Origin of the sequence: Mucilaginibacter sp. UR6-11 (assembly GCF_020880695.1) — a bacterium.
Lineage (GTDB): Bacteria > Bacteroidota > Bacteroidia > Sphingobacteriales > Sphingobacteriaceae > Mucilaginibacter.
On sequence record NZ_JAJIWO010000006.1, the window covers coordinates 173015 to 230685 of the forward strand.

The 57671-nt window shown below is 43.5% G+C and carries 45 protein-coding genes and 1 pseudogene (2 of these 46 running past the window's edge); 20 read left to right on the forward strand and 26 right to left on the reverse strand.

From position 1 onward, the window contains the following. The 3 genes in view from LJ658_RS14995 to LJ658_RS15005 are tightly spaced (at most 3 nt apart) and all read left to right on the forward strand, a layout consistent with a single transcriptional unit that may run on beyond the window. Window positions 1–134, forward strand: partial view of a GNAT family N-acetyltransferase gene (locus LJ658_RS14995; protein WP_230547339.1) — the end only. Its footprint begins 334 nt before the window's first position; only the last 134 of its 468 coding nucleotides appear in the window; its start codon lies beyond the left edge, outside the window; it ends in the stop codon at window positions 132–134. A 3-nt stretch (window positions 135–137) separates the two neighbouring features. Further along, entirely contained in the window at window positions 138–938 is an 801-nt protein-coding gene (locus LJ658_RS15000; protein ID WP_230547340.1) for an RsiV family protein, read from the forward strand. After that, window positions 938–2194, forward strand: coding sequence for an aspartate kinase (locus LJ658_RS15005; RefSeq protein ID WP_230547341.1), 1257 nt, complete (start codon window positions 938–940; stop codon window positions 2192–2194). Before LJ658_RS15000 ends, LJ658_RS15005 begins: the two co-directional genes overlap by 1 nt. Before the next feature lie 25 nt (window positions 2195–2219). Here the strand turns inward: LJ658_RS15005 and LJ658_RS15010 are convergent, their stop codons facing one another. Next, window positions 2220–2906 carry a hypothetical protein gene (locus LJ658_RS15010; protein ID WP_230547342.1) on the reverse strand — a complete coding sequence of 229 codons (687 nt, stop codon included), beginning with the start codon at window positions 2904–2906 and terminating at the stop codon, window positions 2220–2222. Between the two features lie 183 nt (window positions 2907–3089). Between LJ658_RS15010 and LJ658_RS15015 the strand changes: the two genes are divergently transcribed. Then, entirely contained in the window at window positions 3090–4142 is a 1053-nt protein-coding gene (locus LJ658_RS15015; protein WP_230547343.1) for a basic secretory family protein, read from the forward strand. A 58-nt stretch (window positions 4143–4200) separates the two neighbouring features. Here the strand turns inward: LJ658_RS15015 and LJ658_RS15020 are convergent, their stop codons facing one another. Further along, window positions 4201–6543, reverse strand: coding sequence for a GH92 family glycosyl hydrolase (locus LJ658_RS15020; protein WP_230547344.1), 2343 nt, complete (start codon window positions 6541–6543; stop codon window positions 4201–4203). 116 nt (window positions 6544–6659) lie between these two features. Between LJ658_RS15020 and LJ658_RS15025 the strand changes: the two genes are divergently transcribed. From LJ658_RS15025 to LJ658_RS15035, 3 genes are all read left to right on the forward strand, one after another. Then, entirely contained in the window at window positions 6660–7829 is a 1170-nt protein-coding gene (locus LJ658_RS15025) for a hypothetical protein (RefSeq protein WP_230547345.1), read from the forward strand. Window positions 7830–7960: 131 nt separating this feature from the next. Beyond that, window positions 7961–10225, forward strand: coding sequence for a GH92 family glycosyl hydrolase (locus tag LJ658_RS15030; protein ID WP_230547346.1), 2265 nt, complete (start codon window positions 7961–7963; stop codon window positions 10223–10225). 5 nt (window positions 10226–10230) lie between these two features. Next, complete coding sequence (locus tag LJ658_RS15035; protein WP_230547347.1) at window positions 10231–11169, forward strand: DUF6282 family protein; 939 nt, start codon at window positions 10231–10233, stop codon at window positions 11167–11169. Between the two features lie 289 nt (window positions 11170–11458). On the opposite strand, the gene LJ658_RS15040 is transcribed toward LJ658_RS15035, so the two are convergent. Continuing rightward, complete coding sequence (locus tag LJ658_RS15040) at window positions 11459–12346, reverse strand: PHB depolymerase family esterase (RefSeq protein WP_230547348.1); 888 nt, start codon at window positions 12344–12346, stop codon at window positions 11459–11461. A 147-nt stretch (window positions 12347–12493) separates the two neighbouring features. On the opposite strand from LJ658_RS15040, the gene LJ658_RS15045 reads away from it, so the two are divergent. Further along, window positions 12494–12742: a hypothetical protein gene (locus tag LJ658_RS15045; RefSeq protein ID WP_230547349.1), complete on the forward strand. Its 249-nt coding sequence runs from the start codon at window positions 12494–12496 to the stop codon at window positions 12740–12742. 71 nt (window positions 12743–12813) lie between these two features. Here LJ658_RS15045 and LJ658_RS15050 read toward each other — a convergent pair whose 3' ends face one another. The 4 genes from LJ658_RS15050 to fdhD form a co-directional block, all read right to left on the reverse strand. Further along, a complete protein-coding gene (locus LJ658_RS15050; protein WP_230547350.1) occupies window positions 12814–13458 on the reverse strand; it encodes a redoxin domain-containing protein in 645 nt (214 codons plus the stop codon). A gap of 275 nt (window positions 13459–13733) precedes the next feature. Then, on the reverse strand, window positions 13734–16058 hold the full coding sequence (locus tag LJ658_RS15055) for an FdhF/YdeP family oxidoreductase (protein ID WP_230547351.1): 2325 nt from the start codon (window positions 16056–16058) through the stop codon (window positions 13734–13736). After that, on the reverse strand, window positions 16058–16408 hold the full coding sequence (locus LJ658_RS15060) for a hypothetical protein (RefSeq protein WP_230547352.1): 351 nt from the start codon (window positions 16406–16408) through the stop codon (window positions 16058–16060). Before LJ658_RS15060 ends, LJ658_RS15055 begins: the two co-directional genes overlap by 1 nt. Next, window positions 16386–17255 carry a formate dehydrogenase accessory sulfurtransferase FdhD gene (gene fdhD / locus LJ658_RS15065; protein WP_230547353.1) on the reverse strand — a complete coding sequence of 290 codons (870 nt, stop codon included), beginning with the start codon at window positions 17253–17255 and terminating at the stop codon, window positions 16386–16388. The genes LJ658_RS15060 and fdhD overlap by 23 nt, the downstream gene beginning before the upstream one ends. 75 nt (window positions 17256–17330) lie before the next feature. Between fdhD and LJ658_RS15070 the strand changes: the two genes are divergently transcribed. Then, the gene (locus tag LJ658_RS15070; RefSeq protein ID WP_230547354.1) at window positions 17331–17573 is read left to right on the forward strand and encodes a MoaD/ThiS family protein; all 243 of its coding nucleotides are present in this window, start codon (window positions 17331–17333) and stop codon (window positions 17571–17573) included. A 6-nt stretch (window positions 17574–17579) separates the two neighbouring features. Then, the gene (locus LJ658_RS15075) at window positions 17580–17999 is read left to right on the forward strand and encodes a molybdenum cofactor biosynthesis protein MoaE (protein WP_230547355.1); all 420 of its coding nucleotides are present in this window, start codon (window positions 17580–17582) and stop codon (window positions 17997–17999) included. 36 nt (window positions 18000–18035) lie between these two features. On the opposite strand, the gene LJ658_RS15080 is transcribed toward LJ658_RS15075, so the two are convergent. The 9 genes from LJ658_RS15080 to LJ658_RS15120 all read right to left on the reverse strand — a co-directional run bounded on the left by LJ658_RS15080 (window position 18036) and on the right by LJ658_RS15120 (window position 27724). Beyond that, on the reverse strand, window positions 18036–19097 hold the full coding sequence (locus LJ658_RS15080; RefSeq protein ID WP_230547356.1) for a HesA/MoeB/ThiF family protein: 1062 nt from the start codon (window positions 19095–19097) through the stop codon (window positions 18036–18038). 1 nt (window position 19098) lies between these two features. Further along, on the reverse strand, window positions 19099–20265 hold the full coding sequence (locus LJ658_RS20570; protein ID WP_230547357.1) for an NTP transferase domain-containing protein: 1167 nt from the start codon (window positions 20263–20265) through the stop codon (window positions 19099–19101). Further along, a complete protein-coding gene (gene moaC, locus LJ658_RS15090) occupies window positions 20246–20752 on the reverse strand; it encodes a cyclic pyranopterin monophosphate synthase MoaC (protein WP_230547358.1) in 507 nt (168 codons plus the stop codon). Before moaC ends, LJ658_RS20570 begins: the two co-directional genes overlap by 20 nt. A gap of 135 nt (window positions 20753–20887) precedes the next feature. After that, a complete protein-coding gene (locus LJ658_RS15095) occupies window positions 20888–22084 on the reverse strand; it encodes a molybdopterin molybdotransferase MoeA (RefSeq protein ID WP_230547359.1) in 1197 nt (398 codons plus the stop codon). Window positions 22085–22096: 12 nt separating this feature from the next. Then, window positions 22097–23086 carry a GTP 3',8-cyclase MoaA gene (moaA, locus tag LJ658_RS15100; protein WP_255670511.1) on the reverse strand — a complete coding sequence of 330 codons (990 nt, stop codon included), beginning with the start codon at window positions 23084–23086 and terminating at the stop codon, window positions 22097–22099. Between the two features lie 68 nt (window positions 23087–23154). Further along, window positions 23155–24222: an aldose epimerase family protein gene (locus LJ658_RS15105; protein WP_230547361.1), complete on the reverse strand. Its 1068-nt coding sequence runs from the start codon at window positions 24220–24222 to the stop codon at window positions 23155–23157. Window positions 24223–24233: 11 nt separating this feature from the next. Continuing rightward, the gene (locus tag LJ658_RS15110) at window positions 24234–25097 is read right to left on the reverse strand and encodes a TIGR01459 family HAD-type hydrolase (RefSeq protein WP_230547362.1); all 864 of its coding nucleotides are present in this window, start codon (window positions 25095–25097) and stop codon (window positions 24234–24236) included. A gap of 107 nt (window positions 25098–25204) precedes the next feature. After that, window positions 25205–26242 carry a hypothetical protein gene (locus tag LJ658_RS15115; RefSeq protein WP_230547363.1) on the reverse strand — a complete coding sequence of 346 codons (1038 nt, stop codon included), beginning with the start codon at window positions 26240–26242 and terminating at the stop codon, window positions 25205–25207. 123 nt (window positions 26243–26365) lie between these two features. Beyond that, window positions 26366–27724, reverse strand: a complete 1359-nt coding sequence (locus LJ658_RS15120; protein WP_230547364.1) for a glutamine synthetase family protein — start codon at window positions 27722–27724, stop codon at window positions 26366–26368. A gap of 65 nt (window positions 27725–27789) precedes the next feature. Here LJ658_RS15120 and LJ658_RS15125 point away from each other — a divergent pair, with 65 nt between their 5' ends. Next, window positions 27790–28209 carry a gamma-glutamylcyclotransferase gene (locus LJ658_RS15125; protein WP_230547365.1) on the forward strand — a complete coding sequence of 140 codons (420 nt, stop codon included), beginning with the start codon at window positions 27790–27792 and terminating at the stop codon, window positions 28207–28209. A gap of 113 nt (window positions 28210–28322) precedes the next feature. Here the strand turns inward: LJ658_RS15125 and LJ658_RS15130 are convergent, their stop codons facing one another. Then, window positions 28323–29333, reverse strand: coding sequence for a glutamine synthetase beta-grasp domain-containing protein (locus tag LJ658_RS15130; protein ID WP_230547366.1), 1011 nt, complete (start codon window positions 29331–29333; stop codon window positions 28323–28325). Window positions 29334–29815: 482 nt separating this feature from the next. On the opposite strand from LJ658_RS15130, the gene mdh reads away from it, so the two are divergent. Then, window positions 29816–30754, forward strand: a complete 939-nt coding sequence (gene mdh, locus LJ658_RS15135; RefSeq protein ID WP_230547367.1) for a malate dehydrogenase — start codon at window positions 29816–29818, stop codon at window positions 30752–30754. Window positions 30755–30803: 49 nt separating this feature from the next. Here the strand turns inward: mdh and LJ658_RS15140 are convergent, their stop codons facing one another. After that, window positions 30804–31295: a gamma-glutamylcyclotransferase family protein gene (locus LJ658_RS15140; protein WP_230547368.1), complete on the reverse strand. Its 492-nt coding sequence runs from the start codon at window positions 31293–31295 to the stop codon at window positions 30804–30806. Between the two features lie 416 nt (window positions 31296–31711). On the opposite strand from LJ658_RS15140, the gene LJ658_RS15145 reads away from it, so the two are divergent. Beyond that, a complete protein-coding gene (locus LJ658_RS15145) occupies window positions 31712–31867 on the forward strand; it encodes a hypothetical protein (protein WP_230547369.1) in 156 nt (51 codons plus the stop codon). 632 nt (window positions 31868–32499) lie between these two features. On the opposite strand, the gene LJ658_RS15150 is transcribed toward LJ658_RS15145, so the two are convergent. From LJ658_RS15150 to LJ658_RS15160, 3 genes and pseudogenes are all read right to left on the reverse strand, one after another. Next, the gene (locus LJ658_RS15150) at window positions 32500–33378 is read right to left on the reverse strand and encodes a hypothetical protein (RefSeq protein WP_230547370.1); all 879 of its coding nucleotides are present in this window, start codon (window positions 33376–33378) and stop codon (window positions 32500–32502) included. Between the two features lie 195 nt (window positions 33379–33573). Then, window positions 33574–34032, reverse strand: a pseudogene (locus LJ658_RS15155) (IS1595 family transposase); the annotation flags it as partial. 454 nt (window positions 34033–34486) lie between these two features. Then, the gene (locus tag LJ658_RS15160) at window positions 34487–35605 is read right to left on the reverse strand and encodes a Gfo/Idh/MocA family protein (RefSeq protein WP_230547372.1); all 1119 of its coding nucleotides are present in this window, start codon (window positions 35603–35605) and stop codon (window positions 34487–34489) included. A gap of 122 nt (window positions 35606–35727) precedes the next feature. Between LJ658_RS15160 and LJ658_RS15165 the strand changes: the two genes are divergently transcribed. Further along, on the forward strand, window positions 35728–37782 hold the full coding sequence (locus tag LJ658_RS15165) for a M13 family metallopeptidase (protein WP_230547373.1): 2055 nt from the start codon (window positions 35728–35730) through the stop codon (window positions 37780–37782). 101 nt (window positions 37783–37883) lie between these two features. On the opposite strand, the gene LJ658_RS15170 is transcribed toward LJ658_RS15165, so the two are convergent. Beyond that, window positions 37884–40484, reverse strand: coding sequence for a M1 family metallopeptidase (locus LJ658_RS15170; protein ID WP_230547374.1), 2601 nt, complete (start codon window positions 40482–40484; stop codon window positions 37884–37886). Window positions 40485–40678: 194 nt separating this feature from the next. Between LJ658_RS15170 and LJ658_RS15175 the strand changes: the two genes are divergently transcribed. After that, window positions 40679–41992: a cytochrome ubiquinol oxidase subunit I gene (locus tag LJ658_RS15175; protein ID WP_230547375.1), complete on the forward strand. Its 1314-nt coding sequence runs from the start codon at window positions 40679–40681 to the stop codon at window positions 41990–41992. 124 nt (window positions 41993–42116) lie between these two features. After that, complete coding sequence (locus tag LJ658_RS15180; RefSeq protein ID WP_230547376.1) at window positions 42117–43130, forward strand: cytochrome d ubiquinol oxidase subunit II; 1014 nt, start codon at window positions 42117–42119, stop codon at window positions 43128–43130. Window positions 43131–43205: 75 nt separating this feature from the next. Here LJ658_RS15180 and LJ658_RS15185 read toward each other — a convergent pair whose 3' ends face one another. Continuing rightward, window positions 43206–45374, reverse strand: coding sequence for a GH92 family glycosyl hydrolase (locus tag LJ658_RS15185; protein WP_230547377.1), 2169 nt, complete (start codon window positions 45372–45374; stop codon window positions 43206–43208). Between the two features lie 214 nt (window positions 45375–45588). Between LJ658_RS15185 and LJ658_RS15190 the strand changes: the two genes are divergently transcribed. The 4 genes from LJ658_RS15190 to LJ658_RS15205 all read left to right on the forward strand — a co-directional run bounded on the left by LJ658_RS15190 (window position 45589) and on the right by LJ658_RS15205 (window position 55061). Next, window positions 45589–48303, forward strand: a complete 2715-nt coding sequence (locus LJ658_RS15190; RefSeq protein ID WP_230547378.1) for a TonB-dependent receptor — start codon at window positions 45589–45591, stop codon at window positions 48301–48303. A gap of 142 nt (window positions 48304–48445) precedes the next feature. Beyond that, window positions 48446–51184: an outer membrane beta-barrel protein gene (locus tag LJ658_RS15195; protein ID WP_230547379.1), complete on the forward strand. Its 2739-nt coding sequence runs from the start codon at window positions 48446–48448 to the stop codon at window positions 51182–51184. Window positions 51185–51332: 148 nt separating this feature from the next. Next, complete coding sequence (locus LJ658_RS15200; RefSeq protein ID WP_230547380.1) at window positions 51333–54059, forward strand: PQQ-dependent sugar dehydrogenase; 2727 nt, start codon at window positions 51333–51335, stop codon at window positions 54057–54059. A 123-nt stretch (window positions 54060–54182) separates the two neighbouring features. Further along, entirely contained in the window at window positions 54183–55061 is an 879-nt protein-coding gene (locus LJ658_RS15205) for an AraC family transcriptional regulator (RefSeq protein WP_230547381.1), read from the forward strand. Between the two features lie 7 nt (window positions 55062–55068). Here the strand turns inward: LJ658_RS15205 and LJ658_RS15210 are convergent, their stop codons facing one another. The 3 genes in view from LJ658_RS15210 to LJ658_RS15220 are tightly spaced (at most 34 nt apart) and all read right to left on the reverse strand, a layout consistent with a single transcriptional unit that may run on beyond the window. Beyond that, a complete protein-coding gene (locus LJ658_RS15210; RefSeq protein WP_230547382.1) occupies window positions 55069–56307 on the reverse strand; it encodes a DUF6786 family protein in 1239 nt (412 codons plus the stop codon). 34 nt (window positions 56308–56341) lie between these two features. Next, entirely contained in the window at window positions 56342–57178 is an 837-nt protein-coding gene (locus tag LJ658_RS15215; RefSeq protein WP_230547383.1) for a fumarylacetoacetate hydrolase family protein, read from the reverse strand. A gap of 10 nt (window positions 57179–57188) precedes the next feature. Continuing rightward, window positions 57189–57671, reverse strand: partial view of a UxaA family hydrolase gene (locus tag LJ658_RS15220; RefSeq protein ID WP_230547384.1) — the 3' portion only. The gene runs 1176 nt beyond the window's last position; the window shows 483 of its 1659 coding nt (coding positions 1177–1659); its start codon lies beyond the right edge, outside the window; it ends in the stop codon at window positions 57189–57191.

The window sequence follows — 57671 nt, forward strand, 5'->3', positions numbered from 1 at the left end:
GGTTTTCAGGTATGGTATGGCAGGTACTGGACTGGAACGAACCGGCATTAAATTTCTATGCTAAATACCAGGCCTCTGTAGAGGCAGGTTGGTTAAACGCATCATTATCAAAAGATCAGTTAGTAAACTATTAATTTATGAACGTAAGATATTTAATGTTTTTTGTGGCGGCGCTGGTTTTAAACGCCTGCAACTGGGGGGTGGCCAAAAAGCCAAAGGCTGATATTACCACGGATACGCTTACTTATACCTATAAAACAATAAAACAACGCGCAACCGATTGCGGGAACAAGCCGGATAGCAGCTGCACAGTAGCGAAGATTAACTATCCGTTGTTTAATGGTCAGACTGCTTTAAATGATACCGTTAGTTATAAGCTGGTAAATTTATTTGGCGCAGACGACCCCGATACCGACCTGCAACAATATACACAGCATTTTTTAGCCGGCTATGATGCTTTTAAAAAGCACGATTCAAGGTCCGCGATATTTTTTACCCTGGATAGCCATGCGAAAATAATAAGGCAGGATTCAAGCCTGACCACTTTAGAAATCAGCGGCTATAGTTTTAAGGGCGGCGCACATGGTAGTTCAATTACCACTTTTATCAACTGGGACACCAAAGCCGGTAAAAGCATTAACCTGGATGACGTTTTAACTCCTGACTATAAAGAAAAATTAACGGCTATCGCCGATACCATTTTCAGGACACAGGAAAAGCTAAGTGATACCGCTTCCTTAGCAAACGATTATTTTTTTAAAGACGGCAAATTCGCGCTCAATCGCAACTTTTCTATCACGCCCATCGGTATTCGTTTTTTATATAATCAATACGAAATTAAACCCTATGCTGCCGGGCAAACTGATCTGTTTATCCCTTACGCAAAAATCAAATCATTGCTAAAACCTAATACGGTTATCACTCAATATCTTAAATAATGCTTGTTTTTAAATTCGGAGGTGCATCTGTAAAAGATGCAGAGGGTATCATTAACCTGGCAGCGGTTGTCGGTAAATATCAAAATGAGCAGTTACTTATCGTGGTCTCGGCAATGGGTAAAACCACTAATGCACTGGAGCAATTAACTAAAGCCTATGTTGATCAGACCAATGATCTGCATGATATTTATGAGGGTATTAAACAATATCATTACGATATTATCAGCCAGCTATTTGAATCGGGCCACCCTGTTTTTGACGAAGTAGCCAATACTTTTGTTGAAATTGACTGGATGATAGAGGACGAACCGCATGACGATTACGACTTTATTTATGATCAGATTGTATCTGTGGGCGAATTAGTATCAACCCGCATCGTGAATGCCTATTTAAATAAAGCAGGCTTAAAAAGCCAGTGGCTTGATGTACGGGGCTATATCCATACCGACAACACTTATCGCGACGGTGTGGTACAATGGGAGAAAACACGCGCCAGCATCCAATCAGCCATCCCCGCTCTACTGGAGCAGGGCATGGTGGTTACGCAGGGTTTTTTGGGCGGCACCTCCGAGAATTTTACCACCACTTTGGGCCGCGAAGGTTCTGATTATACGGCTTCCATATTTGCAGCCTGCCTGGGCGCTGAATCTGTCACTACCTGGAAAGACGTGCCCGGCATATTAAACGCCGACCCTAAGTTATTTAATGATACGGTTAAGCTTGACGAGCTAAACTATACCGAAGCTATTGAGATGACCTATTACGGCGCTACGGTTATCCATCCAAAAACCATAAAACCGCTGCAAAATGCCAGGATTCCGTTGTTGGTAAAACCATTTAATCATCCGGAAGAAGCAGGAACTATCATTAAAGAAGGCGCGGTAAACGTATTTGAGAAACCTGTTATTATTGTTAAGCAACACCAGGTACTGTTATCTATATCTACCAAAGATTATTCGTTTATTACGGAAGACCACCTGAGTGATATATTTAGCAAGTTTGCCAAAAATCACGTAAAAATAAATGTGATGCAAACATCTGCGTTAAGCTTCAGTGTTTGTTTTGATTACAAAGACGATTTTTTTAAAAGGCTGTTGGCTGATTTAAGTAGCTGCTATAAGGTAAAATACAACAGTGATTTGACGCTGATTACGCTGAGACATTACGCAACCAATGTGGTAAAAAACTTTACCGAAGGCAAAACCGTTTTGCTTGAACAGGTTAGCCGTAACACCGCCCAGTTGGTTCTGAAATAGTAAGCAGTATCAGGCCTGACGCGGTTTACAAATTCTGTTTCAGGCTTCTGAAAGGTTTGTCGTAATCTGCACTGCTGTACATTGTCAGGATGCTGTCTTTTAAAACCATGTAGTCGCCCTGCTGACTAACAACCATTTTCTTTATACCCCTGGCTGTTACTTCCATGGGCTGTATGGCTGCAATAACTTTACCGATACTGTCCAGCTCTAAAATATAGAGTTGGCCATCTGTATGCTTATCCTCATAAATCAGGCTGATGGTTTTGGTGCCATCATCAATAAATCGCCCTAAAAGCTGTTTGTCCGCCATATCCTGTGGATTTAAGGTCAGTAGTTGTTTTGCTTTCTCGGGCGTGAAGCCCATAAATTCAAAACTCAGCAGGTTATTGTCATTATCCTTAACGGTATCGGCGGGGGCAATTACAGCCTTATCATGATAAGTTGCGGTAGCATAAACAATAACTCCACCTTTGTTTTCATAACTGTTACCGGGTAATATAAAATCAAGCTGCAGGTTGTTGTATTGCGAGCTGTCACTTTTTATGTAAGCGGCTATATCAACCAGTTGTTGCTTGTTTATGCGACTGTTAACCAGCACGCCTAATTTAGCCCCGTTTGCAATTTTTTCAGACTTTAATATCCGGAACGGGGTTTTAGGTTTTGAATGGCATGCCGTAAGTACTACCAAACACAGGATCAGCATTTTTTTCATTTCAGCGCAAAAGTAGCGAATAAACAGAAATTACCGGCAATGCTGTGCCATATATCCGTCAAACCACCAAACAAAGCGCTTAAACTTATTATATTTCTGTACCCGGCACCAATCTTACTGTAGCTTCATTTTTACATAATTATATTTTTTCATGCCCTATATTTAAGGCAAATTTTAACTGATATGCTCAAGAAAATCTCAAATCTTGCATTTTTATTAATGCTTGCTGCCGCAGCTTTTGCGCAGACCACCCCTCCGCCCACCGCGGCACCAAACAGCCAGCCCACGCAACGCAGGCGTAACGCCCCAAGGCCCTACGCGGTTACCATTACCGACAACTCAAAAAAGTTTGACCTTGATACCGTAAAAGAGAACCAGCTTACCGAGGCTTTTAAAAACGTTTATCCTGGTTTTGCCGCTGCTGATGGTTACCGCACTGCGCGCGAAGTGACCATGACCATTAGTGACACCCTGAAGCAGGACCTGACCGCTAAAGCAGGCGAAATTAGTGTGAATGGCAAATGGTTAAAAAAGAAAAAGAATTTTGCAAAATTCCAGCAAACCCTGCAGGACCAGCTTCATAAAAACTGGAACTCGGTAGATACCATCAGGAAAGATGGTTATCAGTTAGTTTTCATCAATAAGAACTCGGATTTTAGCCCTGCTATCAAGCAGGACCTGATCAATACCTACTTCACTGTTTTCCCCAAGCTGGTGAGTATGTTTAATGGCCAAACCACCCATGAAGTTGTTTTTGTAACTGATACCGCTTACAAAGGCGTAGCCGAAGCCAGCGGGAACAGGATTTTATTCAGCACTAAATATATGAATGCCCACCCTTATGATATTGATATAGTAACCCATGAGGGCATGCATATTGTACAGGGCTATGGTTATGGCTCAGGCCCGGTTTGGCTGACAGAAGGCATTGCCGACTTTATCCGTTATAAATATGGTGTAAATAACATCGGTTCAAAATGGTATTTGCCGGCATTTAAGTCTACCCAAAGCTACAAGGACAGCTATAGGGTAACCGCCCGTTTCTTTGAGTGGATAGATCAAAAGGTCAAGCCGGGCATGATCGTCCGGATTGATAAAGAATTAAGGAACCATACTTATACCGAAGCTACCTGGGCCGCCTTATCGGGTAAAACCATTGATGAGCTTTGGGACGCATACGCGAAAAATCCGGAAGTGACACTAAAATATAGCGGAAAGGAAGCTGCAAAAATATAATACTGATAAAATCACTAACAGCAAAGCCCGGTGTTTTAATACCGGGCTTTGCTGTTACTTAGTTACTGGTAGTAGACATTGACGGCGGTGCGTCGCCGGGTTTGTTACCCCAATTCTTATTCGGTTTTGATCCCATTACCAGTATAAGTTTACCACCGTCAACCAGGTCTGAATGATAAAACCATGGCTTTGTCAGAGGTTTACCATCCAGCGTGGCCGACTGGATATACCTGTTGATATTAGAAACGTTTTTAGCTTCGATGGTAAACGTTTTGCCCGAATAGTAATTATTATTAAGATGGATAGTAACCTTTTCAAATAAAGGGCTACCTATACTGTATACCGGTTTTACGGCCGCGCCGCCATCAACTTCAAACAATCCCATAGCGCTCATAACAAACCATGATCCCATCTGGCCCTCATCTTCATCGCCCGGCCAGCCATTGTATGGGTCTGAGCCATAATATTTATTCATGATTTCGCGGGCCCAGTATTGCGTGAGCCACGGTTTGCCGGAATAATTAAATAAGTAAGCAGCTTCCATATTGGGCTGGTTGCCATGATTGATATACACCTCTTCCATTTTATCGCCAATGGCATTAAAATTCAATTTTGAAGATTGCTCAAAACCAAATGTTAAACGCTTATTAAATTCATCGGTTCCCATCATATTAACCAGCTTGCTTACATCATGCGGAACAAAAAAAGTATACTGCCACGCATTTCCTTCAGTGTAGCCGCCTGTTTTTATCGGGTCAAAATTCGCGCCCCAATTACCATTTTTATCCTTCGGGCGCATGTATTTTGTTTCCGGATCAAACATGTTTTTAAAATTGCCAGCCCGTTTAATAAACTGATCATAATCAGCAGTCTTGCCCAGGCTTTTAGCCATTTGCGCAACGCACCAGTCGTCATAAGCATATTCTAACGTATTAGAAACACGGCCCGGCGTGGGGATATATCCCAGGCTGGCATAGGTTAATATATCAGCGTTGCCTGCAAATCCGCTACATTCATGCTTAATCCCGTTGTTGGTTTGCTGGTGTAGCATGGCTTTATAGGCCATATTTACATCGAAGTTCCGGATGCCTTTTTGATAAGAACTAACGATAAGCGAAATCTCATGCGAACCCTCCATGATCCCGGAATATTCAAATCCGGCCGGGCCCCTGGGCAGCCAGCCGCCGTATTTATACATTTCTAATAATGATTTCACCCATTTATTGGCAAGGTCTGGGTTAACCAGTGTCCAAAGCTGGTTAAGGTTCCAAAAGGTATTCCAAAAAGCATCACAACCAAAAACGGGCGAATCTGGATTGTCCAGCTGTCTTACATTTTCGCATACATCAACATATTTTCCGTTTACGTCGCTTAAAATACTGCGGGCGCAGTATGAACGGTATAAGTTGGTATAAAATTTCTTTTTATTTATTTCGGTACCGCCATCTACGGTTATTTTGCTTAATAAATTATTCCAGGTATTTCGGGCGTTTGTTTTCGCGGCATCAAAACTCCATTTAAATGGATTCATTTCCTGGTTAAGGTTTAACCTCGCCTGTTCAATACTAACATAGGATATCCCTGTTTGCAATAGCACAACTTCGCCCTCCTTTGTGTCAAAATCCACATAGGCTCCTATATCACCACTACCTTCAATATGCGTTATGTCTTTACTGATATTCTTTCCTTTCCATCCGCCAAAACCTTTAAAGGGCTTATTAAAACGGGCCACAAAGTGTACGATATAATCATTAAAACCACCTGGCTTCATCCAATTACCGCTTTGCTGTTTAGAATAGCCTTCTATTTCGGTATCACTTACCCGGGTTATTTTAGCATCCAACACCTCAAACGGATACTCGGCCGGAAACAACAGGTTAAACATAACATGACCTTCGTGCGATTCGGGAAAAGTGAACTTGAAAAACCCGCCGCGGGTTGTGCTGGTTATTTCGGCCCTGATGTTGTAGTTTATTAAATCGGCGGTATAATATCCCGGGCTTGCTTTTTCTGTGCTTTTATTTATCCGGGACCTATGTCCGGCAGTTTCGCCGGTGGTGCTTGGTGCGTCAGGCGGAAATATCTGGGGATTAAGTGTACCCGTCGTCGGCATCACAGACAGGCCGGCCATTGTCCAGGCGTGGATATGACTAAATCCGGATATACTTGAAAGTGTATATTCATAGCCGGCTTTCCAGTCTGATCCCTGGTTGTCAGGGCTTAGTTGTACCATACCAAAAGGCATGGTAGCTCCCGGATTTAACATCCAGCGGGATTCGGAAGTGCCCACCATCGGATCTGCATAGTCAACAGATTTTTTCTGTTGGGCAAAGGTTGATGAAAAAAGTACCGACAGTACAGTAACCATTTTATAAACGGCTTTTTGCTTGTTGATCAACATATGATATTTGGGTTTATTATGTATAAATGTATATACAATTGGTTACTGTAAATATCATAAATATTTATCTGTTATCATAAAGAATGTTTTAATTTTAGCCAGCTAAAAATCATCAAATGATTAATAACCAACGCCCTCTTAAAAATTATACCCTTGTCACCCTTTTATTGATCTGCAGCTTTCCTGTTTTTTCGCAAACTAACCTCAGCCGGAAAAAAGCTGCCGCCATAGCGACAGCGGCTTTGGATACGCAAATAAATTTACAAAAAACAAAAGCCGCTGCAGAATGGGCCGCAAAACAAATTCAATATAAAAACTACACTTTAAAATTCACCACCCGGATATTCGGCGATAAACCTGCCAATGGCCGCAGTTTATATATTTCACTTCACGGTGGCGGCGGTACGGCGTCAAAGGTTAATGACCAGCAATGGGAAAATCAAAAGAAATTATATCAGCTCAAAGAAGGCGTGTACTTTGTACCACGTGCCCCGGTTGACGCCTGGAACATGTGGCATGATTACCCGATGGATGAATTGATTAGTGAAGTAGTTAAAGATGCTATTGTTATGGAAGACGTCAATCCGGATAAGGTTTATGTAATGGGTTATTCTGCCGGGGGCGACGGTGTTTTCCAGCTGGCCCCGCGTTTGGCAGATTATTGGGGTGCAGCATCAATGATGGCCGGTCATCCCGGCGATGCGCAGATTTTAAACTTAAAGAACCTGCCATTTATAGCATTTGTAGGCGGCAAAGATGCTGCCTATCACAGAAATGAATTAGTTGCTCAATGGGGAAAAAGATTAGACAGCCTGGAAACAGTTTATAAAGGAAGTTTTATTCATGAAACACATGTTTATCCGGATATGCCGCATTGGATGAACAGGAAAGATACTATAGCCGTGCCATGGCTGGCAGCCTATAAAAGAATTGCTTTACCTAAAGATGTGATCTGGATACAGGATGATATTTTGAGGGACCGGTTTTATTGGTTAGGCACACCGCTTGAAGAAGCAAAACAAGGTTTAAAAGTGCGGGTAACGGTTTCGGGAAATGCTATCACTGTGCTTGAAAATCAAGATCAAACCCTATACCTGTACCTTAATGACGATTTGCTTAACCTGAATAAAAAAGTAACAATAATTATAAACGGCAAAAAGGTATTTAATAAAAAGGTGCCGCGTAATGCAGACGTGATCAGGGAGTCTGTCGCAGCAAGGCTTGACAGGAGTTTAATATTTACAGCAAAACTGATTATTAAAAATAATGAAGTGGCGCCCAGGTAACTGTTGTTACGTAAGTTAATTATTACAATACACCCTTACCCGCATTAAAGTTTTATTTATTGCCTATAATTGGCGATTGTAAACCGCCTCATCAGCGGCGCCCTATAACCAACTGTATTAGCCAATAACAAATGAAATTAAGAAGTCTCTTTTTTACACTGCTGCTGTTAATCAACACGGCATTTGCGCAGCAACAACCTGATTTGGTACACTATGTAAATACGCTGCAGGGCACTAACTCACAACATAAACTAACCCGGGGAAATACCTACCCCACTACGGCTCTGCCGTTTGGCATGCATACCTGGACACCGCAGACCGGCAAAAATGGCGACGGCTGGAAATATCAATACTTCCTGGATCATATCAGGGGATTTCAGCAGGCGCATCAATGCAGCTCGTGGACCAATGATTACGCGGTGTTTTCTTTAATGCCGATGAGCGAACTGGTTGTTGACGAAAACAAGCGCGAAGCCAAATTCAGCCATGCCAATGAGATCGCAAAACCCAATTACTACAAAGTTCAGTTTGATAATAAGATCATTACCGAGATCTCGCCGACCGAACGCGGCGCGCATCTGAGATTTACTTATCCGGCAGGTAAAAAAAGCTTTTTGGTACTGGATGGCTATACCGGCCTTAGCGGTGTTAAAATCTATCCTAAAGAAAACCGGATAACCGGCTACGTAAACAATGGCCGGGGTTTTAAAAGAGGCTGGAAAAGCTACTTCGTAATGCAGTTTGACCAGCCCATTAAAGCTTACGGAACCTGGGAAAATAAAAAGAACACCATCAACACCGACTCAACCGAAGCCGACGGTTTTGGTAAAGGCGCTTACATTGAATTTAAAGCAGGTGCAAAGGTACAGGTTAAAACCGCCTCATCTTATATCAGTTTAGAGCAGGCAGAGTTAAATCTGAAAAGAGAACTTGGCGCCGACAAATCATTAGAACAAACAAAAGCTAATGCCGCGGCAGTCTGGAATAAATCATTAGGGAAAATTGTAGTCGAGGGTGGCACGCCGGCAGATATGGAAACATTCTATTCCTGCTTTTTCAGGGCCAGCCTGTTCTCGCGTAAGTTTTATGAGATAGACGCCGCCGGCAAGCCGGTTTACTTTAGTCCGTATGACGGAACGGTGCACCCGGGTTATATGTTTACCGATACCGGTTTTTGGGACACTTTCAGGGCGCAGTTCCCGTTGAATACCCTGATCCAGCCGGAGATGCATGGCCGCTATATGCAAGCGCTGATTGATGCCTATAAACAATGTGGCTGGCTGCCTTCATGGTCGTTCCCAAGCGAGGCCGGCAGTATGTTGGGTAACCACGCTATTTCCTTATTGGCAGATGCCTGGGCTAAAGGCATCCGCACGTTCGACCCTAAGGAGGCACTGGACGCTTATCTGCATGAAGCTACCAACAAGGGCCCGTGGGGGCCGGCAAACGGCCGCGAGGGATGGAAAGAATATTATGAGCTGGGCTATGTACCTTATCCCAAATATCGCGAAGCGACGGCAAAAACACTGGAGTACGCCTACGACGACTGGTGCGCCTACCAGTTAGCTAAAATGACCGGCAACAAGCACTACATGGAGGTGTTTGCCCGCCAGATGTATAATTACAGGAACGTGTACGACCCGTCTACCCACTTTATGCGGGGTAAAGACAGTGACGGCGAATGGACCAAAAACTTCGACCCTATTGAATGGGGCGGGCCGTTTACCGAGGGTAACTCATGGCACTATACCTGGTCTGTTTTCCAGGATACCAAAGGGTTGATAAACCTGATGGGGGGCGATGCAAACTTTAACGCCAAGCTCGACTCGGTATTTAGCGAGCCCAATAAGGTTAAGACAGGTACCTACGGCGGCATGATACATGAGATGACCGAGATGGTTGCCGCTAACATGGGACAATATGCGCATGGCAACCAGCCTATCCAGCACATGATCTATTTATATGATTATGCGGGCCAGCCCTGGAAATCACAGTACCACGCCAGGGATGCCATGTACAAGTTATATAACGCTACCGAGAACGGCTACCCCGGCGATGAAGATCAGGGACAGACCTCGTCATGGTATGTGTTGAGCGCATTGGGTATATACAGCGTTACACCGGGCACCGGCGAATACGCCATAGGCAGCCCGATGTTCAGGAAGATCACCCTGAACCTGGAGAACGGCAGGAAGTTTATAATAACTGCAGCTGCTAATGACAAGGACCACGTTTATATCCAATCAGCTACGCTAAACGGAAAAGCATTTACCCGGAACTTCATCACTCATGATGAATTGACAAACGGCGGTGTTTTAAAACTGGAGATGAGCGACAAACCAAATCGGCAACGGGGCATTGGCGCTGACGACAAACCTTTCTCATTAACCAAATAACAACGATGTTAAAACGGGCGGAGCTGATACTTACCTGCTGTGTACTGCTAAGCACCAGCCCGGGTTCGTCGCAGCGCAAAGGGCAGGTAAGTACCAACCCGCTTGTTGGGGTGATAGACTTTCATTGCCATACCGGACCTGACGTTTCGGGCAGGTCCATGAGTGATTTTGAACTGGTGCGGCTGGCCAAAAAAGACGGTATGCGGGGCATCGTGCTCAAAAACCATTACTTTATGACGGCCGGCCGCGCGCAGATTGCCATGCAGGAAATTGGCGGCATTGAAGTGTTTGGCGGGATAGTACTTAACCGGTCTGCCGGTGGGATTAATGCGGAAGCTGTGCGCCGTATGGCGCAGTTTGAGGGCCATCGCGGCAAGGTGGTCTGGCTGCCTACCGTTGACGCGGCGAACAGTTTTGAGCACGGGCCGGGCCCAAGATCAGTGGTAGCCGTGGTGAAAGACGGCCAACCGGTACCCGAACTGGCGGAGATTTTTCAAATCATAGCCCAAAATAATTTAGTGTTTGAAACGGGCCACTCAACACCCGAAGAATCATTGATCCTGATCCCGGCGGCGAAAGCCGCGGGCGTGAAGAATATAGTGGTGACCCATGCCATGCTGCTGGGCGCAACGCCCGGACAGCTGAAGCAGATGGCAGCCATGGGCGCGGTTATCGAGTTTTGCTTTCAGCCTGCGGGCCTGCCAAACAAAAAGGAACCCGGTATACCCGCAGCCATTGTCAGCTACGCGCAGGCGATCAAAGCCCTGGGTGCCGAACATGTTATTATTGATTCCGACCTGGGTCAAAAAGGAAAACCTTTACATCCCGACGGGTTGCGTACCTTTATAGCGGAACTGAAAGCAAGCGGGCTAACCGACCACGAAATTGATTTGATGGCCCGGATCAACCCGGCGAGACTGCTCGGTCTTGATCCGCTTAAATAACGTGTTTGATAACGGCGTACTGATCCGGAAAATAAGTGGATCAGGTGGATCACCATTTTTAATTAACTTGTTGTAAATAAGCTATTTAACAAAATGAGCGGATCACTTTGGATCACTACCAAAACTTTAAGTTAAGATACTTAACATATTGAAAATAAATATTTTAAGCGATTTTATAAGATTTTTAAAATGATGAATGGATCACCCCGGGTGGATCATACCTAAGAATCTTAGGTATTAGCTTTCCGGCCCGCTGGCCTGTGAGGACACCGGCGACTATTCCTGATTGCTAACTTTTAACATGTAACTTATACCCTTTAAAAAAGCCCCAGATCTCTTCGCAGGCATTCAAATTTTGAGTTGTCTTACCGATAATAAATTTTGGCAGGTATTGCCAGCCGCCCGGCCACGTATGCCCGCCGTTAATAACGGTGTAGCCAACAACTTTTAACCCATTTCCAGGATTTATATATTCTTCCTTTATAATGCTGGTGCCATCATTTGCAGCATCGGGTACGGTAGTAACCAGGGGTGTCTTATCGCAGTTATTTAAAGCTACCCATTTATCAATAACCGCATCCTGCGAATAAACACTCCGGCCAAATAACTTCCCGCCGTTATACCCTACTATCGGGTCGCTGGTGCCGTGCATATACAGGGCCGGCATTGGCCTTTCTAAATCGTAACCCTCTCCTATGTCTAACGTAGCTGCAACTATCGCCACAGCGGCTATACGCGTGTTTAACTGGCAGGCCAGCCTTGCTGTCATGAAGCCGCCGTTAGAAATCCCGGTGACGTATACGCGGGCAGGATCGGCATTGTAGGTTTTTATGATATAGGTGATCAGCTGATCAATAAATTTAACATCGTCAATGCCATGCAGATTGGCCCCGTCATGCCAGATATGTTTGGACGCCGGGCAAACCACGATAAATTTCTCCCGGTCCGCAACGGGCCTGAAGTCGGCCAGGTGAAACATGCCCTTCGGGCTGGCAAATCCCCCATGAAGCGATATGACCAAAGGCAGCTTATCATTTTTTGTTCCTGGCGGGATATAGGTCAGAAACGACCGCTTGTTACCATCTATACTCAGGTCACCTTCTATTTGCTGTGGTTTAGACTGGCCCTGGGCCATTATTGATAAAAATAATATTGCTGTTAAAATAAAATATCGCATATAGCTGGTTGATGTGTCTGTTAATATCAGTCACCAATAAAAACGTTTATTTTACCGGTACAGTTTTATTTAAAACTGTTTAAGTTATTTATAGTTATAACTATAGTCAATGTTATCGGCTTAAACTTATTAGAAATATAAACGATTATGAAAACTATCAAAGCATTATTTATCACCGTAATTACGGCCTGTACATTTACCGTAGCGCAGGCTCAGATCAGGCTTCCGCCGCCACCGCCGCATCCGCCATTACCCCGGATACATTTAGGCACGCCACCGCCGCCACCGGGCAGACCCGGAAGAGTGGTGATCTCAAGGCCGGGAGGAAGGTCAAGGGTGGTAGTAAAAAGACATTATTATTACCGCCACGGTGTTCGCAGATATCGTACTTACTAAAAAAGAAAAGAGCCGCTTATCCTAAGATAAAGCGGCTTTCTTTTCTACTGTAAACCAAACCAAATAATATTTTATGCCGACTTTTTGCGGGTATGAACCAGTGATGCTTCGTAAACCGCATTAACCAGGTCGTCTGCTATAAATAAGTCAGTAAGATTGCGGTCGATATGATCATACACAATATGCCTGTCAGTGTCTATTACGTAAACCGCCAGTAGCGGTATATTGACGTCAATTCCCGAGAAACTGTTCCAGGTTGGATCTTCGTCCGAATAAACCCTGAATTTAGCCGCTATTTCATTATTGATGTCGTGATAAAAGTTTAATGACAGGCTGTTATCCCAGGTAATCTTTGCCAACTGCTCATCACCCGCTTCATCTGTCAGGATCAACAAGTTGCCGCCGTTTGCCTTAATCTCGTTTTGCAAAGCGTTGAGTTGCTTTAACTGATCAATGCCCCTCCCGCGCCAGTGTTTTGAGTAAAAGGCAATGGCTAAAGGCTTGCCATATAAATGCTTTAATGATATCGGGCCATGTGTAGGCGCACCGTTATAAAAATTCTTCCAGCGTTTGTAATCGGTTACCAGGTTAATGTCTGGTATTAAATTGCCGGTTTTAACGGGTTTTAATTTTTGGTACGTTTTATAAGTAAGATCGTTTTCAGGTATAATTTCTGACAGATCAAAAAAAGGATATTTGCTTATTGTAGTTAACATTGTTAAGTAAATTGAAAGTTAAAATCAGGTATTGAGATTTGGCTGCGGGGGTATCCCCTGTTTAGTTAGCAACAACAATAACACATTCGGAAGCCTTTGGTCTGCCTGCCGGATAAGATCTGGATAAGTACGGTTAATTTATTGCGTATCATCTTTGTATTTCAATTACAAATCAAATATACTACTAAATACATATACATTATAGTATATTTAATAAAATATTTTATATATTACTGAAAATCAAAGCAATAATTTTAAAAAACGAATTACAACAGTTAGCTGAGGTGAGCAGAATGCTTCCTGATTTTAATCACTACCAGTTTTGAGGTGGGCGTATTACTTCTTTTGGCGACGCTGTCAATAGGTACCAGCACATTGGTTTCGGGGTAGTAGGTTGCGGTGTTCCGTTCGGGGATATGGTAAGGCACCACTACAAACAAGCGGGCCACACGCTCTTTTCCGCCGTAGTTATTAAACAGGTCAACCAGCTCGCCTTCGCCAAAACCGGCAAGCCGCATATCCTTACGGTTCATGAATATCACCCGGCGCTCATTATGAATCCCCCGGTACCTGTCGTCCAGGCCGTAAATTGTCGTGTTAAACTGGTCATGACTGCGGATCGTGGTCATCATATACTCATCCGCGGCCAATTGATGATCCGGCAGCTCATTTATCGTAAAAGCTACCTTATCGCCAAATTTCTCGCTCTTAAATTGACCCAGCCGCGCTGCATTTGGCAGGTAAAAGCCCCCCGGCTCGCGTATTCGTTTATTATAGTCGTCAAAGCCGGGTATCACCTTTTCGATATCGTCCCTTACGGCATCGTAACTGGTCTCATATTTGTGCCAGTCAATAACCGTACGATGACCGATAGTGGCTTTGGCCAACCGGCATACAATCTGGTTTTCATTCAACAGGTTATCAGCTACGGGGTCAAGTATCCCTTTTGACATTTGCATCACTCCCATTGAATTTTCGCAGCTGATAAACTGTGGCTCGCCGTTTACCACGTCTTTATCGCTGCGCGAAAGTGTCGGCAATATAAGAGCCTCCTCACCATGAACCAGATGGCTGCGGTTTAATTTGGTTGATACATTTACCGTCAGCTTCATTTTGCGCATACCTTCGGCGGTATAGGTAGTATCGGGCGTAGCCGACAGGAAATTTCCGCCCATCGCAAAGAAAACCTTTAGTTTCCCTTCATTCATAGCGGTGATGGTTTCTACTACATCATAGCCGTGCCGGCGCGGGGGCTCAAATCCAAAAACCTGCTTAAGTTTATCCAGCTGTTCGGGTTTAGGTTTATCCCAGATCATCATGGTGCGGTTACCCTGCACATTACTGTGGCCGCGCACCGGGCATAAGCCGGCGCCGGGTTTACCTATGGCGCCTTTAAGCAGCGTCAGGTTTAAGATTTCGTTTATGGTAGCTACCCCATTTTCATGTTGGGTAATGCCCATGGCCCAGCAAATAATTATCCGCTTTTTATTTTTAAGCATATCGGCAGCTTCCTGCAACTGTGCTACGGGTACGCCGGCTGCCATAGCCAATTCATCAATATTTTGTTCTTTTAGCTGATGTAAGAAATCCACATAACCAACCGTGTTGTTTTTAATAAACTCGTGGTCAAAAACGTTCCCGGGGTCGGCAAGCTCAGCTTCATAAAGCAATTTTTCAATACCTTTCAGCAAAGCCATGTCCCCGTTTATTTTTACCTGCAGATACAAATCGGCTAACTGGGTTGTAATTCCTAATACGCCCCTAACCTTCTGTGGATTTTTAAAACCCATCAGGCCCGCCTCCATTAACGGGTTGACGGCGATAATTTTCGAACCTTTATCCTTTGCTTTTTCAAGCGCGGTGAGCATCCGGGGGTGGTTGGTGCCGGGGTTTTGCCCCATAATGATAATGACATCCGTTTCGTAAAAATCATTCAGGGTTACCGTCCCTTTACCTATGCCGATGGCCTCTGCCAGCGCAACGCTGGTTGATTCATGACACATATTGGAGCAATCGGGCAGGTTATTGGTGCCAAATTCGCGTATAAAAAGCTGGTAGGTAAAAGAAGCTTCGTTACTTGTTCGCCCCGAAGTATAAAATGCCGCCTCATCTGGCGATTTTAAGTCATTTAAATGCTGCGCGATCTTTTTAAAAGCATCGTCCCAGCTGATGGGCTGATAGTGCGTGCCGCCCTTGGGTAAGTATACAGGTTCGGCTATCCTGCCCTTTTTACCTATTTCAAGATCGTTAAGTTTCGCCAGGTCGGCAACCGCATTTTGTGCAAAAAATTCCGCGGTGAGCTTTTTTGTGGTGGCCTCTTCGGCCAAAGCCTTGGCGCCGTTTTCACAATATTCAGCAATCGGCGACCGGTCATCATCCGGATCTGGCCAGGCACAGCCCGAACAATCAAACCCGCCCTTTTTATTCATGTGGAACAAGGCTTCCAGGCCGCGTACCGGGCCGGCTTCCTTTAAAACATCATCCATGGCAGCGGCTACTGCGGGTATACCGGCGGCCCAGGTTTTGGGGTCAGTTACCTTTAAGTCGAGTAATTTTTCCGGGTTCTCTGCAGCAGGCTGATCTTCCACTTTACGCACCATTATTTTTGAGCCAGCGGGTTAGGATAATTATCGCTCTGATCTTCGTCTGTATTGTCCAGACAGGTAAAATCCTTCTCAATTAACAGCTGCACTTCACCATAGCTGTTTTCAAATCCAACCTTGTCGGTACCGGCCAGTTGGGTTATCATTATTTTAGGTATATACATTGTCATGATGTTATTTTTAAAATCTGCTGATAGTTCGTTGTTAACTGTCTCCTGCAAAATATAGACCAATTCGCTGTCGCCAAAATTAACTTTTTCTTTCACTATCCCATATTTTGCCAAATTGGTTACATCGGTTTTAGTGAGCCTGTACCTTATACCGTTATTTTTGATGCGAAGTTTCATACATGGGTAATGTTATGCGGTGTGCCGCAGTGTAAATATTAAAACGGGACCCGCGTAAAAAGCCCACCAGCGTTATATTAAATTCTTCGGCCAGTTGCACCGCCAGGCTTGACGGCGCCCCAACTGCGGCAATAATATTTATGCCGGCCATGGCCGCCTTTTGCACCAGCTCAAAACTTGCGCGGCCGCTTAACAACAAAACGCACTGTTTTAAGGGCAGTAGGTTGGCATTCAATGCCGCCCCTATCAGCTTATCTAATGCGTTATGCCGGCCCACATCTTCACGGACGATCATTAACTGGCCGGATAAATTAAACAGCGCACAGGCGTGTAACCCCCCGGTGGTTAAAAATACTTTCTGGTGAGCGGATAAAATACCGGGCAATTTGTATAATAGCTCCAAATCCACGACATCTTCATCCGCTGATTGGGGAAACTGACTTACCGTGCGTATCGCATCGATAGAGCCCTTGCCGCAGATACCGCAGCCGGATGTCGTATAAAAATTGCGTCCCGCATTTTTTAATTCGGGGATGATGCCATCTGTTAAACTTATCTGTATAACATTTTCTTTATTCTCTGCACAGGCTATAAAACTATGTTTTGCCCGGGCAACTTCGGCCATATTTTTGATAATTCCTTCGGTAAATAAAAATCCGACGGCCAGTTCAGCATCGTTACCGGGTGTTCGCATGGTAACAGATATATTCTGTATTTCCCGCTGATCCGGTAGGCCATACTCCAGCCTGATCTCCAGCGGTTCCTCAATAGCCAGCGTATCAGCAGTATCATTAATAAAATTATCTTGTACCTTTATAACAGGCAATTTAACGGTGGTTGATGACATATTTATCTAACAATTGCTGTAATTGTTTGTTTACATACCAACATCTTTCCTGCATATTTGCATTAAGGTACGACTATGAAAATTAACATACTGGCATTTGGCATTGCAAAAGATATTTTTGGGGCATCAACTGTTGATGTTGAGCTGGTTAATGATGCAACTGTATCAAATTTAAAATACCTGTTAGAAAAGCAGCATCCCCGGTTAAAAAAACTGGCCACTTATATGGTTGCCGTTAACAACGAATATGCCCTGGATGGCGATACCATACATGAGCGTGATGAAATTGCTATCATACCCCCGGTAAGCGGTGGATAAAAGTTTATGAACGTACAGATAAAACTATCCGTTTCTACCCTGCACCTACAGGATTGTGTTGACTGGGTGATGGCGCCCGAGACTGGCGGCATTGATGTATTTGTGGGTACCGTACGCAATGCAACCAGGGGCAGGGCGGTGATACGACTTGAATTTGAGGCCTACGAAAAAATGGCCGTGAGCGAAATGGAGAAGATTGCCCAACAGGCCTTAGCCAAATGGCCGGTACAAAAAATATTGATCCATCACCGTACGGGGGGGCTGCAAATTGGCGAGATCCCGGTGATCATTGCGGTAGCTGCCGCCCATCGGGATGCTGCTTTTGATGCCTGCCGCTACATTATTGACACGCTAAAACAAACCGTCCCCATCTGGAAGAAAGAAATATTTGAAGACGGCGAGGTGTGGGTAGCCGCCCATCCATAATGAAAAGGTGAATAGTTGAATAAAGCCGGCGACGGTTTATGGTTTTTCAGAAAACCATGCCTGCAATCCGCCCTCTAAAGAAAAAACTTTGGCGCCCGGTGATTTTTGCCGGATCAGTTTAACAGCTTCCGCACTCCTTTTGCCTGACGAGCAATACAGCACTTTAACTTTGTAGTTGGTTAGATATTCCATGTTTTCGTCAATCTCATCTGCTTCAAAATGGACGCCGCCGATATCAATTTCGTCACGCTCCCGGTCGGTGCGGATATCAACCAGCTCAAGGGTGCCATCAGCCAATCCTTTTTTAACCTCGCTTACCGATAGCGTGGGCGCATCAGTTGTTTCTGCCAGGGCTGTTATATTTGTTTTAGTTACCTTGCCAATTTTGATGATCCTGCTTTGCAGGGTTAACGCATCAAACACCATTACTTTGCCAGCCAGCAGCTCGCCGGTTTTGGTAATGTATTTAATGACCTCATTGGCCTGTATACAGCCGATTATACCGGCCAGGGTTGGGATAACGCCGCCGACGGCACAATCCGGTATCTGGGTGGCATCAACTTTAGGAAACAGGTCACGGTAATTGGGCGATCTGGTGCCGTCGGCATTGATGTTGTTCCAAAGGGCCACCTGTCCTTCAAATTGATATATGGCGCCATACACAACAGGTTTACCGGCTATCACGCAGGCATCATTAATCAGATAACGGGTTTCGAAATTATCGGTACCGTCTATTATGATATCGTATTGCCCAATTAGATCTTTAACATTAGCGGATGTTAGCCTGATGTCATGCGGTATTAGCGTGACTTCGGGGTTCTGTTCCTGCAGCCTGCCGCAGGCTATGGTTACTTTCTTCCGGCCGGTATCTGCGGGCGTATATAACACCTGGCGATGCAGGTTACTTATTGAAACGGTATCAAAATCGGCAATCCCCAGGGTGCCTATCCCCGCGGCCGTCAAATATTGCGCGGCCGGGCAACCCAGTCCGCCTGCCCCAACAATCAGCACTTTGGCCTGCTGTAATGCATGCTGTGACGATTTACTGAACCCCGGTAAAGCCAGCTGGCAACTGTATCTTGAAAAATCCGGTTCCATATCAGGTTGAAGCTATTTTTTGATGGATCTGTCGTTTTATCTTCTCGAAATCATCCGGCGTATTCACGTTGGTAAGCGCCTCATTGTCAGGTGCTTTTAGCAAGGTGATATCACTGTTGATCAATACCTTGCGCGGGCATGAATAGCCCTGCGCCAAAAAAGCCAGCATTACCGGGTAGCTTTTGGGCTCCCAGATGGTAATTAACGGCTCGGGGAAACCGTCAAAGGCACTTTCATAAGCGGCCGCTATTGATGACGGATTGCGGTTTTTTAAAAGATGATCAAATGTTTCCTTGTTCAGCAAAGGCATGTCGCAGGCTACAATTAACCAGGCACTATCCGGTTTTTCGCGAAACGCGGACAGGATAGCGCCGAACGGCCCCAAACCAGTAAATGTATCAGGCAGCGTATTATAGCCGTCTTCGATAGCCGTTTGCTGATCTGCCCGGCAGGATATAAATACATCGTCGCAATAAGTTTTTATTAAATCAGCGAGGTGGTAGCGCTGCTCCTTCCCGTACCAGGTAATAGTGCCCTTGTCCACCCCCATCCTGATACTCTGGCCGCCCGCCAAAACCAGGCCGTTTATAGCGGGCCTGGCATTTTGCAGTTTGGTTTTGAAAAAGTTAATGATCTTTTCGGTTTCATCCAAACGATACATTGGCAATTGCTGCCAGTTTGGTACTGCCTCTTTTATAAAATCAAAAACATCGTCTACATTATCAGCCAGTAAAATAAGCTCAACATTGGTTAGTTCATCTACCCGTTTTTGTAAGGACGCTATTTTATTGTTGTAAATGATCACCACCTGCGCCTTAGCCGGCTGATGATTACCGTTGACAAGTACTAAATCGGCATCAGTAAACTGGTGCTTAAAATTTATGGGCCTTAAACCATTGTTAAAGTTAAACTGGTGATAATTTAGCTGATCCGTATATTCTAAAAAGGCGCCACTGGCCAAACGCCCCGGCGGGAGCGTTACCTCGTCATTATGCGAAGTATCAGCATAGGCGCATTTATATTGCGGCGAAAGTGCGGCTATAACGTCGGCAGCCAGCAGTTTAATATTGATACAAGGCGCACCAACTATTGCCCACTCATTACGGGCAAAACTACCCAAAGCGGGTCTTGTTAGCGAAGCGTGCTTTTTATGCTCTTTTGAAATCACGTTTACCTCCTGTTTTTTCTATTAGCCTGGTTTCTTTTATAACAATATCATGGCTCAGCGCTTTACACATATCATAAATGGTTAGCGCTGCTATACTGGCGCCAACCAATGCTTCCATTTCAATACCTGTTTTGGCAGTAATGGTGGCGGTGCAATCTATAATAACTTCGTTTTTACTATTTAACTGAATATCAATTTTACAATTATCCAGGCCCAGCGGATGGCAAAGCGGTATCAGATCGCCGGTTTTTTTGGCGGCCATAATCCCCGCTATTATCGCAGTCTGAAATACAGAACCTTTTTTTGTTTGCAGATCGCCGTCAATAAGCTGCGTTAAAACCTCATCCGGCAGAAAAACAATACTGCGGGCCGTTGCTGTGCGGCGTGTTACTATTTTTTCAGACACATCAACCATGGTGGCCTTGCCTGCCTGATCCAGATGAGAGAACGTTTGAATCACAGATTTTTTTGATTGATTTGATTCCACAGATTTAACTTTTACTATCGCTCAAGATAAGTCTCTTGAAATTAAGACTTTTTTCGCCAAAATTAACTAACAAACCGATTTCTATTTTGTAAGCTCCTCAGGTAAACTAATATTTGGGCAAGCGTAATCAGCGATTCAGACAAATAACCAAACCTGATAAACTTCGCCTTTTTTAAACTCACTTTTCGCTAACGGCAATTGCATAAACGCGTCTGTATCCGCTAAGTTAGCAAAATCACCCGAACCATTTCCTTCTACCGGGATAGCTAATAACCGGCCCTGCTCATTAATTAATAACCTTACCTGCAAAAAATATTCTAACGGCGGCCTAAACGTAATATCTTCGTCTAAAACTGCATAAACTGTCTTTGAGGGCGCCAAGCCAAGCGAGGCCTTTAACCACGGAATAAAATAGCGCTGCACACCCAAAAACGTTGCGACGGGATTACCGGGAAAAGCGAAAACCACCACCCCATTATGATGTTTGCCAAACCAAAAAGGTTTGCCGGGGCGCTGCAGTACTTTATGAAAAACCTGGTCTACCTGTAAATCAGCCAACGCCTGCGGGATGTAATCAAATTTACCCGCAGAGATACCGCCGCTTAATAAGATGACATCAAAGTTTTGCAGGCAAAGGCCCAATTGTTGTCTGATTATTTCCGGGTCGTCCGGGATATGTTTTACCGCCGCTTTTATACCCTGCTGAGCGACGACAGCCTGCAGCATATAGCTATTCGACCGCCTGATCTGGTAAGGTGCAGGCGTGGCATTAACATCTACCAATTCATCACCTGATGACAGGATAATTACCCGCGGCAGGCGTTTAACCCGCAGCTCAGTTTCGCCTACCGAAGCTACCAGGCTTATAACTGCGGGAGTTATTAATTGCCCGGGGACGAGTATGTTTTCGCCCTGCTTTTTATCGGCGCCTTTTAAATGCAGGTTCTGGCCTTTTTTTATACCAGTGATAAGCAAAGTTGCCTTATCATCTTCGATAGCTACATCTTCATAACGAATAACGGTATCAACCGATCCCGGCATTGCGGCACCGGTCATGATCTCGATACACTCGTTGAGCTCAGTGATCTCTATCGGAGCAACGCCGGCGGCCTGCGTAGCTTTTATTCTGAACGTAGTAATGCCATTTGCTACGGCCTGATAATTTATGGCTATGCCGTCCATCGTCACCCGGTTAAAAGCCGGCAGGTCACGGTCGGCTTTTATATTTTCGGCCAATACCCGGCCGGATGCTTCATCAAACAGTACGATCTCTACGCCAAAGTCGCGGGTTTCCTGTAATATTAGTTCTTCGGCTTGTTGAACCGTTATCATAGCTTATATTTTTTATCCGCCGATAGTGGCCATAGATTCATGCACACCGTTTTTTTCAACACGTTTGCGCTCTGCCTCCCAGCCGTCGGCAACCCGGTGGCTGAATGCGTTCAATAGATTTTGTTCCAGTTCATTATCGCTTATTCCCGACCGCATCAGATCTTTGATATTTAATACGCCATCATCATATAAGCAATTTTTTAAAGTACCCTCGGGGGTAATGCGGATACGGTTGCACGTACCGCAAAAGGTACGGGAATATGCGGCGATTATACCCACCGTGCCCCTGTGCCCGGGAATTTGATAATTGTAGGCTGTAGAATAAGCCGGATCGGTTAGTTTTTTTATAGCAGGATAATGCGACGTTATCTCATTTAAAATCCGCACATAATCCCAGCTTAAGCCCTGATAAACATGGCCATCGCCATTAAAAGGCATCTCTTCAATAAAACGCACACTAACCGGCAGGTCTTTAGTCAACTCAACCATAGGTATTATATCCCGGGTATTTTTGCCGTCCATTACCACGGCATTTATTTTCACTTCGATGTCATGCTTCAGCAATTCATCAAGGGTATGCATCACACTGGCAAATTCGTCGCGGCGGGTAATGGTAAAAAAGCGGTTAGCATCCAGGGTGTCCAAACTTAAATTAACCGACTTAATGCCCAACGCCTTCATTTCGGGTATATGCGGTGCTGTGAGCACGCCGTTGGTGGTCATGCTTAACTCTTTCAGTCCGTCAATTTTTGCAAGGCCGGCTAACAACAGCATGATATCTTTACGCACAAAAGGCTCACCGCCGGTAATGCGTATCTTCTCAATACCCATTTTTACCAGTAGCCTGCATGCGCGCAACATCTCCTCATAGCTCATCAATCCGCTACGCGACAGCCAGTTAAGGCCATCCTCGGGCATACAATAAAAGCAGCGCAGATTACACCTGTCTGTAACTGCCAGGCGCATATAATTAATTTCCCTACCGTGATTATCTGTCAGCAATTATATCCAGTTTCTTTGAAGATATAAAGTTAACACATCAAGGTTACAATTGATTGAAAAGATTACCATTATACAGAAAACCTGTAAATAGTTTGCGTTTTATAAACCTCGCCCGGCTTAAGCACGACCGACGGAAAATGGGACTGATTTGGCGAATCGGGAAAATGCTGGGTCTCTAATGCAAATGCGGTACGGGCGGTATCTTTAACACCTCCCCTGGCTATATTATCCCCGGTCATATAGTTACCAGTATAAAATTGCAGGCCGGGCTGGTCGGTAAAAACCTCCAGCTTAATGCCTGATTTATCGCCGACCACCATAGCAACCGGCATATGAGCGCCACGCTTATTTAAAACAAAATTATGGTCATAACCATTGCCATATTTTAACTGGGTATTATCGGCACCAATTCTTTTACCTATTCGCTCTGGATTTATAAAATCAAACGGGGTCCCCTTAACCGGGGCAATTTCGCCGGTTGGGATCAGGTGTTTATCAACAGGCGTGTATCTATCAGCAGCTATTTGTACTACGTGATATAATATATCACCGCTCCCCTCGCCGTTCAAATTAAAATAGGCATGGTTAGTCAGATTAACAATAGTGGTTTTATCGGTAGTAGCCTCGTAGTTTATTATAATTTCGTTTTGATCTGTCAACTTGTAGGTTACGGTGGCGGTTAAATTGCCGGGGTAACCCTCGTCCATGTTTTCAGAAAACAGCGTTAAAACCAGCGTCTGGGGATCTGGTTGGACGGCGTCCCAAATTTTATAGCTAAAGTTTTCATTGCCACCATGTAAGCTGTTTGGCCCGTTGTTGATTGCCAGCGTATATTTTTTTCCTTCCAGTGTAAATTTGCCCCTGGCTATCCGGTTGGCATACCGGCCAACAATGGCTCCGTAATAGCTTTTTTGCCTACCCAAGGCCTCGATATTATCAAACCCGAGGATGACACTGGTTAGATTTCCTTTTTTATCAGGCAGCCAGGCACCTATTAAATAACCACCAAAACTGGTGATCCCTATGTGCATGCCTGCCTTGTTTTTCAGCTGGAATAATTGGGTTTCCCTGCCACCGAGCCTTCTTTTATAGGCTGCCGGGTCGGGGAACTTTATAGCAGTGGGGTTATATACCATTTCGTAAAAAATTAAAACATATCTTTTTCTACAACTGCCGATTCGCAGATGTAGGTTGGCACTATGCCGGTTGATGTGATCCGGGTATCAACGTCCTGCGGAAGCGTATTACCCGACAGCACCAGTACCGTATCCAAACCAAATTTATTACCGCCCAGGATATCGGTATGCAGCGTATCGCCCACCATCACGATTTCTTTTTTGCTGATGGGCCGGTAATCGCGGATCAGGTCATAAGCAAACATAAACATTTGCGAGTCGGGCTTCCCAAAGCGAATAAACTTCTTACCCACAATTGTTTCCATCATCATAGCCAAACCGCCTATAGCTATGGAAACATTGTTTACGGTAACCGGGTAAGCATGGTCTGTATTGGCAACAATAGCCGGAATGGTACGCCTGCGCAGCAAATTCACCGCAATGTTTAAGTCGTTTTTCCAGTCGAACCCTTCGTCATCTAAAAATATAAGCGCGTTTACTTTATCGATATTAGTGTTGTTAATCTTGCTAACCGGCATCGGGTGCAGGCCCAGGCTCTCAATATAGTGTGCCGAGTCATCAGTACCCAGGTACGCTATTATGCCATCCTCTACTTTTAGATCCAGGTATTCTTTGGTTAACATACCTGATGATATGATCCTGTCGGGTGTAATGGCATGCAGTCCCATTTTATGATAAGAAGCCGCCAGTTGCGCCGGGCTCCGTGACGCGTCATTGGTAACTATATAATACTCTTTATTTTGCTCGGCCAGGTAGGCAAAGGTTTTTTCAATGCCGGGCACAAGCCCCTGGTAGTTTTTGAGCACCCCAAACGCATCAAAAAAGATAACATCATACTTATCAATTATAGTTTTAAAGTTATCTATGCGTTTCATATTTTGTCGCGAGGGGTATGTATTGCTTCATATGTTTTATTTTTTAATTCTTGTTAGGATCACTGTATGCGCCAGCTGAATTTTTCTCACCACTTAAACGCAACCGGTTACTTCAAATTTAGGGCCGTGATGATCTTTTCGGCGTCAAAATCGCGGTCTACTGATGGCAGGTACAATTCAAATGCTTCGGCCTGTAGTTTTTTGGCATATTGATCGCTGAAAAAGTACTTACCATCTTTGATCACATAATTTAGGATAAAAAACCGGTATGCCTCTTTTAAAAACCTGATCTCATTTGCGGTTAACGGGTTAATCTGGTGATATTCTTCCAGGAACATTATAAACCTGTCTTCCATCAGGGTTTTTATACCATAGCTAAATACGGTTCGGTCGCCCACATCAGATACTACCCTGCTTAAAAAATAAAAATCAAGCACGCGGTAACTCATCCTGAACCAGTCATAATCCCAGCGCGAGTATAGGTTTAAATTTTGGTCGACCGAGAAGTTACCAATGTTCCAATCAATAAAAACCGGGATGATCTCGAACGAACTCATGTTATATTTAGAGCGGTTCCGCAGGAAGGTTTCGCAATGATATTTTAAGAAATCAACCTGCATTGCGCTGCCAAACTGCTTTTCCTTTACTTCTAACTGGTGTAACAGCGAATAAATATCGGTACGTAATGTTTTTGATGATTTTGGTAAAACACTTTTAACCCGCGCGCAGGCTTTATGAAACTTACCCACCTGCTGGCCCAGTTTGCGGATATGGCTTTCCTCCAACCGTCTTGGCATGCGGTTAAATATCCGGGTAGGGTTGTAAAACACCACCCAGGCATCGGTTTGCCTGAATTTATAATGATAGATATATACCCTGTTATTTTTTAATAATGATTTGGACAGGAAGTTCTCGAAAGGGTAAAGCAGATTATTTGAGAGGCTATGGATAATGCGGTGATCCTCTTTAAAATGCTCAAACTTGCCAAAGTGCGACAGCTTGGCAATAACAATGTCGTCATCATCAAACGTTACCTTAAACACCCGGTTTGTCGATACCATCGCGCTGATGTCTTCAATACCTTTAATGGTTTTTGAAGCATCATACCCCTCCCAGGCTTTTTTAATAATTATTGGATAGTCCATTCGGTTTATAGATTCAAAGGACCGCAAAGATATAATACAATTGAATTACAAGCGTCATTTTTTAATTTATCCCGTCATCCGGCAATGCGAAAGCCACCTACGCCCCGACTACGGCGCACCGGTTTATATTATCTCAAAGTATCTTTTCAGCTCCCAGTCGGTCACGCTTTTCGCAAACTGTTTGCATTCCCATAAGCGGGTTTGGGTAAAATGCTCCACAAAACCAGCACCCAGTATTTCTTTAGCTATGGCTGATTTTTGCATATCTACGGTAGCCTCATACAAATTCGGCTGAATTTTGCCGTTAGATGCGTTTTGATAGCCGCTACCTGAGGTTTGCGGGACATCAAGGGTCAGTTTGTTTTTAATACCATATAAACCCGATGCCAGTGCCGCCGCCATGGCCAGGTATGGGTTCGTGTCGGCACCTGGTATGCGGGTTTCCAAACGGGTATAATCCGCTGACGAGTTCAGGACCCTGAAGGCTGTCGTCCTGTTCTCGACCGCCCAGGTTACGGTAGTTGGTGCCCAGGCTCCCTCTATCAATCGTTTATAGCTGTTGATGGTTGGCGCGTACATAGGCAGTATATGGGGCAGGCAATGTAATTGACCGGCCAGGTATTGCTTATGCAATTCGCTCATTTTATTAACCTCGCTACCGTCATAAAAAAGATTCATCGTTTGATCCTTATTCCATAAACTTTGATGGATATGCCCTCCGCAGCCCGGCAGATCCTCATTCCACTTGGCCATGAACGTGGCTATAATACCATGTTTATAGGCGATCTCTTTAACTGCCGTTTTTAACAGTGCCGCCCGGTCGGCAGCTTCCAAAATGTGCGAATGCATGATGGCTGCCTCGTATACGCCCGGCCCGGTTTCTGTGTGAAAACCCTCCAGCGGGATATTAAATTGAGCTAACAGATCCACCAGATCATTGCAAAAATCGCTATTCTCCGAGGTCCGCAATATGGAATAACCAAACATTCCCGGTGTTAACGGCTCAAGTTTGGTAAAATTCTTTTCTTGTAAAGATTGTGGTGTCTCTTTGAAATTGAACCATTCAAACTCCTGCGCAAACTCCGGGTGATAACCCATATCCACGCATTGTTTAGCGATACGTTTTAACAGGCTGCGCGGGCAGGCGGCCAAACCTTTACCGTCGGCATCACTAAAATCACCTAAAAAGAAAGGCAGGTTATCCTGCCAGGGCACCGTACGAAAAGTTGAAAGATCAATATGGCAGGCTTTATCCGGATAACCCGTGTGCCAGCCGGTTAGCTGTATATCGTCATAACAAACATCACTGCTATCCCAGCCAAATACCACATCACAAAAACCATAGCCGCTTTGCAAACCATCTATGAATTTTTTAGGATGGATAATTTTTCCGCGCAATACACCATCAATATCTGCAAAGGCAAATTTTATTTTTTGTATATTGTTTTCCTGTAGGTATGCTGTAATTTGATGCTCGTTCATGGTATAGGCCAAAAGTCTTTCAATATTAAGCAAGATAGCTATCCTAACCTAATTTATATTTAAAAATGATAAATGATTTATTGTTTGTTTACGGCACATTATTAATAGACGATAATCAATTCGCCTTGTATTTAAACGGTAACTCCGTTTTGTTGGGCAGTGGTAAAATACAGGGCAAACTATATGATGTGGGCAGTTATCCGGCATTAATAATAGACAGGTCCGGAAATTACGATGTGTCGGGCAGTATCTGTAAACTAAATGATGCCGCAAAAGCATTAAGCGTACTTGATCCTTACGAGGGGATTGGCCCGGATGAGGGTAGCCCTAATTTATATGAACGCCGACTGCAACCGGTTAACACAGCTAATGGCGAGATGCTATGCTGGGTATATATCTATAACCAACCGGTTGATGGTTTGAAAGAAATTACATCTGGCGATTATCTGGCGTATTTAAAAACACGCCAAGCGTTGGGTCATTAAGAGTGGTGCCTCTGCCTTATTTCTGATTGTAACGTTATCAGCTCCTCCTGGTTGTAAAACAAAAAAGCGATGAGCTTTAGACCCATCGCTTTTAATATTTAGTTAGCTAAGTACTAAACTTTAGCTGTTTTTACAGTTTTAATAATTACTGCAGCTACTTTATACGGATCGGCAGCTGAGTTAGGGCGACGATCTTCCAGGTAACCACTCCAGCCGTGATCTACCGCGTAAAGTGGGATACGGATAGAAGCACCACGATCTGATACACCATAGCTAAAGTCATGAATTGAAGCAGTTTCGTGTTTACCGGTTAAACGTTGATCGTTATCAGCACCATACACAGCAATACACTCAGCAACTGCAGGGCGGAACGCCTCGCAAACTGCTTTAAATTTAGCCTCGCTGTTTGCAGTACGCAATAATGAATTTGAGAAGTTAGCGTGCATACCTGAACCATTCCAGTCTAACTGACCCAATGGTTTGCAATGCCAGTTGATAGCAACACCATAGCTTTCGCCAATTCTTTCTAACAGATAACGTGCAACCCAGATCTGGTCACCAGCTTCTTTAGCGCCTTTAGCGAAGATCTGGAATTCCCATTGTCCGGCAGCAACTTCGGCGTTGATACCTTCAACGTTCAGACCTGCTTCCAAACATACATCTAAGTGTTCTTCAACAATCTCGCGACCGTAAGCATTGTTAGCACCTACTGAACAGTAGTAAGGGCCTTGCGGTGCAGGATAACCACCAGCCGGGAAACCAAGCGGTTTGTCGGTTTTAGGATCCCACAGGAAATACTCTTGTTCAAAACCAAACCAAAAATCATTATCATCATCCTGGATAAGTGCACGGCCGTTTGACTCATGCGGCTGACCTTTTGAATCCAATACTTCGCACATTACCAGGTAAGCGTTTTTTCTTTGCGGATCAGGGCAGGTAAAAACCGGTTTTAAAATACAATCAGATGAGCCGCCTGGTGCCTGCTCAGTTGATGAACCATCAAAGCTCCAATTTTCCAGGTCTTCTACTTTACCGCTAAATTCTTTAACGATTTTTGTTTTGCTACGAAGGCTTTGGGTTGGTTTGTATCCATCAAGCCAGATGTACTCGAGTTTTGTTGCCATGTTTTAATTTATTTTTTTGTAAAGTTTGATTCTGATATCCTTTTAATCGTGTCGATTAAGTTTATGGTAGCAAATTTATATTAATATTTCTATTTTTTGCAAATTTTATCTAAAAAAGTTAAAAAAAATGAAAATTGTAATAAAAAAAGCATTTAATGCCATTAAAAACGGCAAAATAAACTGACAAAAAATACAAATACTGCTTTTTTACAAAATTCTGTAAAAAATTAACTAATAAATAATGCGCTATTTTAGAGATCGTCCGGTTTGTTAAGACATTGATATTACAGTTAAATAAAGAAGTTAATTGTTGTTTAATGCTATTTTAACAATGCGGCGACGGTATTTTATATTTTTTTGTTAAAATTGCGTGCAATTTCGATTCCTTCTTATATTATAAATAAAACACTATGAAACCATCAGAAGAGCTGAATACAATAACTATGCTTCTGATAGCTTCATAACAATTAAACAAATAAACTATGAAAATAACAGTTGTTGGTGCCGGAGCTGTTGGCGCTACATGTGCGGATAACATCGCAAGAAAAGAATTAGCCGAAGAACTTATTTTGTTGGACATCCGCGAGGGCTTTGCCGAAGGTAAGGCGATCGATATGATGCAAACCTCTGCCCTGCTGGAGTTTGATACCAAAATAAAAGGTGTTACCAATGATTACGCAGCTACTGCCGATTCGGAAGTTGTTATCATCACCTCGGGCCTGCCACGCAAACCGGGCATGACCCGCGAAGAGTTAATTGGTGTTAACGCCGGCATCGTAAAAAGCGTTACCGAGAATATCCTGAAACATTCGCCAAATACCATCATCATTGTGGTTTCAAACCCGATGGATACCATGAACTATTTAACCCTTAAAACTTCAGGATTGCCTAAGAACCGGATCATCGGTATGGGTGGCGCTTTGGATTCGGCAAGGTTTAAATACTACCTGAGCCAGGAATTAGGCTGCTCGCCTGCTGACCTGAACGCGGTTGTTATTGGCGGACACGGTGATACCACCATGATCCCATTGATTAACCACGCTACCTGGAACAGCATCCCGGTAACACAATTTTTAAACCAGGAGCAGCAAGACAAAATAGTTAAAGCTACGATGGTTGGTGGTGCTACTTTAACCGGGTTGATCGGTACATCTGCCTGGTATGCGCCGGGTGCAGGCACTGCGTTTATGGTTGAGGCCATTGTGCGCGACCAGAAGAAGTTGATATCATGCGGTGTTGCCCTGGATGGCGAATACGGTCAAAAAGACATCTCATTGGTTGTCCCTGTTATCCTGGGTAAAAACGGATGGGAGAAGATCGTCGACTTTAAATTAACGGCCGATGAGCAGGCGGGCTTTAACAAAAGTGCCGATGCCGTACGTGCCATGAACCAGGTACTGACCGACAGCAACCTGATTTAAATAATATAGTATAGAAAGGGCCTTCATTAACAATGGAGGCCCTTTTATATTATAATCTTTTCAACCTTCGTTGCCGGCGGATCTCGTCCGGATCAATCTTGTAGGGCATAATCGCTATCTGGCTGATGTATGATGCCGGCAGTCCCGCGTCGGTAGCCAGCTTTAGGATCTTATCATGATACCAGTCATAAGGCAGCAAATGGGTGGTTATGGCATGGGGCTGGGTTACAAAAACTTCGGCATGATAGATATTATCATTCAGATCAAAACACAATACCGGCTCCAGTTTTAAGGTGGAACTCCACAGCGGGTCATAAAAATTTGAACGTTCTTCGTCAAGCAGTTCAATTAAAACACCCCAGACTATCGCATCCGGATCAAAGGACCTTACCACATTGGCCTTCGCCGACTCGTCATCGCCTGCGCTGTTAAAAACAAAACTGTAGCCCGGTAATTTGGCAACACCCAGATTGCGCGCAGAGGGTACCGTCTTTACAAACTTCTCTACATTCATGTTGCCGGCGTAAGCAAATAATATCATAGGAACAATTATGGCTTATTAACTAAACGCATCCCGCTATGAAATGTTGTAATAAATTGAAGGGCGATGGCGCACTTTCAGGGTTAAGTGATCCACTTAAAAATATGGATCACCTGAATCACTATTTTTATTTAACTAATTGAAAATTAATTAGTTAACAAAATTAGCGGATCACTTTGGATCAGTACAAAAACCTGACATAACTAACCTAAATAATTGAATAATAAATATTTATAGGTTTTTTAATATTTTACTGCAAACCCGGTGGATCACCTAAAAGTGGATCATACCCAAGCATCTTAGGTATTGGTCGGTTTTATAAATATATTACTCAATTCTCACAGTTTTTCACAAAGCGCCGCGTGGCATGAATTCAATCTTTAAGCTGATGCCGCATTAATTTATTATTAAAAAATTTGTTTACATACGGAATAGCAAAGCTGCACAGGCCGACACTGCCTAAATTAAAAAGGATAGATCTGGTATCTACACCGGCCACTAAACAAAATGGTATCGCCCAGAGCGCATTCTCCAGGGCAAAACAAAATACCCCCCAGGATAACAGGGAATAATTGCGGTCTTTAAGTCTAGAGTAATATGCTGATAAAAAAATATTATAGGTAATAAATAAAAAACCAAATGACAATGCCAAACCCGTTTTAAAATAAAAAGTATCATACGGCGCTGGAAATAGTTTATTCAGGTAATACAGTATTATCGAGCTGACAATTGTGAGTATCACCATAGTTATAATATAGCGGAGTACTTTTTTAAGTATCATTAGCATCCAATTTTGTATTTTAATTCGTCAGGGCTTAGTGCCATTAAGAAAGTCTTGCAAGGGAATCACCTTTAGTGCTTCTTATTCTTCTTTACCGGACCCGGCGTAATAAAATAATCAATGATAACCTTGCTTTTTACCGGCGAAGTCAACGCAACCTGATGAAGAATATATTGACCTTTTACAGGTTCGATAAAAAAGAACACATCAGAGCCGATTTTAGCCTCAGTTGCTTTTTCGCTTTGGATATCAACTCAGCCAGTGTTATTAAATTCATAGAATTGATATCTTTCGATAACAATGAACCATGGTTATCGGTTCTGTGAATGAATATCGGATTGGTGTCGTATTTAAGACATAGGCACAGGATAATATAGAATTTTAAATGGCAATAACATACAATCTTACACTGGCTATAAATTTCTAATTATGGTTATCATTAAGGAGATATTTATTATAAATATTATTCTGTTGTGCATTATAAATAAGCTGGCCTTTAAAATGATATGTGCGCATAGATTTATTTATCAGGTCTTGATATTTTATAACTGCATCTACATATATGGTTACAAGTCCTTTTCGAAACTTGCTTTGAATATCATCTGGAACATCATAATCCCAAATCCATGCAGTATTAACACCCATTTCTTTAATCAATTGATCGTTAGTGTCGATGATATTATTAATAATCTTTTTAATAACAACATTTTTTTCATTTTTAATAATGAGATAGCATTTGTTTTCAGTTGTTTTTATTGGGATTTGAGATATGTTAATTATTGCTATATCAACCCTTGTAGGATTTGTCAACATGGATACATTATTTACCTTGAGTTGAATAAAGGGTGTATTTATTGCCTTAAACTCCTTTTGAGACTCTTTAAATTCTGCTATTTGAGCATCTATTCCAGATTTTTGTTTATTTATGAAAAGTGTATCTCTACCAAGTTTAACGGCATCGGAAATAGAATCGATACTGTCCTTTTTGATTTGATGTGCCAATGCCTTAGACGTAGTGTCATTAGCTTTTTTTGTTTCAACAAACAATCTATAGGTAAACCAAAACACAAATATGCTTACAACAAGTGCGCCAAGGGCTATTTTTTCAGTTTTTGTCCACTTCTTATCCTCTACAATATTGACGTTCGCATTTACGGTTTTAATACTATCGGGGTCGCTTTTTGTATGCTTGCAGTCTATATGATTTGGCAAATCCTTTCCCTTATTGGCAGGATCAAAATTTCTCCTATATCTTATGTAATGAGGCTGATTGTTTTGGCGGTTTCTATATGGGCGATTCATTATTGTGTCATAAGGTCACTATAAATATATAACCTTATAAACATAATGCAAACTACTTCTCTTTTTCAGGTGGTGGTAAATCGTCTTTCTTAGGCGGTTTAGTATTTACAAATGCAATAAACTCCTGTTAAATTCAGCAAGTGTAACAGGTTCCGGCTCGGGTTTTACAGCCCTTTTTTACATATTTCCTTTTACTCATTTTACTAACTCCTTATAGGTTAAACGACAAGTCATATTTGATAGTACATAATCAAATCTTGATGAAGTTGTAAAGGTACGAGTATTGTAACGCAAAGCATACTCATTTACATAAGCTTGTAAATGCTCTCTGCTTACCCAGTGATAAATGCCGTCAACACCTCTTTTAAGGTGGCTCCAAAAGTTCTCTATTCCGTTAGTATGAAATATGCCGTTTACATACTCTTTGGCACTATGAACAACGCGGCCGTGACTAAAGTGATTGCTTAATTTGTTGTAAACCCTGTATTCGTCGGTAACTACTATGCTGTCTTTTTCTATCGCTGATATCAATAGGGGATAAACTATTTCGGATGAAACGTTTTCTACAACATGTGCTTTTACCGTACCAGTTGCGCGGTCTTTCATTCCTAATACTGGAGCCTTAGTCTCGTTATTACGGCCTCTTTTACTGTTTCTTTTAGAAGCGTCATGCTAATTTAGTTTGTTATATAAATAATTATCCAGGTACGGAATACAAAAGCAAAACAACCCTATTGCGATCATTTGGGTAATGAATGTTGGAAGATCAATTCCAACCAATGAAACAGGTATCAGAAATAAAATTATTTGCAGTATTAAACAAAATACCCCCCGAACAAACAGGCTGTACTTTTTAAGCACATTATTCAGCAGCAAATAACAACCGTAAGTTATAAATATAAACAAAAAGGAAATTTCAAAATAAGTGCAGGCCGACTGCCTGTACAACGGATCATCAAAAAATAAATTTGCTACATACAAGACAGAGCCGCTTAACACGCCCAAAAGCGCTAAGGTGCTGAAGTATTTAATTAAATTATTTTCTTTTATCATCCAATTGGAAATAACGAAGACTAACAAAGTTATAAAACTTCGGAAGCCTGACATGCTACGAGCTCAGCTCTAATTTCTTCCCCGTTTTTACTGCCGAGTATATCGCTTCAATAATCTTCAGGTCCTTTACCGCTTCATTACCATCAACCGCTACCGGTGGCTGCTTGCCGTTAAAAATAATATCAGAAAATTCATCCATCTGCACCGTTTGGTGAGTGGTAACCGGCTGATTCAACTCGCCTTTATGCGTGCGTCCTTTTATAGGGCCGTAATTGGTAGACGGCTGCATTTCGGCCCAGCCTTTTTCGCCGTTCAGGAAAAACTTGTCCAGGTTATTTTGATTATAGGTTGATAAGCAGGATGCAGTCGCCCCGCTTGGAAAACCGAACTGGAACTGGATGGTCTCGTCAACCCCTTCTTTAAACTTTACCGGGTCGGTTTTGGTTTCCTGGGCGGTTACCCACAGTGGTTCCTCGCCGGTCATATACCGCGAGCCGTTGATGGCGTAAATCCCGATATCCATCAATGATCCGCCGCCGGACAGCTGTTTATTTAGCCGCCATTGCTTCGGGTCGCCTATTTTAAACCCGCACAGCCCCTGGAAAAACAGGATCTTTCCAAACTCGCCGGCTTTGCGCATACGGATCACTTCGAGCGTTTTGGGTTCAAAATGCATCCGGTAGCCTACTAACAGTTTTACGCCGGCCCGCTGGCAAAAGTCAACCATCTCCTGGCCCTGTTTAGGGTTTAAAGCCATCGGCTTTTCACAGATCACGTGCTTGCCCGCCTTTGCTGCACGGATTACATGGTCATGATGTAAACCATTGGGTGTTATTACATAAACCGCGTCGATATCCGGGTTATTCTTTATCTCGTCAAAATTATCATAGTTATAACAATTTTTAGCCGGGATATCATAACTACCCCGCCAATTTTCAATTTTTTGAGGCGAGCCGCTAACTAAGCCGACAAGCTTTGCTTTGGTGCAATACTGCATAGCGGCCCCGACACGTGTCCCGTAACTGCCAAGCCCCATAATGGCCACACGTAATACCGGCCCGGCATAGGGTTGATGAACGGTGTTTTTATCATCGGCCCAGGTACTAACCGCGGCCAGTTGCAGGGCGACAGCCGAAGCGCCCAGTTTTTGCAAAAAATTACGACGTGAGTTCATAATTGACAACTGTTTTTTTATTAAAATTAATCATTTAAGCCAATAAGCATTCATCAAAGGCCCTAAATTTGTTATTGCCGCCAACAACCTATATATTTATTTTTACGATTAACTGATCTGAAATGAAAAAAACAACAACTGCAAAAACATGGGTAATGATCCTTATGGGGATGTCGCTGCTTTACGCGTGTAAAAACAAGCAAACCGCCGACAACCCGGCTAACGACCCCGTTAGTACAGACAGGGATACGACCGTAAAACCCGGCGACGACTTTTTTAAATATGCCAATGGCGGCTGGTTAAAAAAGAACCCTATCCCGGCCGCCTATTCATCCTGGGGTATTAACCGGGTAGTGCAGGAAGAGCTGCGCGACCGGTTAAAGAAAATAAACGAAGATGCGTTAAAAGCAAATGCTGCAAAAGGTACCAATACACAAAAGATAGGCGATTTTTACTACAGCGGCCTGGATACCGTTACGATAGAAAAGCAGGGATTAGCAGCCTTAAAAACCGAACTGGACAAGATCGATCAGCTTAACAGCATCCCTCAACTGCTTGACGAGTTTGCCCACCTGCAAACCATCGGCATAACCACCCCAATTGGCGCTTATGTTGGTCAGGATGCAAAAAACAGTTCTAAAATGGTATTGCAGCTATGGCAAAGCGGCATCGGCTTACCAAACCGTGACTACTATTTTAATAAAGATCAGCACAGCATTGACCTGCGGACGGACTATCAGCAAAAACATTTACCGGCGGTATTTAAACTTGCAGGTTTGAACCCGGGCGCGGCCACCCAGGCCACCAAAAAGGTGTACGCGTTAGAGACCTTCCTGGCAGACAGCTCCCGTAAATTACAGGACCTGCGCGACCCTTATAAGAACTATCATAAAATGACCGTTGCCGCATTAAATAAGCTGGCCCCGGATATCAACTGGAAATCTTTATTTGAAAAAATGGACTATAATAACGTAGATACCGTTATTGTTGGCCAGCCCGAATATTACCGGGCAGTGAACAAGGCCCTTAAAACCTATCCTATTAACGACTGGAAAGCCTATCTGCGTAAAAACCTTATATCAGAACTGAGCCCTTATTTGAGCGATGCGTTTAATGATGAGAATTTCCGTTTTTACGGTACGGTGATAACCGGCCGCAAGGCACAACTGCCCAGGTGGAAACGGGTGCTTGATGTAGAGAACGGTGTAATGGGCGAGGTACTGGGACAGCTGTTTGTAAAAGAATATTTTTCGGAAACCGAAAAGAAACGCTACAAGGACCTGGTTGAAGCCGTCCGCACCAGCTTTAAGGAGCATATTGAAAAGCTGGACTGGATGAGCCAGCCCACCAAGCAAAAGGCTTATGATAAACTTGCCCGGGTTATGCCCAAAGTTGGTTATCCGGATAAATGGAAAGATTTTTCATCATTAACGGTCAGCCGGGATTCATACGTGGGCAACATTATAAACGCCAACAACTTCTGGCATCGCTTTAACGCTAAAAAACTGGGCAAACCGGTCGACCGTACCGAATGGGATATGACACCGCAAACCTACAATGCTTATTATAACCCCTCAAACAACGAGATTGTATTACCGGCGGCTATGTTTATCATCCCCGGCATAAAGGACGAGAATGTAGATGATGCGGTGGTTTACGGTTATGTAGCTGCATCAACCATAGGCCATGAAATAACCCATGGCTTTGACGACCAGGGGCGGCAGTTTGATGCAGACGGAAATTTAAAAAGCTGGTGGACGGCCGAAGACTCGGTAAAATTCACCAGGCGTGCGCAGATGCTGATAGACCAGTTTAACGGTTACAGTATTTACGGCCTGCATGTAAATGGCAAAGCCTCGCAGGGCGAGAACATTGCCGATTTGGGTGGCATCGTTATCGCGCTTGATGCTTTTAAGAAAACCGATCAGTATAAAGCAGGCAAAACTATCAATGGGCTGACACCAACACAGCGGTTCTTCCTGGGCTATTCGCTGGGCTGGCTGATACAGGACACTAAAGAATCCCTTTCAAGCCAGATATTAACCAATGAACACTCGCCCGCCTTTATGAGGGTGAACGGTCCATTTACCGATGTCCCCGAATTTTATGAGGCCTTTAAGATCAAAAAAGGCGATAAGATGTGGCTTGATCCGGCAAAAAGGGTAAAGATCTGGTAGCTTACCGTTTGATTGCGGCAGCTTAAGCCACCATTAATATTATCAGCAAAAAAGCCAACGCAGGATTGGCTTTTTTGCTGATAATTAATACCGTTTACGGTTTATTTAAACTCATCATTACTTAACCCGGTATTTGCTGCTGCGCCGGTAACCTTCAGTTCAACCGGCGAGCCTAATAAAAAGGTTTTAATGTCGTAAGGTATTTTTACGCCGTTCACTTCGCGGTAGTCGGCAAATTCTGTCGGCGAACTGTTAACCACATCGGTAACTTGTTTAACCTTAAGCCCGGTTTTTACATCGAAGTATGATTTCACCCTGGTACCGCCGGGGTGTGTAGCTATAATCAGATAGGCAAGATCCTGGCCCACTGCATGCAGCTTGTCGTCAAGCGCTATCGTGTAACCATCCTTGCCATAATCCAGCTCGGGGAAGAAACCGAAGCGATAAACCAGGGTGCGCTGGTATTCTTTAGGCGGATGAGGTACCGCGCTGTTTTGCTGCACGATGCTTACACTGTCCCCCACGCCTTTAACATGCAGCACAACAAAGTTGTTATAGGATGGCGCCACCACGTTGTAATCAAACTTATCCGGCGATTTATATTTATTTACCAACTGTATCGTTGCGCCCTGTAATGGCCCCGAGGCATTGATGGTAAGGTCTTTAATCGCTTTTACTTTATCTGCACCGCCGATGGCATCCAGGTAGTTTTTTATAACAACAGCGGCGGTAATGTTTTTATCAATCGTAACGCCGCTATATGAATTGTTTTCCGGGTTCATATCAGGCAAAACATGATCGGGATCAAGCGTCACCAATACTATTTTTGAGGTGGATCTGTACGGAAAGGTCCATTCGCCGCCGCGCTGCCAAATTTCGGCAGGGAGTTTTACGGTGCCTGTCTGGCCATTCTCTTCTTTAATTAAAGCGGTTACCGGCAAAGCCAGTCCGCCTAAATTCTCAATCGTAATTAATGAGCCCTTTGATGGGTCGTTGTCATTATAATCTATTGATTTTACCGATTGATCCAGGGTCATGGTGCCCATGAACCATTCGTTCCAGAACCAGCTCAGGTCCTCACCTGCCGCGTTATCCATCGAGTGGAAAAAGTCCCACGGCGTGGGGTGTTTAAAGGCCCAGCGTTTGATATAGGTCCTGAACGCGTAGTCAAACCGCTCCTCGCCCAATATCTGCTCGCGCAGGATCATTAAACCGCGTGCCGGTTTTTCATAAGCGGCATAACCCAGGTAATCCGGCTGGATCACATCAGGCGTGGTCATTATCGGATCAGCATCCGGGCTAAACATGGCCGGCGCCACTTTTTGCACGTCTTCTCTCTGGTAATATTCGCCGTTGTTAAATACTTTGGTATCTACCTTGTTGATGAAGGTATTAAAACCTTCGTCCATCCAGGCATACTTACGTTCGTTTGATCCTACAATCATCGGGAACCAGTTATGGCCAAACTCATGGTTGGTAACTTCCCAAAGCTCGGCCGTTTGCGATTTCCAGCCGCAGAACACAATTCCGGGATACTCCATGCCGCCCACTATACCTGCTACGTTGGTTGCAACCGGGTAAGTATACCCAAACCATTCCTGCGAATAGAGTTCGATACAATTTTTAACATATTCTGTTGATCTGCCCCAACCCAGTTTGCCGGCTACCTCGAGCGGATAAACAGATTGCGCCAGCGATTTCTTTCCGCTGGGCAAATTGATACGCGCGGCATCCCAGATAAAGGCTTTTGAGGCGGCCCAGGCTACATCGCGGGTATTTTTGCACAAAAAGTGCCAGGTTAAAGCAGGTTTCTGCGGATAGGACCTGTTATTTTTAATATCTGCAGAATCACGGATGCTTACCGTTTTATCACTGTTACGGGCAACAGCCAGCCTGCTCAAAGCAGCAGGTGATAATACTTCGGCAGGGTTAAGTAACTCGCCGGATCCGGCTACAATTAAGCCTGCCGGCGCAGTAACCGTATAATCAATATCACCATACTCCAGGTAAAACTCAGACGCGCCCATATACGGGATGGTGTTCCAGCCGCTTACGTCGTCATAAACTTCCATACGCGGGTACCATTGGGCAATTTCATATACCCAGCCGTTTTTGGTATTTAGGCGGCCCATACGGTCGGTGCCGTATTCGGGCACGTCAAACGCATAGTCAATTTTAATATTTATTTTTTTACCGTTTGCTTTCAGCGAATCTTTCAATTTAATCTGCATACGGGTATCGGTAATTAGGTAGTCGGCTTTTTCGGCCTTCCCGTTGGTTATAATATAAACCCCTTTTATCTCGTCGCCTTTGGTAAATGTTTTATTGATGAACCTGCCGCCGGTTACCGGGCTGGTGGCCTGCGCGCGCGAATCTTCGCGGTAAATATTCTGATCTACCTGCAACCATAAAAACGGCAGCCCGTCGGGGCTGTTATTGGTATAGGTGATCACGGCGGTGCCGGTTACCCGGTGTTGGGCCGTATCCAGGGTTACGTTTAACTTATAGTCGGCGCGGTTTTGCCAGTACCGGGCGCTTGGTGCGCCACCTGCGGTACGGAACTGATTACCGGTTTGCTGATAAAATAAAGGGGTAAAAACTTTATGCTGATCATACCTGGAAGACATTGAATCGGTTTGCGCCTTTACCGAAAACGCGCTCGTGACCAGGGACAGCGCAAAAATAATTCTGTTAATTTTCATGTTATTGTATAAATATATGGGACTTGATAAAGATATACTATCAGCGTAAATATTCAAAATCCCGCATCCAATCCCGCTTCTTTGTTTAGGCCCGGGGCCTAATTTAAAATCAATATATATAAGCTTTATTATTGGGTATTTAACAGCGTTTACAGCATAAGCTTTATCTTTGGGTATCCTGTTTTTATCGCAACATGAATGATTTTTTAGCCGCCAGATCACAAATGGCCCTCTCGCTGGGTTTTCACATCATTTACTCCTGTATTGGTATGGTGATGCCGGTTTTTATGGCGATATCCCACTATAAATACATCAAAACACAAAACCCGGTTTATAAAAACATTACCCAGGCCTGGAGCAAGGGCGTAGCCATATTTTTTGCTACGGGCGCGGTATCCGGCACCATGTTGTCATTTGAGCTGGGTTTGTTATGGCCAAAATTCATGGAACATGCGGGGCCTATTTTTGGCATGCCGTTTTCGCTGGAGGGCGTGGCGTTTTTTATTGAGGCCATCGCTTTAGGTTTTTTCCTTTACGGCTGGAACCGCTTCAATAAATGGTTCCATTGGTTTACGGGTGTAATGGTGGGTGTAAGCGGCATTATATCCGGGATATTGGTGGTATCCGCTAATTCCTGGATGAACAGCCCCTCGGGCTTTAATTATGTAAACGGACAGTATTTAAACATTGACCCCATGAAGGCCATGTTTAACGGCGCCTGGTTGTCAGAGTCGTTACACATGACCATTGCCGCCTTTTCGGCCACGGGGTTTGCTGTAGCGGGCATCCACGCGTTAATGATCTACCGCAAACAAAATATCGGGTTTCATACCAAAGCGTTTAATATCGCTATCATATTTGGGGCCGTAGCAGCCATATTGCAACCTTTTAGCGGCGACCTCTCTGCCAAGCATGCCGCGAAAAGGCAACCGGCCAAGTTAGCCGCAATGGAAGCTTATTTTCATACCCAAACCTATGCGCCGCTGGTTATTGGCGGTATACCGGATACCGTCACCAAAAAAGTTAATTACGGGATAGAGATACCCGGCCTGCTTAGCTTTTTGGTGTATGATAATTTTAAACGGGAAGTGACGGGTTTGGATAAGATCCCGGCCCGGGATCAACCCAATGTACCGGTTACGCATTATGCCTTTCAGATTATGGTGGGTATTGGGATACTAACCATGCTGATAGGTGTATTATATTTGATAGCGATTTGGAAAAAACATGCCTGGCTAACCAGTTCATGGTTCTTGAAACTGTTTATTATGGCCACGCCGTTAGGGTTTATCGCCTTAGAGGCGGGCTGGACCGTTACCGAGGTTGGGCGCCAGCCCTGGATCATCCAGGACGTGATGCGCACCGCAGATGCCGTAACACCGATGCCGGGGATACAATATTCATTCTATATATTCAGCTTTATCTATTTTACATTGAGCCTGGCGGTTATTTTTCTGCTGCAACGGCAAATTAAAATGGTGCCGGAATTGTATGATGTAAAGAAGTGATGAGTGGTGAGTTTTGAGTGATAAGTAAAGCTCAAAATCTGAAAGTAAAATATTAAACAGTGGTGAGTTTGAGTAATGCGTAAAAAAACTCAAAACCCATAACTCACCACTCAAAACTAAAAACATGTTAACCGTAGTAATCATCTTCTTATTCTTCGCCATATTATTGTACTTCCTGTTGGGGGGCGCCGATTTTGGCGCGGGGATAATTGAGCTTTTTACATCAGACGATAATAAACAACGTACCCGCAGTACCATGTACCAGGCTATCGGCCCTATCTGGGAGGCTAACCATATGTGGCTGATCATCGCGGTGGTAATTATGTTCGTTGGTTTTCCCAATATTTATAGTAAGATGTGCACTTACCTGCATATCCCTTTATTGTTAATGTTACTGGGGATCATAGCGCGAGGTACGGCCTTTGCCTTCCGTAATTATGATGCGATTAAAGGAGAGCGTACGCAACGGCTGTATAACAACATATTTGTTTATTCCAGCTTTTTAACACCGCTTTTCCTGGGGATCATTGCCGGCAGCGCCATATCGAGGCAAATTGATTTTGAGGCTAAAGATTTCCTTACGGCTTATGTATTTAGCTGGTTCAACTGGTTTTCCATAGCGGTTGGTTTATTTACGGTTGCGCTTTGCGGATTTTTGGCAGCCATTTACCTGATTGGCGAGGCTACCGATGATTTTGATGTTAAACGTTTTATTAAAAAAGCCAAAGTACTTAACGGGATCGCTTTTTTTTGCGGCGGACTGGTTTTCCTGGCGGCCGAAACTTTGAATATCCACATGGCGTACTGGATCTTTGGCAACCCGGTAAGCCGTACGGCGGTTATCGCCGCATCGGTATCCCTGGTGTTGTTATGGATAACGGTTGCCAAAGGGCTGAAACAGATACCGCGGATCTTCGCCGCGTTCCAGGTGAGCATGATATTACTATCAGTGGGCTACACCCATTACCCTAACTTTATTATGGGTAAGAACAATAAAAACCTGTCGCTTTTAACAGATCATGCCACCTCAAAAACTATTGATGATCTGGGCATTGCTTTATTGGTGGGTAGTTTGTTTATTTTGCCGGCTTTAGGTTACCTGTTTTACAGCTTCAGGGGCAAACAAAACCACGGATAGGCAATTAACAAACATAGCGGCACAAAGCAAGAAAGGCTGCTATTACCAGCAGCCTTTCTGTATAGATATTGCTGATTACCTGGTGGCAATAATAATCGTACCGCCGTTTTTAAACAGATCGTGCGATACGAAGTAACCTTTGTTTAGCTTGCCATTAACTTTAATAGAGGTTATGCCCCTGCCCTTTCCGGGTTTGGTTATGGTAATGTATTTACCGTTGCTGGTGCGCCATTTAACTTCATCAAACAACGGGGCGGTAACCATATATTTTGGATCGGTTGGCGATACCGGGTATAATCCGAGTGAACTGAATACATACCACGCCGACATTTCGCCGGCATCGTCCATACCGGCAAGCTCAATACCCCTGTCGCCCATACCATATAGGTTATTCAGGATATTATCCAGCACCTTCTGTGTTTTTTCGGGCTTACCGATAAACGTATAGGAGAACGGCGCTTCGTGATCGGGCTGGTTACCCTGGCAATACTGGCCGATAAAGGTTTCAATATTACGGGCTATGTAATGCGGGTTCCAGGGCGTGCTGAACAAGGAGTCCAGTTTTTCTTCAAACTTCCTTGGGCCGCCGTATAGTTCAATCAAGCCCGGCATATCATGCGGGGCAAAGAACGATACCTGCCAGGCATTTGCTTCGCGATACATATATTCATAGTATGGGTACTGCGGATTAAAGTTTTTGATCCAGCTGCCATCCGCCAGTCTGCCGCGCATAAAGTTGGTAGACTTGTCAAACACATTTTTATAGTTTTTTGACCGCGCCATCAGGATCCGGTAGTTGGCTGTATCGCCTAACTTTTTGGCGATCTGCGCTACCGAATAATCATCGTACGAATACTCTAAAGTTTTAGATACCCCGGCGGTGCCTTTGGCGGTAGTTGTCGGATTTTCAATATCCGGATCAGGGATATAACCCTTTGCCAGGTAATCGGCCAGGTACTGGCGCCCGCCGCCACGGCCGGTTCCCGGCACATTGGCGTTATGCAGCAGTATTTGATAAGTGCCCCTGATATCAAACTGATCAATCCCCCTAAGGTAAGCTCCGGCGATAGATGAGGCGCCGTGGTCGCCATGGAAAAATGTAGGGATATAGCCGGTCTTATCACCTTTATCTTTTAATGATTTGATCACATTCAGGGTAACATCCGGCGATACCAATTCTAACAGCACATCCTTATTGCGGTAAGTATCCCATAATGATGGCTCGGTATAATAATTGATGCCGGTGTTAACCACATTTTTTTTAATATCCGTAAAATCTCCATTTACATCGCTGCGCAACGCCGGCCATAAAAACGAGCGGTAAAAGCAGGAATATAGCATTCGTTTTTGCTTTTCTGTACCACCCTTTACCTGTATTGATGACAATAGTTTTTCCCAGGTTTGGTTGGCTTCGTTACGGATGGCGGCAAACGATTTGTTGCCTATTTCTTTCTCCAGGTTTAGTTTGGCATTGGCCGTACTGACAAATGAGAACCCAATTTTAAGTTCAACGGGCCCGGTACCGCCATCCGCCAGATGGACTATTGCGTCGCCTGTTTTCTGGCCCTCATCCTTTTTCTCCAGTCTTTCGATCTTCGTATTCAGTATGCCGTAAAAATAGATATTCTCGCCGCCCTGGAAGCCCTGTATGGCATGGTCGTTAGCTTGTTCTATGTTCCAGCCGGATACGCCGCTCAGCGCTTTTGACAGGTCAAAAAGGATCTGGCGGTCTTTGTTGTTTTGGTATTCGTATTTATGGTAGCCGCATCTTAAGGTAGATGTAAGGCTTACATTTATTTTATAATCGTCCAGGAAAACCTGGTAATAGCCCGGCGATGAACTTTCATTTTTATGCAAAAATTTCGACCCAAACCGGGCACCCGGATTTGACATCGGTAAGACAGGCACATTACCAAAGTTCCAGTGCCCTTTATTGGTATGGGTAAAGGCTACAATTGATGAATCTTCATATTCATAACCGGCGCCGGCAGGTTGATATTTGGTCATGGGGCTTACTTGAACCATGGCGTTTGGCAATGAACTGCCCGGGAAAGTCAACCCCGACCATGGCCGCCAGTTTTTTGGGGCAACATAACCCAATATTTTGGGGTCTGCAACCGCTTCTGTGCCTACAAAGGTGTTTACATACTTAGTATAGCTGGTGGTAGTTTGCGCACTGCTGGTGGCTGATGCCAGCAAAACCATAACAGCAACATTTAAAATGCTTTTAACCGGGATTCTCATTATTAAATAGATTATTGGTTAACCAAATATAAATAATCCTGCTGCGGGCAGGTTAATATGTTAAAAATGTTACCGTGAACTTTAACATTTCCATAACTTTTTTTAACATAAAAATATGCGCAAGTATGGCTGTAATTAAATACTTTTAGCCTGTTATCACAACCGAATACTTACTAAACCCTGTCACCGCGTGCCCCCCGGCACGTTACCACCTATGAAAAAACTTCTTGTATTTTTTTACCTGCTGTTGTTGTCATCAGCCGTATTTGCGCAAAATAAAGCATCAATTAAAGGTATCCTGTTAGATTCTGTTTCAAAAAAGCCGGTGGAACATGCCACGGTAGCCATCGTAAATCAAAAAGACACCACGCTTATTTCTTATACCATCTCCCAAAAAGACGGGTCGTTCAAACTAACCGGCCTGCCCGTGGGCCGCGAAACAAAATTGATCATATCGATCATGAATTTCAATACAGTTAGGCGAACCTTTGTATTTAAGCCCGCCGAAACTAAGGATATTGGGGAAGTATTATTAACCGGGAAGGTACTGACAGAGGTGGTTATAAAAGGCGAGCGAACGCCCGTAGTCATGAAAAAAGATACGATTGAATTTAATACGGAGGCGTTTAAAACGCGCCCAAACGCCGTTGTTGAAGACCTGTTAAGGCTGCTGCCCGGCGTACAGGTAGATTATGACGGAACGGTAACCGTAAACGGTAAAGAGATCAGCAAATTATTGATTGACGGCAAGCGTTTCTTTGGATCTGATCCAAAGGTGGCCACCAAAAACCTGGATGCCGATATGATTGATAAGATACAGGTTTATGATGACCGCGATGACGATCCGGATCATAAAAAAAACAGCGTTGAGGTTAGTAAGATCATCAACCTTAAAATGAAAAGCAAAATCAAGAAAAGCACGCTGGGCAAAATTTATGGCGGCATAGGCTCGCGCGACAGGTATGAAGCAGGCGGCATACTTAGCAGCTTTAGGGATACGCTCCAGGTGAGCGTGATCGGCTTAGCCAATAACCTGAACAAAACAGGTTTTTCTCAGGATGAGTTATATACCATGGGGGGCTTTAACAGATCCGGCGGCAACCAGGTGTGGGACGGAACATTTGGCGGCAATGGCTGGGGGGGCATTGAGCGTGTTATTTCAAGCGGGCTAAACATCAATAATGACTATGGTAAAAAGTTAAAAATGAACCTGTCTTATTTCTATACCAAAAGCAGCCAGGATTATGACAGCAAATCAACTAATGAGCAAACCCTCCCTCAAACCGTACTTAAATCAACATCTAATTATAACACCACACAAAACAGTCAGAAACACAACATTACCGGCCTTATTGAATGGGCGCCTGATACGATAAGGCGCATTAAATATGAACCTAAACTAAATTTTAATCCATCCGGCGATGTTACCTCAAGCTCAGAGAATTCATCAAACACGCTAACACCGCGGCTTACGGAAAGTATTAATAGTTCTAATACATCAGGCTTTAACAATACCTTTTCGCACGAGTTTTCATTTTATACCAAACTTAAACGGAAGGACGAATCTTTCCGGCTGGCGCACACGTTAAGTTTAAATAAAAGCGGATCAACCGAATTTGATTACAACAACCTGGTTTCTTATACCGCTGACATCCAATCGCAAGTGCTTAACCGGTTGGGCGATAATAACAGGCACGACAACTCGGCCGGGATTTCAGAAACTTATAGCCGCCGGTTTAGCAAAAAAATAAGTGCCGAACTGTTTTCAAACTCCAGATACCTGACCACCTTACAGCAAGTTTCGCTTTACAATAAAAACACGACATCAGGATTATATGATCAGTTTTTGCCGGATCAAAGCAATAAATTGATGCGCTACTGGTTCGTTCAAAACCTTAGGCCCCAGTTAAGCTATGAGTTTAACGACAAGCTAACCGCGCGGGCCGGCCTCAACAGCGAGTTTCAATATATCAATAACCAGTTCAACAGCACGGTAGCTAATATTGCAAACCATTATTTTTTCTTCTTCCCGGAGTTTGAACTGAGCGGCGACGGATATTCGATTAACTACAGCGAGTCAATTGATCAACCGGAAATTTACCAGCTGCAACCTATTACGCGCATCTATAACCAGTTATATAAATCAACCGGAAATCCAAATTTAGAACCCAGCCGCGTGCGCAGTATTTATGCCCGTTATTATAAATACAATTATGACAAACAGGTTAACTTTAACTTGTATTCCAGCTTAACCTTAAAAAACAATAATGTAATTGAAAGCACCACAAGGGACACCGTAGGCGCAATTACCCAAACCTATGTAAACAGAAACGGCGGCTGGCGGGGATATTTTGGTGGCAGCTGGGGTAAACAATTTAAAAAAACACAGAAGTGGCAAATAGGCTTGAACACCAATTTCAGCGGTAATGCAGACCACGGCAGTTTCTTTTTTAACGGAGATGAGGGAACCCGATCTAATTACTCTTTTAACTTAAAGCAAAATATCAATTTTAATTATAACGCTGTTATAAGCTTCAATACTAATTATAATATTAACGAGAATATCACCCGTTACGGCCGTGTTAACTATCCCTCGGTTAATACATTAAGGCATACCGTTGGTACCGATGTCACGGTGCGGTGGCCGGCCAGGATGATTTTTGATGCAAAATATGGTTACAACTATAATCCGCAGGTTGCAGAGGGTTTTCCGAGATCATCAAATTTAGTCGACCTGGCTGTCACCTTTATGATGTTTAAAAAAGACCGGGGGCAATTGAAATTATCGGTCTATGATCTGCTTGATCAAAGTGTTGCGGTATACAGATATGCTTACATAAACTCTATAACTACTTCCGAACACCAAATATTAAAACGGTATTTCATGCTTACTTATCAGTATAAATTAAACATATTTAAATCAAAGTAACCAGGTGACTGTCAAGGGTTCAGTGTATCCTGTTCATATTAAATGTTCCCGTTTATTTAACATTTGAAAAGGTTGATATTTCATTTCCTTTATATACTTTTAACAAATATCACAACTACCATTGACTAAACCTTAACCACTAATGCGCACTGCCTCTGTTTTTTACCTGAGCAAAATCCTTGCTTTTATTACCCTGGTATTATTTTCGTCAACTGCTTTGGCACAAAACAAGGCATCTGTAAGGGGAAATATTTTGGACTCGATTTCCCGGTCACCGATAGAATATGCCACCGTTGCTATTGTTAATGCCAAAGACACCTCCCTGATCTCTTACACATTAACTCAGAAAGACGGCTCTTTTAAACTCTCGGGCCTTCCGGCCGATGTGGAAACCAAATTGATCATATCAACAATGGGTTATACTACCTTCAGAAAGCTATTGGTATTCAAACCCAGCGAAATCAAAAATACGGGATCAATATTTTTAACGACCAGGATTTTAAATGAAGTAACCGTAAAAGGCGAAAGATCGCCGGTGGTGATAAAGAAGGATACGTTAGAATTTAATACCGAAGCCTTTAAAACCAGGCCTAATGCCGTTGTTGAGGATCTGTTAAAACTACTACCGGGGGTGCAGGTAAATGTTGACGGATCTATATTGGTTAATGGCCAGGCAGTAAGTAAGTTATTAATTGGCGGTAAACGTTTTTTTGGGTCAGACCCTACGGTAGGCACCAAAAACCTGGATGCCGACCTGGTTGATAAAATACAGGTTTATGATGACCGCGAGGAAGACCCGGATCATAAACTAACAGAAATTGAAGTTGGTAAGATCATTAATTTGATCATGAAGAGTAAAATAAAAAAGAGTACTATTGGCAAGGTGTATGCCGGCGGTGGTACCAGGGGCCGGTATGAAGCCGGCGGCATAGTCAGCACTTTCAGGGACACGCTGCAAATTAGTTTGATAGGCCTGGCTAACAACCTAAACAAGACCGGCTTTTCATCAAGCGAACTCTATTCAATGGGCGGGTTCAACCGGTCAGGAGGTAATCAGCAATATGACGGTACATTCGGCGGTGCCGGATATGGGGGGATGGAAAAAATATTCTCGGGCGGCTTTAATATCAATAATGATTATGGGAAGAAGCTGAAGACCAACCTGATGTATTTCTACTCAAATTCTATAAAGGATTACAACACCAAAGCATTTAATCAACAAGCGCTTGATCAAACAACGCTAAACACCTTTACCTCCAATATATCACAGGTTAAACAACAAAACCATACTGTAAGTACCTTAATAGATTGGGTTCCGGATACGATAAAACGCGTTCGGTTTAGTGCAAGAGGCAGTATTGCGCCGCTAAGTAACTTTGGTAATGGCACAACCAATACTTCTAATACCCAAACTCCCAGGATAACTGATTTGTTAACCAACACTTCAAGCAAAGGCACCAGCAACCAGTTTTATAATGATTTTATGTATTACCGGAAATTGAAGAAACAAGGCGCATCCTTCACCCTCGGGGAATCATTGGATTTAAAGAAAACGGGGGCGGATAATTATAACTACAATAATTTAACTTCGTATATAACAGCCATAAACTCGTCTGTATTAGACCGGTACATTGATAATAACTCAACCTCTCAGTTAGCGGGTGTGTATTTGACATTAAATACCCCTATCAGCAAAAAAATAACTCACGAGTTTTTTGTAAACAGCAGATATCGGGCGCAGGCAAGTACACTGTCCACCTACGACAAGAATATAGCAACCGGCATATACGACCAGTTTTTAAGCGACCAAAGCAATGACCTGGAAAAATATATGTTTATACAAAATGTAAAAAACACGTTTAGTTATGATATCAATAAAAAAACGACATTAAAGGTTGGTGCCGACCTCGAGATCCAATACATAAGCTATAAATTTAATACCAGTATTAAAAATATAAACGCCAATTATTACCGGGTTTTCCCGGTATTCAGGCTTAACGGGCAAAACTTCAATATTAACTATTATGAATACCTGTCCCATGCCGAAATGTATCAACTGCAGCCAATAACCCGGCAAATAAGCCCGGTTGAAACCTTAAGCGGCAATCCTAATTTAGTGCCGATGCATGAGCATTATTTATATTTCAATTATTATGGCAATAATCGCGACAAGCAAATTTATACCAACATCAATGCGGGGGTTAATTATATAAGCAACAATATAGTACAATCATCAACAAAAGATGATAATGGCTTTATAACTTCAATCTACGAAAATAAAGATGTCAGTTGGTCTGGCAATTTGAATATTTCGGTAAACAAACAATTTAAAAAAACTCAAAAATGGCAGCTTAGTTTAAATCCGCGTTTTTTTAGCCGTTATTCACGACAGGCATTTTTCTTTAACGGGGATCAGGGCATGCAGGCTAATATATATTTAACAGGTAGTGAAAGTATCGGCCTAAATTATAAGTCTGTTATTAACTTAAATACCACCTATTTTATTAATGCAGCTTTGTCAAGATATAGCGGTGTTAATTACGCCGCAGTTAATACGGTAAGGCAACGGGTATTAACTGTCGCCACGGTAACATTGCCTAATCATTTTATTTTTGATGCCCAATATCAGTATGATTATAATCCCCAGGCAGCAAGCGGTTTCTCAAAATCGTCCAACGTTGTTAACCTGGCGGTAACGCTTACCATGTTAAAACAAAACCGCGGGCAGTTAAAATTGTCTGTATATGATCTCTTTGATCAAAACACGTCAGTATACCGCTATGCGGGAAATAATTCGATCACCAATGTCGAGCAGCAAATATTGAAACGTTATTTCTTAATCGGTTACCAGTATAAGTTAAATTCATTTAAGTCTAAGTAGTTTTTTTATAGAACAGCGCTGTAATATTAAATCCGGTTTTATCTATTGAAAATATTACGGTCATTTTAATCAATGTTAAGGGGTAAAATAGTAGAATTGTAAAAGAAAACCGAAGGTAATAGTCTGATAACCATCAAAAACCCTTTTCATGCGTAAATTAAAATACTTTAAAACCAGTTTAACGCTATGCGCTGCTGTTTGTATTTCGGTGATACTATTTGCTTTTAACGCCGGCCGGCCCGGCACGCCGGTTCGTTTTAAAAAACCAACGGCTATAAAACAACCGAAATCAGCTGCTATAAAAAAACCGGAAGATAACCGTTTCGTTAAAACCGTTTTATCAAATGATCTTAACGAGCCTATGCAACTGGCTATAGCGCCGGACATGCGGGTATTTTTTATAGAGCGCGCTGGCAACTTTTATGTTTATAATCCCGCAGATAATAAAACCACGCTGATTTATAAGTTCCCGGTTAAAGCTGTTGAGAAAATATTGCAGGGCATGCTGGGCATGACCATCGACCCTGATTTCCGCACCAATAATTATATCTATTTTTATTACTCAACGCAGGTTGGAGATGCTTATAAAAATCGGTTGTCGCGTTTCGTCATCAGTAAAAACAGCGTTCTTGATCTTCAGTCAGAAAAAGTATTATTAGATGTGCCGCTGGATGCAGAGGTAAGCGCACATTCCGGCGGGTCACTGGCATGGGATAAGTATAAAAACCTATACCTCTCAACAGGAGATAATACCGTGCCGTTTGAGTCGGAAGGCTACGCCCCTATTGATATGCGACCGGGCCGGACTACTTTTGACGCGGAACGGTCAGCAGGTAATACCAATGACCTGCGTGGTAAAATACTGCGCATTCATCCGGAGGCAAACGGAACCTATACCATACCTGATGGCAACCTTTTCAAAAAGCGCACATTAAACACCCTTCCCGAAATCTATGTTATGGGTTGCCGCAACCCCTACCGCATCTCTGTTGATCCGGAAACCTCTATTTTATATTGGGGCGAAGTTGGCCCCGATGCCGGCACCGACGGTAAACAGGGCCCCCGTGGTTATGATGAGATCAACCAGGCCAAAAAAGCCGGCAACTTTGGCTGGCCATTTTTTGTAGGCGATAATAAACCCTACACCAAATACGATTTTAAAACCCAAATTGTGGGCGATCTTTTTGATGTTAACGCACCAGAGAACCTGTCGCCCAATAATACCGGGCTAAAAATTCTACCTCCGGCCCAAAAGGCGATGGTGTGGTTCCCCTATGATGTTTCACCGGAGTTCCCGGTATTAGGGAAAGGCGGCCGTTGCATCATTGGCGGGCCGGTATATCACTATAACCCCGCCCTTAAATCAAACACCAAATTCCCTGAATATTATGATAAGGTCCTGTTTGTGGGCGATTACATGCGCAACTGGATATTTGGTGTACGGATGGATGAAAACCAGAATTATACGGGCCTGGATCAGTTGATGGAGACCAACGGTGATTTTAGAAGACCCATTGATATAAAATTTGGCCCTGAAGGGTCGTTCTATATACTGGAGTACGGCTCTGCCTATGGGCTGGATAATCCGGATGCCAGACTGGTACGCGTTGATTACAATGCCGGCAACCGCGCCCCTGTTGCTAAAATAGCCACCCGGGACACCATCGGTTTAAAACCTTATAAAGTGGTACTGAATCAAAAAAGCTTTGATTATGATGCGGATGATAAACTGAGCTATAAATGGTTATTAAACGATAAAACGGTTATTTCAACCGCTGAAAATCCGGTTTATACGTTCCTAAAAAACGGCGTATATAAAATAACTTTAAAAGTTACCGATGCAGGTGGAAAAAGCTCAACGGATACTAAGGTAATCAAGGTGGGTAATACCCCGCCGCAAGTCGCTATCAGCACCAGCGCCAACAGCAGTTTCTTTTTTCCGGGCGAACAAACATTTGACTATAAGGTGGCTATAAAGGACCGTGAAGATAAAACCATTGACCCTAAAAGGGTTAAAATAGGTATTAACTACATAGCCAGGGTTGAAAATAACCAAAACCTTACCGGGCACCAGGAAATTGCGCCTACCTATAACTATGGCAAAGCGCTAATGGCTAAAAGCGATTGCAAAGCCTGCCACCAGATTTATACCAGAGTGCTTGGACCGCCATTTATTGAGGTGGCTAAACGCTATGCCGGCAACAAAAAAGCGGTTGATATGCTGGCCGTTAAAATTATAAAAGGAGGTGGGGGCGTATGGGGAGAACATGCAATGAGCGCGCATCCCCAGTTAAGTAAAGATGACGCATCAGAAATAGTAAAATACATTTTAACGTTAAATGAAGCAAAATCTACCGCCAGTTTGCCGCGCCAGGGAAATATCACTTTAAAAGATCACGTGGCTAACAATAACGAAGGCAGATATATTTTAACCGCATCATATACGGATAAAGGTGGCGCCATAACCCCGCTTACCACAACCGAATCTATAGTACTGCGTCCTGCTAAAGTGCAGGCAGAAAGTGCGGATATATTTGACAATATCGACAAACGCGAAAAAGCAGTTTACGCAACTGATAATAAAGCTTACTTTGGATTGAAAAATGTCGATCTTAAAAATATCGTGCAGCTTACTTACAGCTACCTGTCAAAGAATTTAAACGGTACTATCGAAGTGCATATTGATTCTCCGGACGGGCAGGTAATCAGCACCTTAAACTTTACTGCTGCCGCTGATCAAAAACAATTTACCCGGCAAAGCACGCCGGTAACTGATCCGCAAGGCAAACACGATCTTTATTTTGTATTCACTAAAAACAAAAGATCCACGCGTGGCGAGATCAGTGTTGACTGGGTGAGTTTTGATAAGTTTTAATCGCAACTCATTTATTAATGCGATTATTCATCTGCCGGGAACGGCGCTGAAAACTCGTTTTCTGAGTTGTGGCTGCCACAACTGCTTCATCCCGGTGATAAATAAAATAAGAGACAGAAGGTTATGAAACCTATTTTAAGAAAAGTTGACAGCGGAAACAACTCCTTTAGTATAAGGGAGGACATCTACCCTTTCCTGTATAACCATTGGCATTATCACCCTGAAATTGAGCTTACTTTTGTCAGGAAAGGAACAGGTGTAAGGCTCGTTGGCGATAGCATGGCGCCTTTTGAGGATAGCGACCTTATTTTACTGGGCTCAAACCTGCCACATATGTGGCGCAGCGATTCTATCTATTTCAAAAATATACCAACCCTTAATATTGAAGCTATTGCTATACATTTCAGGGAAGATTTTTGGGGAAATGCTTTTATGCAACTGCCCGAGCTAAGGCTGATCAAAGAAATGCTTGACCTTGCCAAACGCGGACTTAAAATAACCGGCGCTACCAAAACTACCGTTATAGATGCTATGGAAAAAAACCTGCACGTAACGGGTTCCAAGCGTATTGAGTTTTTACTGGGGATATTGGATGTGATAAGCCGTAGCGGGGAGTATGAATTATTAGCTACGCCTGGCTTTAACAAAACCTACGACTTAACCACCACCGACAAAATAAACCTGATCTATACTTATACCTTCAATAACTTTAAAAACAATATTTCCATTAAAGAAGCGGCCGAAGCTGCAAGCCTGAGCCCTAACTCCTTTTGCCGCTACTTTAAAACCCGCACCCTTAAAACCTATTGGCAGTTTTTATTGGAGATACGTATCGGCTATGCCTGCAAATTACTGATCGAGAACCAAAAATCGGTATCGCAGATCTGTTATGAATGCGGATTCAATAACCTGTCAAATTTTAACAGGCAATTTAAATCGCTGCTTAAAATAACACCGCTGCAATACGCAAAATCTTATACTGTGCACGTATTGCATTTGTAGCGCTTTGCTATTTAAAAACAGACTCTGCATCAGCCAACGAAACGCCTAATACCTTTTGAGCAATATTATTTAAAGACGCTTTATCACCAATAAAATGATATACCTGGTGCCGATGATGCATAACGCCGCCGGGTTTTAAAAAGGCCGCAGGCGACACACTTTCAATTTCATAAAAGGGGCCCATCTGGCTGCCGTTAGCCAACGGGCCATCATTATAAGCATTAACTGCGTCGCCACTCAATGGCTCCCTGTCTGTCCGCCATTCCTGATTTAAATAAAGGCCTTTATTATCAACGTCAAATTTGGCTATTGTCAAAACATTATTTTCGGCATCATAGCTTCCAATCACTGGCATGGCCCTTTTTGGCGTGATCCCAAGCTTTCCGCGGGATTTGCCGTCGGCCTTAAAGAACAGGATGTTGTTTTTAAATACGATACGGTCGGCAGGTATCTGTCCGAAATAATCTGTAGTGGCAATTTTGGCTGTAGCGGCATCATTATAAGGTATAATGATCACCACTTTAGGAGACGGGGTAAACATATCCAGGTTCCACATACAAGGAACCCCGGTTTTGGTATCCCATTCAAAACTGCCGTTATTGGTTAAAGCATTATCAGCCTGAAAGCCTACTGCTTTGATTTTATCATCTATTTTTATCCCCAATTCAATCTCGATAGCTGCATTTTCAAGGATGCTGATATCACGGTCGACCTTAATTTTGAGCTGCGTACCCGCATAGTTTTGCAGGTCCATGTCTTTAGTCAGCATTACTTTTTTCGCGTTGGCGGTAATTACTTTCCACGCCTCGGTATCAAAAGCTTTGGGTGTGTGCCAGTATGGAAATTCCATTTTTGTACCCGGCTTAAAGAAAAGCGAATATTTACCACCCTCGGGGCCCAGCCATAAACGGTTCTCGCTGCCGTAAGCGTTCATGTGCGAATCGGTATCTGCCTTAAAAGTTTTGTAATTGATCCAGCCAAAGCTTCTTCCTTTTAACCCATCTGCCGTTGAAGTAAATACCTTGCCCTGGTATTTTGCGGATACAACAACCTGCGAACTTCCGCCGGTATTTGTTAATATAAAGACGCTGTCATTCTTCTTTAAAAAATCCAGATCATAGCCATAGGTGCCTTGTACATACTTCCCGGCTGAATCGGTAGCAGCTGCTTCTTTTTTACCACTCATCTGGCATGAGGATAAAGTTGCCGTAATTATAATTAAGGCATGGTTCAATTTAATACTCATCTTCTCAATTTATAAGTTTATAATTAAATTAGTATTACTTATTATATGCTATGGTATTAATAAGCGTTCCTATCCCATCAATAGAAATCTCAACAACATCAAGCGGCTGTAATGTAAAATCATTTGGCGGCACCAGGCATGTACCCGTCATTAAATATACACCGTTAGGAAATGTCAGTTCCCTGAATAAAAAGCCGGCCAACTCCTCTAATGACCGCTTCATTCTTGAAAGCGGTGTTTTATCTGTATAAACCGTCTGTTGATTTCGTTTGATGACGATACTGATAATAGTCTCGTTACTTATCGGTTCGGCCATTACGGCCAGGCACGGCCCTATTGCCGCACTTTTATCATAAGTTTTCGCCTGCGGCAGATATAAGGCATTTTCGCCCTCAATACTGCGCGAGCTCATGTCATTGCCAACCGTATAGCCCTGTATGTTGCCATCGGTATTGATAAACAGGGTCAACTCTGGTTCGGGCACGTTCCAGCCGGAATCTTTACGGATGCTTACCTCTTGCAAATGACCAACCACGCGCTGTGGTGTCGATTTAAAAAACAGCTCGGGCCGCTCGGCATCATATACTCTATTATACAGGTCAGAGCCGCCAGATGTTTGTGATTCTTCTACCCGGGCATCCCTGCTTTGCAGGTAAGTAACACCGGCTGCCCAAACTTCCTGGTTTGCTATGGGCGGCAACAAATCATGTTGCCAGTCGCCGCCGTTAAATTTGGTGGCTATTTTGATCAGGCCTGATAAATAGTTATAGAGGCCATCCCGGTTTACAATCTCGTCCCATTGCTGCTCCAGCTGATAAACAGCTGAATCATGCTGCAGAAAAATACCTTTTTTTGTTCTAAATAATTTCATTGAGTTAAATTTAAAGGGAGATCCCTCTTTTCCAGGGTATAAAATCGTCATGTCCGGAAGTTACCGCCTTGGCTTTTTCTTCGCCGCTGGCAATGCGGATAATTTGTTCGAGAATGCGCTCACCGGCCTCATTGATACTTTCTTCGCCGCTGATCACTGTACCAGCATCGATATCAATAATGTCGGTCATTTTTTGATATAATTTAGTACTGGTTGATACCTTAACCACCGGTGCAATAGGATTACCTGTCGGCGTTCCTAACCCGGTGGTAAAAATTACTATCGTAGCACCCGCGCCAACTTCGGCGGTGGTTGACTCAACGTCACTTCCGGGAGTGCATAACAGGGTAAGGCCCTGCTTCCTCACTTTTTCGGGATAATCCAACACGTCGGTTACCGGCGAGGTCCCTCCTTTTTTTGCCGCGCCTGCCGACTTAATGGCATCGGTAATCAATCCGTCCCGCACATTTCCGGCCGAAGGATTAGATTCAAA

Bases quoted from the DNA above. Each gene is read 5' to 3' on its own strand.
- LJ658_RS15055 (WP_230547351.1), bottom strand. From the start codon at position 16,058: ATGGTGCGTAAAGTGGAAGATCAGCCTGCTGCAGAGAACCCGGAAAAA.
- LJ658_RS15200 (WP_230547380.1), top strand. From the start codon at position 51,333: ATGCGTAAATTAAAATACTTTAAAACCAGTTTAACGCTATGCGCTGCT.
- LJ658_RS15195 (WP_230547379.1), top strand. From the start codon at position 48,446: ATGCGCACTGCCTCTGTTTTTTACCTGAGCAAAATCCTTGCTTTTATT.
- LJ658_RS15185 (WP_230547377.1), bottom strand. From the start codon at position 45,374: ATGAGAATCCCGGTTAAAAGCATTTTAAATGTTGCTGTTATGGTTTTG.
- LJ658_RS15010 (WP_230547342.1), bottom strand. From the start codon at position 2,906: ATGAAAAAAATGCTGATCCTGTGTTTGGTAGTACTTACGGCATGCCAT.
- LJ658_RS15130 (WP_230547366.1), bottom strand. From the start codon at position 29,333: ATGGCAACAAAACTCGAGTACATCTGGCTTGATGGATACAAACCAACC.
- LJ658_RS15050 (WP_230547350.1), bottom strand. From the start codon at position 13,458: ATGTTAACTACAATAAGCAAATATCCTTTTTTTGATCTGTCAGAAATT.
- LJ658_RS15070 (WP_230547354.1), top strand. From the start codon at position 17,331: ATGAAAATTAACATACTGGCATTTGGCATTGCAAAAGATATTTTTGGG.
- LJ658_RS15080 (WP_230547356.1), bottom strand. From the start codon at position 19,097: ATGGAACCGGATTTTTCAAGATACAGTTGCCAGCTGGCTTTACCGGGG.
- LJ658_RS15000 (WP_230547340.1), top strand. From the start codon at position 138: ATGAACGTAAGATATTTAATGTTTTTTGTGGCGGCGCTGGTTTTAAAC.
- LJ658_RS15035 (WP_230547347.1), top strand. From the start codon at position 10,231: ATGTTAAAACGGGCGGAGCTGATACTTACCTGCTGTGTACTGCTAAGC.
- LJ658_RS15060 (WP_230547352.1), bottom strand. From the start codon at position 16,408: ATGAAACTTCGCATCAAAAATAACGGTATAAGGTACAGGCTCACTAAA.
- mdh (WP_230547367.1), top strand. From the start codon at position 29,816: ATGAAAATAACAGTTGTTGGTGCCGGAGCTGTTGGCGCTACATGTGCG.
- LJ658_RS15040 (WP_230547348.1), bottom strand. From the start codon at position 12,346: ATGCGATATTTTATTTTAACAGCAATATTATTTTTATCAATAATGGCC.
- LJ658_RS15105 (WP_230547361.1), bottom strand. From the start codon at position 24,222: ATGGTATATAACCCCACTGCTATAAAGTTCCCCGACCCGGCAGCCTAT.
- LJ658_RS15205 (WP_230547381.1), top strand. From the start codon at position 54,183: ATGAAACCTATTTTAAGAAAAGTTGACAGCGGAAACAACTCCTTTAGT.
- LJ658_RS15045 (WP_230547349.1), top strand. From the start codon at position 12,494: ATGAAAACTATCAAAGCATTATTTATCACCGTAATTACGGCCTGTACA.
- LJ658_RS15030 (WP_230547346.1), top strand. From the start codon at position 7,961: ATGAAATTAAGAAGTCTCTTTTTTACACTGCTGCTGTTAATCAACACG.
- LJ658_RS15210 (WP_230547382.1), bottom strand. From the start codon at position 56,307: ATGAGTATTAAATTGAACCATGCCTTAATTATAATTACGGCAACTTTA.
- LJ658_RS15115 (WP_230547363.1), bottom strand. From the start codon at position 26,242: ATGGACTATCCAATAATTATTAAAAAAGCCTGGGAGGGGTATGATGCT.
- LJ658_RS15215 (WP_230547383.1), bottom strand. From the start codon at position 57,178: ATGAAATTATTTAGAACAAAAAAAGGTATTTTTCTGCAGCATGATTCA.
- fdhD (WP_230547353.1), bottom strand. From the start codon at position 17,255: ATGTCATCAACCACCGTTAAATTGCCTGTTATAAAGGTACAAGATAAT.
- LJ658_RS15160 (WP_230547372.1), bottom strand. From the start codon at position 35,605: ATGAACTCACGTCGTAATTTTTTGCAAAAACTGGGCGCTTCGGCTGTC.
- LJ658_RS15170 (WP_230547374.1), bottom strand. From the start codon at position 40,484: ATGAAAATTAACAGAATTATTTTTGCGCTGTCCCTGGTCACGAGCGCG.
- LJ658_RS15015 (WP_230547343.1), top strand. From the start codon at position 3,090: ATGCTCAAGAAAATCTCAAATCTTGCATTTTTATTAATGCTTGCTGCC.
- LJ658_RS15175 (WP_230547375.1), top strand. From the start codon at position 40,679: ATGAATGATTTTTTAGCCGCCAGATCACAAATGGCCCTCTCGCTGGGT.
- LJ658_RS15075 (WP_230547355.1), top strand. From the start codon at position 17,580: ATGAACGTACAGATAAAACTATCCGTTTCTACCCTGCACCTACAGGAT.
- LJ658_RS15125 (WP_230547365.1), top strand. From the start codon at position 27,790: ATGATAAATGATTTATTGTTTGTTTACGGCACATTATTAATAGACGAT.
- LJ658_RS15165 (WP_230547373.1), top strand. From the start codon at position 35,728: ATGAAAAAAACAACAACTGCAAAAACATGGGTAATGATCCTTATGGGG.
- LJ658_RS15150 (WP_230547370.1), bottom strand. From the start codon at position 33,378: ATGAATCGCCCATATAGAAACCGCCAAAACAATCAGCCTCATTACATA.
- LJ658_RS15095 (WP_230547359.1), bottom strand. From the start codon at position 22,084: ATGATAACGGTTCAACAAGCCGAAGAACTAATATTACAGGAAACCCGC.
- LJ658_RS15140 (WP_230547368.1), bottom strand. From the start codon at position 31,295: ATGATATTATTTGCTTACGCCGGCAACATGAATGTAGAGAAGTTTGTA.
- LJ658_RS15120 (WP_230547364.1), bottom strand. From the start codon at position 27,724: ATGAACGAGCATCAAATTACAGCATACCTACAGGAAAACAATATACAA.
- LJ658_RS15190 (WP_230547378.1), top strand. From the start codon at position 45,589: ATGAAAAAACTTCTTGTATTTTTTTACCTGCTGTTGTTGTCATCAGCC.
- LJ658_RS15025 (WP_230547345.1), top strand. From the start codon at position 6,660: ATGATTAATAACCAACGCCCTCTTAAAAATTATACCCTTGTCACCCTT.
- LJ658_RS15180 (WP_230547376.1), top strand. From the start codon at position 42,117: ATGTTAACCGTAGTAATCATCTTCTTATTCTTCGCCATATTATTGTAC.
- LJ658_RS15020 (WP_230547344.1), bottom strand. From the start codon at position 6,543: ATGTTGATCAACAAGCAAAAAGCCGTTTATAAAATGGTTACTGTACTG.
- LJ658_RS15110 (WP_230547362.1), bottom strand. From the start codon at position 25,097: ATGAAACGCATAGATAACTTTAAAACTATAATTGATAAGTATGATGTT.
- LJ658_RS15005 (WP_230547341.1), top strand. From the start codon at position 938: ATGCTTGTTTTTAAATTCGGAGGTGCATCTGTAAAAGATGCAGAGGGT.